The sequence below is a fragment of the Acidovorax sp. GW821-FHT10A04 genome (genome assembly GCF_059415825.1).
In genome coordinates this window covers 111,759-167,659 of sequence record NZ_JBWKNZ010000007.1, presented here as the reverse complement: position 1 = coordinate 167,659, position 55,901 = coordinate 111,759, and the positions used below count along the sequence as shown (strand labels likewise).

The 55,901-nt window shown below is 66.5% G+C and carries 52 protein-coding genes and 1 tRNA gene (2 of these 53 cut by a window edge); 20 read left to right on the top strand and 33 right to left on the bottom strand.

What is annotated here, in order from left to right:
• Together AC07PF_RS16605 and AC07PF_RS16600 are read left to right on the top strand one after the other, a co-directional pair.
• A protein-coding gene (locus AC07PF_RS16605) for an N-acetylmuramoyl-L-alanine amidase (protein WP_494612598.1) crosses the window boundary here: on the top strand, positions 1-1,011 show its 3' portion. The gene continues 447 nt to the left of window position 1, outside the view; the window shows 1,011 of its 1,458 coding nt (coding positions 448-1,458); its start codon lies off the left edge, out of view; the stop codon is at positions 1,009-1,011.
• 105 nt (positions 1,012-1,116) lie between these two features.
• Complete coding sequence (locus tag AC07PF_RS16600; protein ID WP_494609268.1) at positions 1,117-1,449, top strand: cupin domain-containing protein; 333 nt, start codon at positions 1,117-1,119, stop codon at positions 1,447-1,449.
• 2 nt (positions 1,450-1,451) lie between these two features.
• Here the strand turns inward: AC07PF_RS16600 and AC07PF_RS16595 are convergent, their stop codons facing one another.
• Entirely contained in the window at positions 1,452-3,035 is a 1,584-nt protein-coding gene (locus AC07PF_RS16595; protein ID WP_494612597.1) for a methyl-accepting chemotaxis protein, read from the bottom strand.
• Positions 3,036-3,334: 299 nt separating this feature from the next.
• Between AC07PF_RS16595 and AC07PF_RS16590 the strand changes: the two genes are divergently transcribed.
• Positions 3,335-3,577, top strand: a complete 243-nt coding sequence (locus tag AC07PF_RS16590) for a YMGG-like glycine zipper-containing protein (protein ID WP_007856567.1) — start codon at positions 3,335-3,337, stop codon at positions 3,575-3,577.
• Between the two features lie 256 nt (positions 3,578-3,833).
• Here the strand turns inward: AC07PF_RS16590 and AC07PF_RS16585 are convergent, their stop codons facing one another.
• Positions 3,834-4,484: a DedA family protein gene (locus tag AC07PF_RS16585; RefSeq protein WP_007856569.1), complete on the bottom strand. Its 651-nt coding sequence runs from the start codon at positions 4,482-4,484 to the stop codon at positions 3,834-3,836.
• Between the two features lie 96 nt (positions 4,485-4,580).
• Between AC07PF_RS16585 and mutL the strand changes: the two genes are divergently transcribed.
• Together mutL and AC07PF_RS16575 are read left to right on the top strand one after the other, a co-directional pair.
• Positions 4,581-6,602 carry a DNA mismatch repair endonuclease MutL gene (gene mutL, locus AC07PF_RS16580; RefSeq protein ID WP_494612596.1) on the top strand — a complete coding sequence of 674 codons (2,022 nt, stop codon included), beginning with the start codon at positions 4,581-4,583 and terminating at the stop codon, positions 6,600-6,602.
• Between the two features lie 81 nt (positions 6,603-6,683).
• Positions 6,684-7,373, top strand: coding sequence for a PA4824 family protein (locus AC07PF_RS16575; RefSeq protein ID WP_494612595.1), 690 nt, complete (start codon positions 6,684-6,686; stop codon positions 7,371-7,373).
• 197 nt (positions 7,374-7,570) lie between these two features.
• Here AC07PF_RS16575 and AC07PF_RS16570 read toward each other — a convergent pair whose 3' ends face one another.
• Positions 7,571-8,740: a glycerophosphodiester phosphodiesterase gene (locus AC07PF_RS16570; RefSeq protein WP_007856573.1), complete on the bottom strand. Its 1,170-nt coding sequence runs from the start codon at positions 8,738-8,740 to the stop codon at positions 7,571-7,573.
• 256 nt (positions 8,741-8,996) lie between these two features.
• Here AC07PF_RS16570 and gdhA point away from each other — a divergent pair, with 256 nt between their 5' ends.
• Together gdhA and AC07PF_RS16560 are read left to right on the top strand one after the other, a co-directional pair.
• Positions 8,997-10,340 (top strand): NADP-specific glutamate dehydrogenase, encoded by a 1,344-nt coding sequence (gene gdhA / locus AC07PF_RS16565; protein WP_494612594.1) that lies wholly within the window; start codon positions 8,997-8,999, stop codon positions 10,338-10,340.
• Positions 10,341-10,479: 139 nt separating this feature from the next.
• Positions 10,480-11,391 carry an alpha/beta hydrolase gene (locus tag AC07PF_RS16560; protein WP_494612593.1) on the top strand — a complete coding sequence of 304 codons (912 nt, stop codon included), beginning with the start codon at positions 10,480-10,482 and terminating at the stop codon, positions 11,389-11,391.
• Here AC07PF_RS16560 and AC07PF_RS16555 read toward each other — a convergent pair.
• Positions 11,351-12,709, bottom strand: coding sequence for a serine hydrolase domain-containing protein (locus tag AC07PF_RS16555; RefSeq protein ID WP_494612592.1), 1,359 nt, complete (start codon positions 12,707-12,709; stop codon positions 11,351-11,353). The genes AC07PF_RS16560 and AC07PF_RS16555 overlap by 41 nt on opposite strands.
• Positions 12,710-12,866: 157 nt before the next feature.
• Here AC07PF_RS16555 and AC07PF_RS16550 point away from each other — a divergent pair, with 157 nt between their 5' ends.
• Genes AC07PF_RS16550 through AC07PF_RS16525 form a run of 6 tightly spaced genes read left to right on the top strand, consistent with a single transcriptional unit; the run spans position 12,867 to position 20,569 of the window.
• Positions 12,867-14,108 (top strand): multidrug effflux MFS transporter, encoded by a 1,242-nt coding sequence (locus AC07PF_RS16550; RefSeq protein WP_494612591.1) that lies wholly within the window; start codon positions 12,867-12,869, stop codon positions 14,106-14,108.
• Positions 14,095-15,066 (top strand): tRNA (adenosine(37)-N6)-dimethylallyltransferase MiaA, encoded by a 972-nt coding sequence (miaA, locus tag AC07PF_RS16545; RefSeq protein WP_494612590.1) that lies wholly within the window; start codon positions 14,095-14,097, stop codon positions 15,064-15,066. The genes AC07PF_RS16550 and miaA overlap by 14 nt, the downstream gene beginning before the upstream one ends.
• The gene (locus AC07PF_RS16540; protein ID WP_035204320.1) at positions 15,066-15,722 is read left to right on the top strand and encodes an ABC transporter ATP-binding protein; all 657 of its coding nucleotides are present in this window, start codon (positions 15,066-15,068) and stop codon (positions 15,720-15,722) included. Before miaA ends, AC07PF_RS16540 begins: the two co-directional genes overlap by 1 nt.
• 20 nt (positions 15,723-15,742) lie before the next feature.
• Positions 15,743-18,337 carry an FtsX-like permease family protein gene (locus AC07PF_RS16535; protein WP_494612589.1) on the top strand — a complete coding sequence of 865 codons (2,595 nt, stop codon included), beginning with the start codon at positions 15,743-15,745 and terminating at the stop codon, positions 18,335-18,337.
• A gap of 41 nt (positions 18,338-18,378) precedes the next feature.
• Entirely contained in the window at positions 18,379-19,461 is a 1,083-nt protein-coding gene (locus AC07PF_RS16530) for a PLP-dependent cysteine synthase family protein (protein WP_494612588.1), read from the top strand.
• A gap of 4 nt (positions 19,462-19,465) precedes the next feature.
• Complete coding sequence (locus tag AC07PF_RS16525; protein WP_494612587.1) at positions 19,466-20,569, top strand: lipocalin-like domain-containing protein; 1,104 nt, start codon at positions 19,466-19,468, stop codon at positions 20,567-20,569.
• A gap of 759 nt (positions 20,570-21,328) precedes the next feature.
• On the opposite strand, the gene AC07PF_RS16520 is transcribed toward AC07PF_RS16525, so the two are convergent.
• The 5 genes from AC07PF_RS16520 to AC07PF_RS16500 all read right to left on the bottom strand — a co-directional run bounded on the left by AC07PF_RS16520 (position 21,329) and on the right by AC07PF_RS16500 (position 26,225).
• On the bottom strand, positions 21,329-22,327 hold the full coding sequence (locus tag AC07PF_RS16520; protein WP_494612586.1) for a branched-chain amino acid ABC transporter permease: 999 nt from the start codon (positions 22,325-22,327) through the stop codon (positions 21,329-21,331).
• A gap of 15 nt (positions 22,328-22,342) precedes the next feature.
• Positions 22,343-23,227, bottom strand: a complete 885-nt coding sequence (locus AC07PF_RS16515) for a branched-chain amino acid ABC transporter permease (RefSeq protein ID WP_007857594.1) — start codon at positions 23,225-23,227, stop codon at positions 22,343-22,345.
• A gap of 53 nt (positions 23,228-23,280) precedes the next feature.
• Entirely contained in the window at positions 23,281-24,477 is a 1,197-nt protein-coding gene (locus tag AC07PF_RS16510; RefSeq protein WP_007857593.1) for an ABC transporter substrate-binding protein, read from the bottom strand.
• Positions 24,478-24,553: 76 nt separating this feature from the next.
• Positions 24,554-25,285, bottom strand: a complete 732-nt coding sequence (locus AC07PF_RS16505) for an ABC transporter ATP-binding protein (protein WP_494604715.1) — start codon at positions 25,283-25,285, stop codon at positions 24,554-24,556.
• Between the two features lie 169 nt (positions 25,286-25,454).
• Positions 25,455-26,225: an ABC transporter ATP-binding protein gene (locus tag AC07PF_RS16500; protein WP_007857591.1), complete on the bottom strand. Its 771-nt coding sequence runs from the start codon at positions 26,223-26,225 to the stop codon at positions 25,455-25,457.
• 384 nt (positions 26,226-26,609) lie between these two features.
• Here AC07PF_RS16500 and AC07PF_RS16495 point away from each other — a divergent pair, with 384 nt between their 5' ends.
• Positions 26,610-28,421 carry an ABC transporter transmembrane domain-containing protein gene (locus AC07PF_RS16495; protein WP_494612585.1) on the top strand — a complete coding sequence of 604 codons (1,812 nt, stop codon included), beginning with the start codon at positions 26,610-26,612 and terminating at the stop codon, positions 28,419-28,421.
• 84 nt (positions 28,422-28,505) lie between these two features.
• On the opposite strand, the gene AC07PF_RS16490 is transcribed toward AC07PF_RS16495, so the two are convergent.
• Together AC07PF_RS16490 and AC07PF_RS16485 are read right to left on the bottom strand one after the other, a co-directional pair.
• Positions 28,506-28,910: a DUF6220 domain-containing protein gene (locus AC07PF_RS16490; protein WP_494612584.1), complete on the bottom strand. Its 405-nt coding sequence runs from the start codon at positions 28,908-28,910 to the stop codon at positions 28,506-28,508.
• Position 28,911: 1 nt separating this feature from the next.
• Entirely contained in the window at positions 28,912-29,955 is a 1,044-nt protein-coding gene (locus AC07PF_RS16485; protein WP_494612583.1) for an SDR family oxidoreductase, read from the bottom strand.
• Positions 29,956-30,054: 99 nt separating this feature from the next.
• On the opposite strand from AC07PF_RS16485, the gene AC07PF_RS16480 reads away from it, so the two are divergent.
• Positions 30,055-30,951 carry a LysR family transcriptional regulator gene (locus AC07PF_RS16480; RefSeq protein ID WP_007849155.1) on the top strand — a complete coding sequence of 299 codons (897 nt, stop codon included), beginning with the start codon at positions 30,055-30,057 and terminating at the stop codon, positions 30,949-30,951.
• 64 nt (positions 30,952-31,015) lie between these two features.
• Here AC07PF_RS16480 and AC07PF_RS16475 read toward each other — a convergent pair whose 3' ends face one another.
• The 22 genes from AC07PF_RS16475 to rpsO form a co-directional block, all read right to left on the bottom strand.
• Positions 31,016-31,489, bottom strand: coding sequence for a DUF1178 family protein (locus AC07PF_RS16475; protein ID WP_007849154.1), 474 nt, complete (start codon positions 31,487-31,489; stop codon positions 31,016-31,018).
• 41 nt (positions 31,490-31,530) lie between these two features.
• Complete coding sequence (locus AC07PF_RS16470; RefSeq protein ID WP_494604703.1) at positions 31,531-31,836, bottom strand: DUF2818 family protein; 306 nt, start codon at positions 31,834-31,836, stop codon at positions 31,531-31,533.
• A gap of 21 nt (positions 31,837-31,857) precedes the next feature.
• Positions 31,858-33,351, bottom strand: a complete 1,494-nt coding sequence (nuoN, locus tag AC07PF_RS16465) for an NADH-quinone oxidoreductase subunit NuoN (RefSeq protein WP_007849150.1) — start codon at positions 33,349-33,351, stop codon at positions 31,858-31,860.
• A 24-nt stretch (positions 33,352-33,375) separates the two neighbouring features.
• Complete coding sequence (locus tag AC07PF_RS16460) at positions 33,376-34,851, bottom strand: NADH-quinone oxidoreductase subunit M (protein WP_145696918.1); 1,476 nt, start codon at positions 34,849-34,851, stop codon at positions 33,376-33,378.
• A gap of 13 nt (positions 34,852-34,864) precedes the next feature.
• Positions 34,865-36,919 carry an NADH-quinone oxidoreductase subunit L gene (nuoL, locus tag AC07PF_RS16455; RefSeq protein ID WP_494612582.1) on the bottom strand — a complete coding sequence of 685 codons (2,055 nt, stop codon included), beginning with the start codon at positions 36,917-36,919 and terminating at the stop codon, positions 34,865-34,867.
• Between the two features lie 31 nt (positions 36,920-36,950).
• On the bottom strand, positions 36,951-37,259 hold the full coding sequence (gene nuoK, locus AC07PF_RS16450; protein ID WP_005793248.1) for an NADH-quinone oxidoreductase subunit NuoK: 309 nt from the start codon (positions 37,257-37,259) through the stop codon (positions 36,951-36,953).
• The gene (locus AC07PF_RS16445; protein ID WP_007849139.1) at positions 37,256-37,924 is read right to left on the bottom strand and encodes an NADH-quinone oxidoreductase subunit J; all 669 of its coding nucleotides are present in this window, start codon (positions 37,922-37,924) and stop codon (positions 37,256-37,258) included. The genes nuoK and AC07PF_RS16445 overlap by 4 nt, the downstream gene beginning before the upstream one ends.
• 53 nt (positions 37,925-37,977) lie before the next feature.
• A complete protein-coding gene (gene nuoI / locus AC07PF_RS16440; RefSeq protein WP_007849136.1) occupies positions 37,978-38,490 on the bottom strand; it encodes an NADH-quinone oxidoreductase subunit NuoI in 513 nt (170 codons plus the stop codon).
• A gap of 12 nt (positions 38,491-38,502) precedes the next feature.
• On the bottom strand, positions 38,503-39,585 hold the full coding sequence (gene nuoH / locus AC07PF_RS16435) for an NADH-quinone oxidoreductase subunit NuoH (RefSeq protein ID WP_007849135.1): 1,083 nt from the start codon (positions 39,583-39,585) through the stop codon (positions 38,503-38,505).
• Entirely contained in the window at positions 39,582-41,717 is a 2,136-nt protein-coding gene (nuoG, locus tag AC07PF_RS16430) for an NADH-quinone oxidoreductase subunit NuoG (RefSeq protein ID WP_494612581.1), read from the bottom strand. The genes nuoH and nuoG overlap by 4 nt, the downstream gene beginning before the upstream one ends.
• A 15-nt stretch (positions 41,718-41,732) precedes the next feature.
• On the bottom strand, positions 41,733-43,091 hold the full coding sequence (nuoF, locus tag AC07PF_RS16425; protein WP_494612580.1) for an NADH-quinone oxidoreductase subunit NuoF: 1,359 nt from the start codon (positions 43,089-43,091) through the stop codon (positions 41,733-41,735).
• Positions 43,088-43,615 carry an NADH-quinone oxidoreductase subunit NuoE gene (nuoE, locus tag AC07PF_RS16420; RefSeq protein WP_007849132.1) on the bottom strand — a complete coding sequence of 176 codons (528 nt, stop codon included), beginning with the start codon at positions 43,613-43,615 and terminating at the stop codon, positions 43,088-43,090. Before nuoE ends, nuoF begins: the two co-directional genes overlap by 4 nt.
• Positions 43,612-44,865: an NADH-quinone oxidoreductase subunit D gene (locus tag AC07PF_RS16415; protein ID WP_007849131.1), complete on the bottom strand. Its 1,254-nt coding sequence runs from the start codon at positions 44,863-44,865 to the stop codon at positions 43,612-43,614. The genes nuoE and AC07PF_RS16415 overlap by 4 nt, the downstream gene beginning before the upstream one ends.
• Before the next feature lie 27 nt (positions 44,866-44,892).
• Positions 44,893-45,501 (bottom strand): NADH-quinone oxidoreductase subunit C, encoded by a 609-nt coding sequence (locus AC07PF_RS16410; protein WP_145696914.1) that lies wholly within the window; start codon positions 45,499-45,501, stop codon positions 44,893-44,895.
• A 9-nt stretch (positions 45,502-45,510) separates the two neighbouring features.
• Complete coding sequence (locus AC07PF_RS16405; RefSeq protein WP_007849129.1) at positions 45,511-45,990, bottom strand: NuoB/complex I 20 kDa subunit family protein; 480 nt, start codon at positions 45,988-45,990, stop codon at positions 45,511-45,513.
• Between the two features lie 27 nt (positions 45,991-46,017).
• Complete coding sequence (locus AC07PF_RS16400; RefSeq protein WP_007849128.1) at positions 46,018-46,377, bottom strand: NADH-quinone oxidoreductase subunit A; 360 nt, start codon at positions 46,375-46,377, stop codon at positions 46,018-46,020.
• 73 nt (positions 46,378-46,450) lie between these two features.
• Positions 46,451-46,535 (bottom strand) — tRNA-Leu (locus AC07PF_RS16395).
• A 115-nt stretch (positions 46,536-46,650) separates the two neighbouring features.
• Positions 46,651-47,031 carry a preprotein translocase subunit SecG gene (gene secG / locus AC07PF_RS16390; protein ID WP_007849127.1) on the bottom strand — a complete coding sequence of 127 codons (381 nt, stop codon included), beginning with the start codon at positions 47,029-47,031 and terminating at the stop codon, positions 46,651-46,653.
• 28 nt (positions 47,032-47,059) lie between these two features.
• Entirely contained in the window at positions 47,060-47,821 is a 762-nt protein-coding gene (gene tpiA, locus AC07PF_RS16385; RefSeq protein ID WP_494612579.1) for a triose-phosphate isomerase, read from the bottom strand.
• Between the two features lie 2 nt (positions 47,822-47,823).
• Positions 47,824-48,810: an NAD(P)H-quinone oxidoreductase gene (locus AC07PF_RS16380; RefSeq protein WP_494612578.1), complete on the bottom strand. Its 987-nt coding sequence runs from the start codon at positions 48,808-48,810 to the stop codon at positions 47,824-47,826.
• A gap of 101 nt (positions 48,811-48,911) precedes the next feature.
• Positions 48,912-51,167, bottom strand: a complete 2,256-nt coding sequence (gene pnp / locus AC07PF_RS16375) for a polyribonucleotide nucleotidyltransferase (protein WP_007849124.1) — start codon at positions 51,165-51,167, stop codon at positions 48,912-48,914.
• A 208-nt stretch (positions 51,168-51,375) separates the two neighbouring features.
• A complete protein-coding gene (rpsO, locus tag AC07PF_RS16370) occupies positions 51,376-51,642 on the bottom strand; it encodes a 30S ribosomal protein S15 (RefSeq protein ID WP_007849123.1) in 267 nt (88 codons plus the stop codon).
• A gap of 404 nt (positions 51,643-52,046) precedes the next feature.
• Here rpsO and AC07PF_RS16365 point away from each other — a divergent pair, with 404 nt between their 5' ends.
• The 5 genes in view from AC07PF_RS16365 to AC07PF_RS16345 are tightly spaced (at most 44 nt apart) and all read left to right on the top strand, a layout consistent with a single transcriptional unit that may run on beyond the window.
• Positions 52,047-52,634: a GspH/FimT family pseudopilin gene (locus tag AC07PF_RS16365; protein WP_494612697.1), complete on the top strand. Its 588-nt coding sequence runs from the start codon at positions 52,047-52,049 to the stop codon at positions 52,632-52,634.
• A gap of 5 nt (positions 52,635-52,639) precedes the next feature.
• Positions 52,640-53,317 carry a type IV pilus modification protein PilV gene (gene pilV, locus AC07PF_RS16360; protein ID WP_494612577.1) on the top strand — a complete coding sequence of 226 codons (678 nt, stop codon included), beginning with the start codon at positions 52,640-52,642 and terminating at the stop codon, positions 53,315-53,317.
• 44 nt (positions 53,318-53,361) lie between these two features.
• A complete protein-coding gene (locus AC07PF_RS16355) occupies positions 53,362-54,270 on the top strand; it encodes a PilW family protein (protein WP_494612576.1) in 909 nt (302 codons plus the stop codon).
• 23 nt (positions 54,271-54,293) lie between these two features.
• Positions 54,294-55,037, top strand: a complete 744-nt coding sequence (locus tag AC07PF_RS16350) for a pilus assembly PilX family protein (RefSeq protein WP_494612575.1) — start codon at positions 54,294-54,296, stop codon at positions 55,035-55,037.
• 13 nt (positions 55,038-55,050) lie between these two features.
• Positions 55,051-55,901, top strand: partial view of a pilus assembly protein gene (locus AC07PF_RS16345; RefSeq protein ID WP_494612574.1) — the start only. The gene runs 2,500 nt beyond the window's last position; only the first 851 of its 3,351 coding nucleotides appear in the window; it begins with the start codon at positions 55,051-55,053; the stop codon falls past the right edge of the window.

Below are 55,901 nucleotides of genomic sequence, written 5' to 3'. Positions count from 1 at the left end.
GTGGACCCGCTGGAGGCCCTGATCGCCGAACGCCTGCGCGATACCACGGGAGGCCGTGCTGCTGCTGCGCCGCCCGTGGCTGCCGCAGCCCCGGCGCCCGCCGCCCGCCCGCCCGCGGCTGCGCCGGCCCCGCCATCGGCCGAGAGCGACCCCCTGGGCGATCTGATCGCCCAGCGCGCCAACCGCCCCGGCCCGGCGCCGGCCGCCCCCGCGGACCCGGCCCCACCACCCACCGTGGCCGTGGCCCCGCCCGCGAAAGGCGGCAACCGCGCCACGCCCACGCAGACCGACCGCATCATCATCGTCGCACTCGACCCTGGTCACGGTGGCGAGGACCCCGGTGCCATCGGCCCCGGCGGCACGCGCGAGAAGGACGTGGTGCTGCGCGTGGCCCACCTGCTGCGCGACCGCATCAACGCCACGACCGTGGGCGGCAACCCCATGCGCGCCTTTCTCACGCGCGATGGCGACTTCTTCGTGCCCCTGGGCACGCGCGTGGAAAAGGCCCGCCGCGTGCAGGCCGACCTGTTCGTGAGCATCCACGCCGATGCCTTCACCACGCCGGCAGCGCGCGGCGCCAGCGTGTTCGCGCTGAGCCAGAGCGGCGCATCGAGCACGGCCGCGCGCTGGCTGGCCAACAAGGAGAACCAGGCCGACCTGGTGGGCGGCCTGAACGTGCAGAGCCAGGACCGCCATGTGCAGCGCATGCTGCTGGACATGAGCACCACGGCGCAGATCAACGACAGCCTGAAGCTCGGCAGCGTGCTGCTGGGCGAGATCGGCAACATGGCCAAGCTGCACAAGCCGCGCGTGGAGCAGGCGGGCTTCGCCGTGCTCAAGGCCCCCGACATCCCCAGCGTGCTGGTGGAAACGGCCTTCATCAGCAACCCCGAGGAAGAGGCCAAGCTGCGCAGCAGCGCCTACCAGGTGCAGCTGGCCGACGCGCTGATGCGCGGCATCACGCGCTACTTCGCCAAGAACCCGCCGCTGGCACGCAGCCGCTCGGTGTAGCAGCGTAGGCCGGCACGCCCTTCACGGGGGTGTGGCTTGCTTCATTCGGCCTTCACGGGCACAGTGGGACCCAACGATCCACGACCCCGGTGAAGGAGAAGAACCATGGCACTGCCCCACGCACAATCCGGAGAAGTGGCCAGCGTGCGCCCCCTGGGCGCGCAACTGGCCAGCGCCACCACCTCGGCCATCCTCAAGGCCGGCCAGCTGGAGGTGATGCGCGTGGTGCTGCCCGCGGGCAAGGCCATGCGCGAGCACCAGACCCAGGGCGAGGCCACCGTGCAGTGCCTGGAGGGCGCGGTGGAGTTCCATGCCGGCGAGTCGGTGCAGCTCATGCAGCCCGGTGACTTCGTGCACCTGGCGCCGCGCTCGCCGCATGCGCTCAAGGCCGTCAAGGATTCGTCGGTGCTGCTGACGATCTGCCTGGTGCCTGGCTGAACTCAGGCCAAACGGAAAACGCTGACGATTTCGGCCAGGCGCGCGGCCTGGTGCTTGAGGCTGTCGGCCGCGGCGGCGCTCTGCTCCACCAGCGCGGCGTTCTGCTGCGTGACTTGGTCGAGCTGGGTCACGGCCTCGCCGACCTGGCCGATGCCGATGGTCTGCTCGCCCGTGGCGCTGGAGATCTCGGCGATCAGGTCGCTCACGCGCTGCACCTGGGCCACGATGTCTTCCATGCTGCTGCCGGCATCGGCCACCAGCCGGGTACCGTTGTCCACGCGCTCGGCGCTGGCGCCGATCAGGGACTTGATCTCCTTGGCGGCTTCGGCGCTGCGCCCGGCCAGGCTGCGCACCTCGCTGGCCACCACGGCAAAGCCCCGGCCCTGTTCGCCCGCGCGGGCCGCTTCCACCGCAGCGTTCAAGGCCAGGATGTTGGTCTGGAAGGCGATGCCGTCGATCACGCTGATGATGTCGGTGATCTTTTTCGACGACGCCGAGATGTCCTGCATGGTGGCCACGACCTGGCCCACCACCTCGCCGCCCTTGACCGCCGCCTGCGATGCGGTGCCGGCCAGCGTGGCCGCCTTGCGCGCGGTGTCGGCATTGTTCTTCACGGTGCTGGTGATCTCTTCCATCGAGGCCGCCGTTTCCTCCAGGTTGCTGGCCTGCTCTTCGGTGCGCTGGCTCAGGTCGGCGTTGCCCATGGCGATCTCGCTGGAGCCGGTGGCAATGGAGTCGCTGCTCTGGCGCACGGCGCCCACGATGCGCACCAGCGAGGTCTGCATGTGCTGCATGGCCTGCATCATCTCGGCCACCTCGCCGCGCCCCTGCACGGCGATGGGCTGCGACAGGTCGCCCTCGCCGATGTTGCGCGCCACCACGGCCACGCCGTGCAGCGAGGCACGGATGCGCTGCACCACCACCCAGGACAGCAGCATCAGCAGCGCCAGGCCCACCACGCCGGCCACCAGCACCGTGGTGCGGTAGGAGCGGATCAGGCCCGACGCCTCGGCGGCCTGGTCGGCCGAGCGCTGGACCTGGTAGGCCACCATCTTGTCGGCCACCGCGTTGTACTGGTTGACCACGGGGACGAAGGTGGACATGGCAAACGACTTGGCGGCCGCCATGTCGCCCGCCTTCTTGAGGGCCAGGGCCTTGTCGCGGGTTTCCAGGTAGGGCTTGCGCACCGTGGCCAGCTCCTCCTGGATGCGCAGCCCATCGGGGCTGGTCTCAAGCTCGGTATAGCGCTTTTGCACCTGCGAGGTGTCGGCCGTGGTCGCTGCGATCAGGTCCTTGAAGAAGTTCTGCAGGTCGTCGCCGTCGGACTGCACGACCGAGAACACGCGCGTGGAATTGACCGCGATGTTGCTGCGCCAGCGCAGCGCCAGCTGCAGGCGTTCCACCTGCTCGCTGGCCAGATGGTCCACCGTGGCACCCAGGTGCTGCACGCGCACCAGGCTGAGCGCCAGCACGACGACGAGCACGGCTGCCGCCAGGGCCACGACCAGGCTGATCTGCTGGGCCACGGTGAGCTGGCCTCCCCCGTCGCCGTTGCCGCGGGGTGATGGAAGTGCGGGGTTGCCCATGGTGGTTGTCTCCTTGCTTGTTATGGCCGCATCGCGGCAGCAGCGCTGCAGGTGCTCGAATGAACGCAGCATAACGCTCCTGTGGCACCGCCTGGCCCTCGAAACGCGCCCGGCGTTCCCCTTGCGCAACGATTTACGGGGGACATGCCGCCCGGACAGGGTCCTACAGCCGCTGCCCCCGGGTACCTACACCGCAAAAACACCTGGCGCATGACAGTAGAGGCACAGGTCGAACACCGAACGCCCACGGGCTTTGGGACTTCCAGGCCTGACTCCACCCACTGCAAAGGAATCCTGCCATGACCACCACCCTTCGAACCCTTCTCGTCGCCGCATCCGCCACCGCCGCCCTGGCCATGGGCGGTTGCGCCTCCAACCCCACCAATGCACAGGTCGGTACCGGTGTCGGCGCCGTGGTCGGCGGTGCCGCCGGCAATGCCATCTTCGGCGGCCCCGTGGGCACCATCGGCGGCGCAGCCGCCGGTGCCCTGGTGGGCCACGAAATCGGCGAAGACCGCGACCAGCGCCGCTATCGCCGTTAAGCCGCCGTCCTCGCCGCCCCACCGCGGCCATGAAAAAAGCGCCGCCATCTCACAATGGCCGGCGCTTTTCCGTTGGGGCGACCGTTATCAGTGGTTCATTGCGCTACGCGCCAACCGCGGGCATGAAACTGGCGCGGCCCAAGCCAGTGCCCCCGCGCAAGGGCCGCCCCGCCGCGCTGGGGGCGTCCCCCTCCCGACTCGCGCAGCGAGTCGAGAGAGGGGTGAAGGCGCGAAGCGACTCAGGGGGTGTTTTACTTCAGGCCAGGGCCTTGGCCTTGCGCCCGGCCCGCCAGGCGCCAAAGATGGCGATCAGCCCGGGGATGAAAATCATGGCCCAGATGATCTTGTCCAGGTTTTCCTTGACCCAGGCGAAGTTGCCGAAGAAATAACCCGCCGTGGCAATGCCCAGCACCCACAGCAGGGCACCGCCCACATTGAACGCGGTGAACTTGCTGCGCGACATTTCGGCCACGCCGGCCACGAAGGGCGCAAAGGTGCGGATGAAGGGCATGAAGCGCGCGATCACGATGGTGACGCCGCCATAGCGCTCGTAGAACTCATGGGCCTGGTTGAAGGCGCGGCGGTTGAACCAGCGCGAGTCCTCCCACTGGAAGACCTTGGGCCCGAAGTAGCGCCCGATCGAGTAGTTGCACTGGTCCCCGAGGATGGCCGCCACGATCAGCACCACGCAGGCCAGCGGGAAGTTCATGAGCCCCGCGCCGCACAACGCGCCCACGATGAACAGCAGCGAATCGCCGGGCAGGAAGGGCATGACCACCACGCCCGTCTCCACAAAGACGATGATGAACAGCAACGCATAGACCCAGGGCCCGTAGTTCTGCACGAACATCTCGAGGTATTTGTCCACGTGCAGGATGAAGTCGATCAGGAAGGTGATGAGTTCCATGGGGTCCGGGTCTGGTGAAGGCAGCGCGCATTATCCCCACCGGCCTCCTGCCCCTGCCGGCAAGTCCCCACGGCAACCCGACCTAAAATCCCTCGGGTGACCTCCACCGCCCTCCCCTCCTCCGCTGCCGACATCCCCACTGCACGCCGTCCCATCCGCGACCTGCCCGACGAGCTGATCAGCCAGATCGCGGCCGGCGAGGTGGTCGAGCGCCCCGCCTCCGTGGTGCGCGAACTGGTGGACAACGCCCTGGACGCGGGGGCCACCCAGATCACCGTGCGCCTGTCGGCTGGCGGCGTGCGCCTGATCACGGTGGAGGACGATGGCGGCGGCATCCCGCAGGACGAGCTGCCGGTGGCCCTGCGCCGCCATGCCACGAGCAAGATCACCAACCTCACGGACCTGGAGACCGTGGCCACCATGGGCTTTCGCGGCGAGGCCCTGGCCGCCGTGGCCTCGGTGTCCGAGATGTCGCTGCTGTCGCGCCCAGCCAGCCAGGCCACGGCCTTTCTGCTCGATGCGCGCAGCGGCGAGCTGCGCCCCGCCGCGCGCGCCACGGGCACCACGGTGGAGGTCAAGGAACTGTTCTTTTCCACCCCGGCCCGGCGCAAGTTCCTGAAGACCGATTCCACGGAGCTCGCGCACTGCATCGAGTCCGTGCGCCGCCATGCGCTGGCACGGCCCGACGTGGGCTTTGCCATCTGGCACGAGGGCAAGCTGGTGGAGCAGTGGCGGGCCACCTTCGTACCGGGCCAGGGCGATGCGCAGGATGCGCTGGCCCGGCGCCTGTCCGACGTGCTGGGCGAAGACTTCGTGACCCAGTCGGTGGCCGTACAGCACCGCTCGGGTGCCGTCACCGTGACCGGGCGCGCCGGCCTGCCCGATGCGGCACGCTCGCGCGCCGACCACCAGTACTGCTATGTGAACGGCCGTTTCGTGCGCGACAAGGTGCTCACGCATGCGGCGCGCAGCGCCTATGAAGACGTGCTGCACGGCCACAAGCAGCCGGTGTATGCGCTGTACGTGGAGATCGACCCGGCCCGCGTGGACGTGAACGTGCACCCGACCAAGATCGAGGTGCGCTTTCGCGACAGCCGCGAGGTGCACCAGGCCGTGCGCCATGCCGTGGAGAATGCCCTCGCCGCCCCGCGCGCTGCCGCACTGGCTGCTGCGGCCCTGGCCGCCGAGGCGGCACCCGCAGCCACCGAACAGGCCCCCTTCACCCTGGCCAAGACACCGCTGCCCGACTGGCGCGCCCAGTCCGCCATGCGCTTCGACGAGCCGGTGGTGGGCCACCGCGTGACGGACCTGCAGGCACTGTGGGGCACGCCGTCCGCCGCCACTACCCCGGCCTCGGGCACCGGCCTCTCCGGCAGTGCGGCCGCGCAGGCCGATGCCGAGGTCACCGAGCGCCCGGCATTCCCTGCCGGCAGCAGCCTTGCCGCAACGGCCCCCCCCGCGATGCCATGGCCCCAGCAGCGCGCGGCGGGCGATGCGCCCCTGCCCGTGGGCCGCGATGGCCAGGAGTCCGCCTGGCCCCTGGGCCGGGCCGTGGCGCAGCTGCACGGTGTGTACATCCTGGCCGAGAACGCCCAGGGCATGGTCATCGTGGACATGCACGCCGCGCACGAGCGCATCGTCTACGAGCGCCTGAAATCCCAGGTGGACAGCGGCGCGCGCATCGCCAGCCAGCCACTGCTGATCCCTGCCACCTTTGCGGCCACCCCTGAAGAGGTGGCCACGGCCGAGGCCTCGGTCGACGTACTGGCCATGCTGGGCCTGGAGGTCGTGCCCTTCTCGCCCAAGACCCTGGCCGTGCGCGCCGTGCCCACCACGCTGGCCCAGGGCGACCCCGTGGAGCTGGCGCGCAGCGTGCTGGCCGAGCTGGCTGCGCACGACGCCACCACCGTGGTGCAGCGCGCACGCAACGAGATCCTGGGCACCATGGCATGCCATGGCGCGGTGCGCGCCAACCGCCGGCTCACCCTCGACGAGATGAACGCCCTGCTGCGCCAGATGGAGACCACCGACCGATCCGACCAGTGCAACCACGGCCGCCCCACCTGGCGCCAGCTGACCATGCGCGAGCTGGACGCGCTGTTCCTGCGTGGGCGTTAGTGTTCGTTAGTTAGTGACTGCACAGACAGAGATAGCCAACGGAGCAGGCCGCACCGGCGTGCTCCGCAGCCAAGCACCACCATGCACAGCCACCCACGACGCCCGGGCCCGGCCCGAACCCTCCCCCGGCAAGCCCGCTGGTGGAGCACCGCTGCCGCCGCCCTGGCCATCGCACTGCCGGCAGAGGCAGGCCGCCCGCTGAGCGTGGACGATGCCGGGGTGGCCGAGCCCGCCGGGGGCCAGTTGGAAACCTGGTGGGAAGGTGCCCGGGGCGCCAAGGGCACCGCCTACCTGGCCCCGGCCTATTCGCCCTGGCAGGGGATCGAACTGGGCGGCGTGCTGGCCCGCGACCTGGGCGGCCACGCCACCCTGCAGGGCCTGCAGGCCAAATGGCTGTGGAGCCCGTCGCAGGAGCAGGGCTGCAACGCCGCCAGCAGCATCGGCGCAGTGCGCACCCGCCACGCCCCCGGCAGCACCACCCTGGGGCTGAACCTCATCGGCACCTGCGCCACCCCCTGGGGCGCCCTGCACGCCAACCTGGGCGCACTGCGCATGCCCGAGCGGCACTGGGCCCCCGCCTGGGGCTTTGCCGTGGAACGCGCGCTCAGCACCGTTACCGTGCACGCCGAGGCCTTCGGCCAGCGCGGCAGCGCGCCCACCTTCCAGACCGGGGCCCGGTGGGAGTGGGCGCCCCAGTGGCAGCTCGACGGCAGCATCGGCCGACAGCAGGGCCGCACCCTGCTGAGCGCGGGCATCCGGCGCGGCTTCTGAGACCACCCCTGCCGCAATGGGACGGCATTCGAGATCGCTAAAAAGAAATCGGCCCCGAAGGGGCCGACAAAGTGATCGCCAGGGGCAGCACCGGAAAAACCGGCGCTGCCAAAGGCCAGCGCTCCCGCGCAAGGGCCGCCCCGCCGCGCTGGGAGCGTCCCCCCTTGGGGGGATGGCGCGCAGCGCCTCAGGGGGGCTCAATTGTCGCGAGCGGCCTTGGCCTGGTCGGGGAAGTCGCTGAACAGGCCATCCACACCCAGGTTGAAGAACAGCTTGTACTCGGCCTTGGGGTCGCCCTTGAAGTCCGAGGCCAGCTGCTTGGGTTCGCTGCGGAAGGTGTAGGGGTGCACGAACAGGCCTTCGGCGTGGGCGTTCTTCACCACGTCGGTCGGGGGCAGCATCACGCGGTCGCGGTTGTCGATGATGCCGTCGCCGTTCAGGTCGTCGGGCTTGCCGTCGTTGTTGGCGTCCACCTGCTTCGATGGGATCAGGTACGGCTTCCAGGGGCCAATGCCATCGGCGTAGGTCTTGACTTCCTTCAGGCCGGCCGGGGTCAGCAGGCTGGCGAAGGTGCGGGCATCGCCGGCCACGGCAAAGTCGTAGGGCTTGTCGTAGGGGGCGACCAGCGACATGCTGCCATCGGCCTTCACGTCATCGGCGTCCACCAGCTGCACCAAGCGCACCTGGGTCTTGCTGCGCAGGTACTTGAGGTTGGCGACCTCGAAGGACTGGATGATGACGGGCGAGTTCTTGGCCGTGTAGCCGTTCTTGGCCAGGATGGCCAGCAGGCGGTCTTCGAGCGCCAGGTTCAGGCCCACGTGGAAGGTCGGGTGCTTGGTCTCGGTGTACACGCCCACGGTGCGGTTGGCCTTGGCACCTTCGGTCTTGGCCAGCTCGATGATTTCCTCGTAGGTAGGGATCAGGAACTTGCCGTTGTTGGACTGGTCGCGGTCGGCCATGGGCTGCACGGCGCGCAGGGTCTTGATCTCGGCCAGGGTGAAGTCGCTCGCGAACCAGCCTTGCTCCTTGACGCCGTCGACGGTCTTCTCGGTCTTGCGGCTGGCGAACTCGGGGCGTTGCGACACGTCGGTGGTGGCCGTGATGTTGGGCTCATGGCGCGCGATCAGCACGCCGTCCTTGGTGGCCACGAGATCGGGCTCGATGAAGTCGGCACCCAGTTCGATGGCGCGGCGGTAGCTCTCCAGCGTGTGCTCGGGCAGGTAGCCGCTGGCACCGCGGTGGCCCACGACCAGGGGGGTGGCGCCATTGAGCGTGGGGTACTTGGAATCGTTGTCGCCACCGCAGGCCGTGAGGGCCAGGGCTGCGATCAGCGCCAGGGGAGCGGTCTTCAAACCGTTGTTGTGCATCGTCTTCTCCTCATTCATGGATTGGAATCGCCGAACTGTGGGGTCGGCGTGTGACATCTGCATGACGCACTGCATTACGGGGGGTGGCACCTGCAACACACAACACCATTGCCTCAAATTGGTGCAATCAAAGCCTCATAATCCCCAAAACAGTGCATCCGAATGCATGATGTCATGTTTTTTTGACATGACCAAGCTGTCCGGGCCTTTGCCGGGCTTCTCCAACCCTCTCTTTCTAGAAAGACATCTCTCTCACATGAAGCACGAGTCCGCAGGCAGTTTCCTGGCGCAGGTGGCGCAGCGCAACCCCCACCAACCCGAGTTCTTGCAAGCCGTTACAGAAGTCACGGAAAGTCTCTGGCCTTTCATCACCCAGCACCCACGCTACGCCGAACACGGCCTGCTGGAGCGCCTCGTGGAGCCCGAGCGCGTGGTGATGTTCCGCGTCTCCTGGGTGGACGACCACGGCACGGTGCAGGTCAACCGCGGCTACCGCATCCAGCACAGCATGGCCATCGGCCCGTACAAGGGCGGCCTGCGCTTTCACCCCTCGGTGAACCTGTCGGTGCTCAAGTTCCTGGCGTTCGAGCAGACCTTCAAGAACGCCCTGACCACCCTGCCCATGGGCGGCGGCAAGGGCGGATCCGACTTCGATCCCAAGGGCAAGAGCCCCGGGGAGGTGATGCGTTTTTGCCAGGCCTTCGTGTCCGAGCTGTTCCGCCATGTGGGCGCTGACACGGACGTGCCGGCCGGCGACATCGGCGTGGGCGGGCGCGAGGTGGGCTTCATGGCCGGCATGATGAAAAAGCTCAGCAACCGGGCCGACTGCGTGTTCACGGGCAAGGGCCTATCGTTCGGCGGCTCGCTGGTCCGGCCCGAGGCCACGGGCTACGGCACGGTCTACTTTGCGGCCGAGATGCTCAAGCAGAAGGGCCACAGCTTCGACGGCCTGCGCGTCTCGGTGTCCGGCTCGGGCAACGTGGCGCAGTACGCGGTGGAAAAGGCGCTGGAGCTCGGTGCGAAGGTGGTCACGGTGTCCGATTCCAGCGGCACCATCATCGACGAGGAGGGCTTCACCACGGAAAAGCTGGCCATCCTGATGGACGTGAAGAACCACCACTATGGCCGTGTGGCCGACTACGCGGCCCGCACGGGTGCGAAGTTCGAGGCCGGCGTGCGCCCCTGGCATGTGCCAGTGGACGTGGCCCTGCCCTGCGCCACCCAGAACGAGCTGGACGCCGACGACGCGGCCGTGCTGATCCGCAACGGCGTGGTCTGCGTGGCCGAAGGTGCCAACATGCCCTCGACCATCGAGGCCGCCAAGGCCTTTGAGGCGGCGGGCGTACTGTACGCCCCTGGCAAGGCCAGCAACGCGGGCGGCGTGGCCACCTCGGGCCTGGAGATGAGCCAGAACGCGGCCCGCCTATCCTGGCCACGCGAGGAAGTGGACGCCCGCCTGCTGCAGATCATGCAGGGCATCCACGCCGCCTGCCTGCGCTACGGCAAGCGCGCCGATGGCAGCGTGAGCTATGTGGACGGCGCCAACGTGGCGGGCTTCGTGAAGGTGGCCGACGCCATGCTGGCGCAGGGCGTGGTGTAAGCCGCAACAGCGTCCAAAATCCCGTCAAAAGCGGTAAATAGGTAACAAAAGGGAGGCTTGGCCTCCCTTTTGCGTAACAGGCACGATGCATGCAATGGAAAACAGAACTTTCTGGTCCGCACACGAGTCAGTCCCACCCATGAAACGCACCGCCCTCCTGCTCTCCCTGGTGCTGGCCCTGGCGGTCAGCGCAGGTTGTTCCACCCTGGATGCCAAGCAGCGCGAATGGATCTTCCAGCCCAGCAACCGCAGCTGGGGCGGCACGGGGGTGACCGAGGGCATGCAGGACGTGTGGATCGACTTCGCATCGCGCGCCACGGACAAGGCCGAGCGCCTGCACGGGCTGTGGATGCCGGCGGAGCGGGCCGATGCACCGGTGCTGCTGTACCTGCACGGTGCGCGCTGGAACGTGGCGGGCTCGTCGCCCCGCATCCGGCGCATGCACGCGCTCGGGTTTTCGGTGCTGGCCATCGATTACCGGGGCTTCGGCCAGAGCAGCGCCGGGCTGCCTTCGGAGGCCATGGCCGCCGAGGACGCGCGCGCCGCCTGGGACTGGCTCGCCGAGCGCCACCCCCAGGCGCCGCGCTACCTCTTCGGCCACTCGCTGGGCGGCGCCATCGCCATCGACCTGGCGCGCGAGGTCAAGGACGAGAAGGGCGTGATGGTGGAAGGCACTTTCACCAGCATCGCCGAGGTGCTCAGCACCTTCAAGTGGGGCTGGCTGCCGGTGTCGGCCCTGATCACCCAGCGCTTCGAATCGGTGCGCAAGGTCTCGGAGATCGGCTCGCCCCTGCTGGTGGTGCATGGCAGCAAGGACAGCCTGATCGCCCCGGCGCTCGGGCGCAAGCTCTACGACGCGGCCCAGGAGCCCAAGCGCTTCGTGCTGGTGGAGGGTGGCTCGCACCACAACACCAACGACGTGGGCATGGACCTCTACCGCGAGGCCCTGGTCTCGCTGTTCCGGCTCTTGCCCCCCGGCTACGAGGGCGATACCGCGCCCATCGTGGGCCTCAACGCCGAACGGCCTGCGCCAGCGCCGACCACGCCTTGAGCGTGAGCGCATGCGTGGCGGCCGCGCTGGCCACGGGGTGCGAGGAGAGCTTGACGACCACCATCTCGGCCGCCGGGTTCACATGCACCATCTGCCCATGGATGCCTGAAGCCTCGTAGGCACCGTCGGCGTTGTGCAGCACCCACCACTGGTTGCGGTAGCTGTAGCCGGGCCGTGCGGTCTGGATGCCGCGGAACTGGAACTTGCTGCGGTCGCCGCCCTTGGCCGTGTCGTCGATCACGGCCTTGTCGAAGATCTTCTGGCCGTTGAAGGTTCCGCCCTGGCGCAGCATTTCTCCAAAGCGCGCCAGGTCGCGGGCCGTGGCGTTCAGGCCCGCGCCCTGCAGCGGCGTGCCCACGCTGTCCACCATCACGTGGGCGTCCTCCTCCATGCCCAGCTTTTGCCAGATGTTCTCGCCCATGAGCTCGGCCCAGTGCCTGCCCGTGGCGCGCGAGACGATCCAGCCCAGCACCTCGGAATGCACGGTGCGGTAGACAAAGCCCTCGCCGTGCTCGCCTTCCTTCTTGAGGGTCTTGAGAAAGTCGTAGATGTTGGTCGCGCCCTGGTAGCCCGGCGGGCGCGGCAGCATGCCGGCCGACCAGCTGTAGCCGAAGATCTCGGTCGTGGGATCGGTGTAGACCTCGCGAAAGCGCACGCCCCCGGTCATGTCCATGACCTCGCGCACCTTCATGTCGCCCCAGGCCGAATCGGCCAGCTCGGGCACGTATTTGGTGACCGGCGCCTCGGGGTCGATCCTGCCTTCGTGCGCGAGCTGGGCCGCCATGAGCCCGGTGAAGGACTTGGTGACCGAGAACAGCAGGTGCGGCGTCCAGGGCTTCATCTGGTTGTCGTAGCGCTCGTAGACCACCTTGCCCTTGTGCAGCACGACGATGGCATCCGTGTAGGTGCGCGTGAGCCACTGGTCCACGGTGATGGGCTGGCCCTTGTCGTCGTCGAACGAGAACGCACCCAGCGGGCGCGGATCGGCCGGCAGGGCCGATGCCGGGGCCGCGCCGCGGCGGATGTTGCGCGTGGGCTGCAGCTCGCGCAGGTGCTGCAGGGCCCAGCGCATTTGCGGGTACTTGTAGGAGTTGCTCAGGTCCACCCGTTGCGCGCCTTCGGGCGGGAAAGTGCCCATGTAGCCGAGCTTGTCGAGCGAGACCGATTCGGGCGCGGGCAGGGCCGGCGCCGCAGCGGGTGCCTGCGCGTGGGCGGCCGCCAGGGCCGTGCCCAGCAACAGCCCCAGCGCCGCACGGGCCAGGGTGGTCAGGGGGTTGCGAAATGGGGAAGGGGTCGTAGGGTGATGGCTGCCGCGCATGCGCTTGTCTCCTGTTGTTGTGGTCGGGGTGGCACCGCGCCCGGCGTCCAGTGCCGCGGTCACTGTAGGGCGCGCACTGGCCTGCCAATGTCGTGCAAGCGACGCGAAAGCCCCGTCTGCGGGTTTGTCCCGACCCATCTGGTACGCTCAGACAGATATGTCTGCCCCCTTCGCCACCGCCGGCCATCCGGCCGCGCCCGCTGCCATTTCCCCGGCGCTGGCCATCCTGATCCTGGCCCTGCTGCTGAGCATCCAGCCCGTCACCACCGACCTGTACCTGCCGGCGCTGCCGGCGCTCACGCGCAGCCTGGGCTCGTCCGTGTCCGTGGCCCAGCTCACGCTCAGCGGCCTGCTGCTGGCCTTCGGCTCCTCGCAGCTGGTCTGGGGCCCGCTGTCGGACCGCTTCGGCCGCCGGCCCATTCTGCTGGTGGGCCTGTCCATCTACACCGTGGCCTCCATCGGCAGCGTGCTGGCGCCCAACATGTCGCTGCTGATCCTGTGGCGCATCGCCCAGGGGGCGGCCATGGGCTCGGTGGTGATGTGCGCACGTGCCATCGTGCGCGACCTGTACACCCCGCTGGAGGGCGCGCGCGCCATGTCCAAGGCGCTCACCGGCCTGGGCTTCGTGGCCTGCATCTGCGCGCCGCTGGGCGGCCTGCTGGCCGAGTGGCTGGGCTGGCGCGCCTCGCTCTCGGCCCTCACGGCGTATGCCGTGGCCACGCTGGCCCTGGTGGCCCTGCGCCTGCCCGAAACCCTGGTGCACCGCAACCCGCGCGCGCTGCAGCCCGCCACCCTGGTGGCCACCTGGCTGCACGTGCTGCGCACCCCGACCTTCTGGGCCTTCTCGCTGCAGACCACGGCCACCTATGGCGGGCTGTTCACCTTTCTCGCGTCCTCGTCCTTCGTCTTCATCGACGTGCTGGGCCTGTCGCGCACGCAGTACGGCGGGGCCATGGCGTCGGCCTGCGTGGCCTATTTCGCTGGCACCTTCCTGTGCCGCAGGCTGCTGGCCCGCTTCGGCCTCAAGCGCTCGGTGGCCATCGCAGGCGGCCTGAGCCTGGCGGGGGGCACGCTGATGGCGTTGGTCGCCTTCCTGGGCTGGCACCACCCGGTGGCCCTGCTGCTGCCGTTCTCGCTGTTCATGCTGGCCCATGGCATCCACCAGCCCTGCGGGCAAAGTGGTGCCGTGGGGCCGTTCCCGCAGGCCGCCGGCGTGGCCTCGGCGCTCAATGGCTTCATGATGATGCTGGCGGCCTTCGGCATCGGCGCCTGGCTGGGCCTGCGCCTGGATGGCACGGTGTGGCCGCTGGTCAACGGCATCTGGTTCTGGTCGGTGGTGCTGGCCGTGCTCTCGTGGACACTGGTGCAGAAATTCGGAGACCCGGGTGAGCGCGCCTGAGCACCTTCCAGCCGTCGCGCTGGCCGGCCCCACCGCCTCGGGCAAGACCGCAGGCGCCCTGGCGCTGGCGGCCGTGCTGGCACCGCGCATGCCGGTGGAGATCATCAGCGTGGACTCGGCCCTGGTCTACCGCGGCATGGACATCGGCACCGCCAAGCCCACGGCGGACGAGCTGGCCGCCGTGCCGCACCACCTGATCGACATCCGCGATCCGCTGCAGGCCTACAGCGCGGCCGAGTTCGTGCAGGACGCCACCCGGCTCATCGCCGAGGTCCGCGCGCGCGGCGCCCTGCCGCTGCTGGTGGGCGGCACCATGCTGTACTTCAAGGCGCTGGTCGACGGCATCGACGACATGCCCGCCGCCGACCCCGGCGTGCGTGAACGCATCGAAGCCCAGGCCGCCGAGCAGGGCTGGCCCGCGCTGCATGCCGAGCTGGCGCGCGTGGACCCGGTCACCGCGGCGCGGCTGGCGCCGGCCGACAGCCAGCGCATCCAGCGCGCGCTGGAGGTGTGGCATGTCTCGGGCCGGCCGCTGTCGAGCTTCCACCTGACCAAGGACCGGGCACCCAGCCCCCTGGCGGCCAGCACCGCCCTGTTCAGCCTGGAGCCCGGGGACCGCGCCTGGCTGCATGCGCGCATCGCCCTGCGCTTCGATGCCATGCTCGCGGCCGGTTTTCTGGACGAGGTGAAGGCCTTGCACGCGCGCGGCGACCTGCACCCGGACCTGCCCTCCATGCGCTGCGTGGGCTACCGCCAGGCCTGGGAAAGCCTGTACGGCCACTTCCCCCTGGACAGCCTGCGCGAGCGCGGCATCGCCGCCACGCGCCAGTTGGCCAAGCGCCAGATCACCTGGCTGCGCAGCATGCCCGCGCGCCATGCCATCGCCTGCGACCAGCCCGATGCCACGGCGGCGCTGGTGCAGGCCGTGCTGGCGCGGCTGGATACTGCCGCGCCATGATGACGGCCACGCTCACCGTCAGCGGCCTGGGCAAGCACTATGGCGAGGCCACGGTGTTCGCCGGTGTCGACTTTGCCGTGCAGCCCGGCGAGTTCGTGGCCATCGTGGGGGACTCGGGGGTGGGCAAGTCCACCTTGCTCAACTGCCTGGCGGGCCTGGATACCTGGGACACTGGGCGCATCACGCACGGCAGCACCGAGCTGGGCGCGCTCGACGACACGGCGCGCGCGCTGTGGCGGCGTGCGCAGGTGGGCTTCGTGTTCCAGGCCTTCCACGTGCTGCCGCACCTGGACGTGGCGCAGAACGTGGCCCTGCCGCTGATGCTGCTGGGCCAGAACGAACCCGCGCGCGTGCAGCAGATGCTCACGGCCGTGGGCCTGGCGGACCTGGGCGCGCGCCTGCCCCAGCAGCTCAGCGGTGGCCAGCTGCAGCGCGTGGCCATCGCCCGCGCCCTGGTGCACCGCCCCGCCCTGCTGCTGGCCGACGAACCCACGGGCAACCTCGACCCCACCACCGCCGCGCGGGTGATGGACCTGCTGCTCGCGCAGACACGCGAACACGGCGCTTCGCTGGTGCTGGTCACGCACTCGGACGCGGCGGCCGCACGCGCCGACCGGGTGCTGCGGCTGACCAGCGGCGGCATCGGCGCGGGCTGACACCGCAGCCACAACCTGCCATGCTTGCCCTGCTGCGCACCTTCTCCTGGCAGGACCTGCGCCACCACCCATGGCGCAGCCTGGCGGCCGTGGTCGCCGTGATGCTGGGCGTGGCGCTGGCCTTTGCGGTGCACGTGATCAATGCCTCGGCACTCGATGAGTTCTCGCAGGCGGTGCGTGCCGTCAATGGCCAGCCCGACCTGGAGCTGCGCGCCATGCAGGGCCACCTGGACGAAGCCTGGTACGGGCGCATGGCCACGCACCCACAGGTGACACGGGCCAGCCCGGTGCTGGAGCTGTCGGCCGTGGCAGCGCCCGCCGGGGCCTCGGGGGCCCAGGCCGCGCGCGTGCCACTGCGCGTGCTGGGGGCCGATGCCCTGCTGTTGCCCGGCATGGCCCCGGCCCTCATGCCGCGCCCCTGGGCCCGCGCAGACCGCTTTGCGCTGTTTGCGCCGGACACCGTGTTCCTCAACCCCTCGGCGCTGCAGGCGCTGGGCTTGTCCACCGCACCGTCCGGCGCGGCCGGCCCCCCCCTGCCGCAGATCACGCTGCACACCGGCCAGCAGCGCCTGGCCGTGCGCGTGGCGGGCACCGTGGGCGCGGGCGGTGCGCCGCTGGCGGTGATGGACATCGGTGCCGCGCAGGACCTGTTCGGCCGCGGCGGCCAGTTGAGCCGCATCGATTTGCAGCTGCAGGCCGGTACCGACCGCACGGCCTTCGCGCAGGGGCTGCGCGCCCTGCCCGGCTGGCCGGCCCAGGCCCTGCTGGCCGAGCCCGGCGACGCGGCGCAGCGCATCAGCAACCTGTCGCGCGCCTACCGCGTCAACCTCACGGTGCTGGCGCTGGTGGCGCTGTTCACAGGGGCCTTCCTGGTGTTTTCGGTGCTGGCGCTCAGCGTGGCCCAGCGCGGGCCGCAGTTCGCGTTGCTGGCCGTGCTCGGTGCCACGCCGCGCCAGCGCCTGGCCCTGGTACTGGCCGAATCGGCGGCGCTGGGCGTGCTGGGCAGCGTGGCAGGCATCGCGCTGGGCACGGGCCTGGCTGCGGCGGCACTGCGCCTGCTGGGCGGCGACCTGGGTGGCGGTTACTTCGCGGGCGTGCAGCCGGCGTTGCAGTGGAGCGCGCCGGCCGCAGCCATCTATGGCGCGCTGGGCATTGCCGCCGCATTGACCGGTGGCTGGTGGCCGGCGCGCGCAGCGCAGAGCCTGCCACCCGCGCAAACCCTCAAGGGCCTGGGCGGCGCCAGCGCCCGGGCCGACCGGGGCAGCGTGGGCCTGGCCCTGGTGCTGGCAGGCGTGGCGCTGTCTTTCGCTCCGCCCTTGGGCGGCATTCCGCTGGCGGCCTACGGCGCCATTGCGCTGCTGCTCGTGGGCGGCATCGCCTTGCTGCCCCGCGGCATGGCGGCGCTGCTGGCGCGGCTGCAGCCGCTGGCCGCGAAGCACGCCCTGCCCCTGCTGGCGCTGGAGCGCGCGCGCCGCATGCGCGGCAGCGCCACGATTGCCGTGGGCGGTGTGGTGGCCAGCCTGAGCCTGGCCGTGGCACTGACGGTGATGGTCTCGAGCTTTCGCGGCTCGGTCGCACAGTGGCTCGACGGGGTGCTGCCCTCGCCGCTGTATGTGCGCTCGGCCCTGGGCGGGGCGGGCAGCGAAGCGGCCCTGCTGCCCGCCGGCTTTGCCGAGGCCGTGGCACAGCTGCCGGGCATGGCGCGCGTGCAGCCGCTGCGCGCCAGCCCCCTGCAGCTCGACGCCTCGCGCCCTGCGCTCATGCTCATCAGCCGCCCGCTGGGTGCCGACCCGGCACGCCAGCTGCCGCTGGTGGGCACGGCCCTGCCGGTGCCTGCGGGCAGCATGGGCATCTACATCAGCGAGGCCGTGGTGGACCTCTATGGCCTGGCTCCGGGCATGCAGTGGGATGGGCTGTCGCGGGCCTTCAGCACCAAGGTGGATGCACCGCGCTTCTTCATCGCCGGGGTCTGGCGCGACTACGCGCGCCAGTCGGGCGCGGTGGCGCTGGACCGGGCGGACTACCTGCGTCTCACGGGCGATGCGCGCACCAGCGACCTGGCCCTGTGGCCGCGGGAAGGGGCCGACCTGGCGGCCTTGCAGCAAGCCATCCGTGACCTGGCAGCGACCGGTGGCACCGGCACGCTGCCCCTGGAATTCATGTCCGCCAGCGCGATCCGCGAGCGCTCGCTGCACATCTTCGACCGCAGCTTTGCCGTCACCTACTGGCTGCAGGCCGTGGCCATCGGCATCGGCCTGTTCGGCGTGGCCGCGAGCTTCAGCGCCCAGGTGCTGGCGCGGCGCAAGGAGTTCGGGCTGCTGGCACACCTGGGCCTCACGCGCCGCCAGATCCTGGCCGTGGTGGCCGCCGAGGGCGCGGCCTGGACCGGGGTGGGCGCGGTCGCGGGCCTGCTGCTGGGCCTGGCCGTGTCGGTGGTGCTGGTGCATGTGGTGAACCCGCAGAGCTTTCACTGGACCATGGACCTGCGCATCCCGCCCTGGCGGCTGGCGGCGCTGTGCGCGGCCGTAGTGGTCTCGGGCACGGTGACGGCCTGGCTCGCCGGGCGGGCCGCTGCCGGGCGCGATGCGGTGATGGCCGTGAAGGAAGACTGGTAAGCCCGGTGGGGCGGCCGCAGGCACTGCGAGACAATCCCTTCATGACCGCTGCCACCAAGACCCTGCCGCCCGTGCATGCCAGCGCCTGGCTGCACAACGCCATCGCCCGCATCGAAGCCGACTACCAGCGCAGTGCCGACACGCACCTGATCCCGCTGCGCCTGCCCGCGTATGGCGCGCACGGCATCGACCTGTACCTCAAGGACGAGTCCACCCACCCGACGGGCAGCCTCAAGCACCGGCTGGCGCGCTCGCTGTTCCTGTATGCGCTGTGCAATGGCTGGATCAGCGAGGGCTCGACCGTGGTCGAATCGTCGAGCGGCTCCACCGCCGTGAGCGAGGCCTATTTCGCACGCCTGCTGGGCCTGCCCTTCGTGGCCGTGATGCCACGCAGCACCTCGCCCGAGAAGATCGCGCAGATCGAGTTCCACGGCGGGCGCTGCCACCTCGTGGACAGCGCAGGCCAGGTGTACGAAGAGGCCCGCGCCATCGCCGAGCAGGCGGGTGGCCACTACATGGACCAGTTCACCTATGCCGAGCGCGCCACCGACTGGCGCGGCAACAACAACATCGCCGAGAGCATGTTCACCCAGATGGCGCGCGAGCCCCACCCCGTGCCGCGCTGGATCGTGGTGGGGGCAGGCACGGGCGGCACCAGTGCCACCATCGGCCGCTACCTGCGCTACCAGCAGCACACCACCGAGGTCTGCGTGGCCGACCCGGCGGGCTCGGTGTTCAGCGCCTACCACCGCACGGGCGATGCCACGCTGACCGCACCCGGCTCGCGCATCGAGGGCATCGGCCGCCCGCGCGTGGAGCCGAGCTTCATCCGCACCCTGGTGGACCGCATGCAGGAAGTGGCCGACGTGGAGTCGGTGGCCGCCATGCAGGCCCTGTCGCAATTGCTCGGGCGGCGCGTGGGGCCTTCCACCGGCACCAACTTCGTGGCAATGCTCACGCTGGCGCGCGAGATGCGCGAGCGCGGCGAGCAGGGTTCCATCCTGTCGCTGCTGTGCGATGCGGGCGAGCGCTACCTGCCTACCTATTTCAACGCCGATTGGGTGGCCACGAACTTCGGCGACTGCACCGAGGCCCAGCGCCAGGTGCAGGCGCTGATGGACTGAGGCCATGCCCTCGCGACGGCAGGCGCTGGTGCTGGCCATGGCCGGCGCCACGACAGCAGCAACCACCACGGCCTGGCCGGGCAGCGCGCACGCCCTGCCTGCGCGCGCACTGGCCTTTCCGCGCGACCATGGCAGCCACCCCGAGCTGCGCACCGAGTGGTGGTACATCACCGGCCATGCGCAGGCAGGCGGGCGCGAATGGGGCTTCCAGGTCACGTTCTTTCGCTCGCGCGTGGATGCCGCGCAGGGCATCCAATCGGCCTTTGCCGCGAAGCAACTGCTGTTCGCCCATGCAGCGCTCACCGACCTGAAAGGCCGGCGCCTGCACCACGACCAGCGCATCGCGCGCGCGGGCTTCGGGGTGGCCCAGGCCAGCGAGACCGATACCGCCATCCGCCTGCAGGACTGGCGCCTGGTGCGCAGCGACCTGCCGGACGGCAAGGGCGGCCGCTGTACCGCGCACATAGAGGGCGAGCACTTCGGCCTGCAGCTGCAGTGCGACGCCACCCAGCCCGTGCTGCTGCAGGGCCGCGAGGGTCTGTCGCGCAAGGGGCCCGACAGCACCCAGGCCAGCTACTACTACAGCCAGCCGCAGCTGGCGGTGGGCGGCGCCATCGTGCTCGATGGCCAGCGCATGGCCATAGCCCCAGGCAGTGGCCGCGCCTGGATGGACCACGAGTGGAGCGAAGCGCTGATGCACCCCGAGGCGCGGGGGTGGGACTGGATCGGGATGAACCTGCTCGACGGCAGTGCGCTCACGGCGTTCCATCTGCGGCGCGAGGATGGGTCGGCGTTGTGGGGTGGGGGTTCGTTCCGTGCGCCCGGGCAGGCGGCTGCGCGCATCTTCGATGCGGGTGAGGTGGTGTTCACCGCCCAGCGGTGGTGGACGAGTCCGGTGAGCGGGGCGCGCTATCCCGTGCAGTGGCGGGTGCAGACGCCGGTCGGTGTGTTTGAGGTGCGGAGTCTGCTGGACAGCCAGGAGCTCGATAGCAGTGCGTCGACGGGGGCGATCTACTGGGAGGGTTTGTCGGAGTTGGTGCGGGATGGGCGGGTGGTGGGGAAGGGGTATCTGGAGATGACGGGGTATGCGAGGGCGTTGAAGTTGTAGTCGGTGCTTGGTGCTTGCAGCGTGCCTTGGTTGAGGGCGGAGGCCGGGGTGTGCGCCCGGCGGCGCACCTACTTGTCTTTTGCTTCGCCAAAAGAAAGTAGGCAAAGAAAAGGCGACCCCGCTGCCCGTGTCCCTTCGCTTCGCTACGGGCAACCTGCGATGCTCGGTCCTGGGGTGCACCGCGGAACTCGCTGCGTTGCCTCTGCGAGGCAACTCCGCTCAAACATCCGCGGTGAGTCAGACAACGATGCGCGTGTCCTTCGGCACGCGCTCACCCCAGGCCCTGCGCTTCTCGGCACGGTCAGAAGGGATTGGGGGCCCCACACGGGCCATCGCTGCGCTCGGCCTCATTTGCCTCGCTGCGCTTCGGCCTGTCGGGAGCGCGTAGCGTGTCACCGACCCCAGGCGCAGCTGCGAAGCAGCAGCCGTCTTTGTCCCCGCTCCCCACCCCTGCTGGCTGCGCCGAGAAGCGCAGGAGCTGGGGTGGGCGTGTGTGCCGAAGGACACACACGCTTCGTGATCTGACTTGCCGCAGCTGTTTGAGCGGAGTTCGAAGAACGCAGCGAGTTCTGCGGCACCACCCCAGATCCGAGCATCGCAGGCTGCCCCCGTTTGCCCGACAGGGCGAACGGGGGACGCAGACTGGGGGTCGCCCTCTCTTTGGTGACTTTCTCTTGGCGACTCAAGAGAAAGTTACTGCGCCGCCGGGCGCACATCCCGGCTCCCGCCCCCAACAAAGGCATGGGGCCAACAAGAACCTCAGTGCCGAGGACCGGATGCCCGACGGCTGGCAAGCCAGGCAATGATCTCCCCCATGATCCCGCGGCGGAACGCCAGCACACAGATCACGAAGATCAAGCCAGTGACCATGGTGACCGACTCACCCAGCGTCTTGAACCATTCGACGCTGGTAAGCGCAGCCAGCAGGTTGCCGAACTCACCGATCTTGTTCTCCAGCATCACCACCACAGCCGACCCGATCAGCGGTCCGGAGAGGGTCCCAAGACCGCCCACGAGGGTCATCAGGATCACCTGCCCCGAAGCCGTCCAGTGCACGTCGGACAAGGTGGCAAAACCCAGCACCAAGGTCTTGAGCGAGCCCGCCAGCCCGGCCAGTGCGGCCGAGAGAACAAAAGCCAGCAGCTTGAAGCGGTGCGTGTCGTAACCCAGGGAGATGGCGCGCGGCTCGTTCTCCTTGATGCCCTTGAGCACCTGCCCGAACGGCGAGTGGATGGTGCGCACGATGACCAGGAAGGCCAGCACCACGATGACCAGCGCCACGTAGTACATCACCAGGTCGCTCTGCAGGCTGATGACGCCGAACAGCTTGCCGCGGGGCACGCCCTGCAGGCCGTCCTCGCCGCCGGTGAACGGGGCTTGCAGGCAGGCGAAGAACAGCATCTGCGCCAAGGCCAGCGTGATCATCGAGAAATAGATACCCTGGCGGCGGATGGCCAGCCAGCCGAACAGCAGGCCCAGCAAGGCGCCGCCGGCCGTGCCCAGCAGCAGGCCCACTTCGGGCGTGAGGCCCCACACCTTGATGGCGTGGCCGGCCACGTAGGCGGCGCCGCCCAGGAAGGCCGCATGGCCGAAGGACAGCAGGCCGGTGAAGCCAAGCAGCAGGTTGAACGCGGAAGCGAACAGTGCAAAGCACATGAGCTTCATCACGAAGACGGGGTAGGCGCCCAGAAAAGGCGCGGCGATCAGGCCCAGCAGCAGCAGGCCGTAGCCGATGGGGGCGAGGTTCTTGAGATTCATGCGAGCGGCCCCTGCTTACTTCTCTTTGCCGAACAGGCCGGCGGGGCGGATGAGGAGAACGATGACCATGATGACGAACACCACGGTCGACGATGCTTCGGGGTAGAACACCTTGGTGAAACCTTCGATGACGCCCAGGCCCAGGCCGGTGAGGATGGAGCCCATGATGGAGCCCATGCCGCCGATCACCACCACGGCAAAGACCACGATGATGAGGTTCTGCCCCATCAGCGGCGTGACCTGGTAGACCGGCGCGGCGAGCACGCCGGCAAATGCGGCAAGGGCTGCGCCGAAGGCGTAGGTCAGGGTCACCATCACCGGCACGTTGATGCCGAAGGCTTCCACCAGGCGGGGGTTTTCGGTGCCGGCGCGCAGGTAGGCGCCGAGCTTGGTCTTCTCGATCACGTACCAGGTGGCCAGGCAGACCACGACCGAAGCCACCACGACCCATGCGCGGTAGTTGGGCATGATCATGAAGCCGAGGTTGGTCGCGCCTTCGAGCAGCTCGGGCGTGTCATAGCCCAGGCCCGACACGCCGTAGATGGAGCGGAACACCCCTTCGATCAGCAGCGTGAGGCCCAGCGTGAGCAGCAGCCCGTACAGGTGGTCGAGCTTGTAGATCCAGCGCAGCAGCAAGCGCTCGATCACCACCCCGAACACCCCCACCACCAGCGGCGCCAGCACCAGCATCCACCAGTAGCCGAGCCCCAGGTAGTTCATGGCCATCCAGGTGATCAATGCCCCCGTCATGAACAGCGCACCATGCGCAAAGTTGATGACGTTGAGCAGGCCGAAGATCACGGCCAGCCCCAGGCTGAGGATTGCATAAAAGGATCCGTTGACCAGCCCCAGGAGGAGCTGGCTCAACAGGCCTGGCAATGAGACACCAAAGATTTCCATGGGCGAGAGCGGCAGGAGGTGCGAAGGGGGTTCGGGTCAGGTCGAGAAAAGGCTTATTTCCAGAGCGGGCACTTGCTCTCGGCCTTGGTGGTGAACACCGTGTCGCCGGGCAGCTTCTTCACGAGCTTGTAGTAGTCCCAGGGCTTGGTGGACTCCGAAGGCTTCTTCACTTCCATGAGGTACATGTCGTGCACGTAGCGGCCGTCGGCGCGCAGCTGGCCCGAACCGAAGAAGTCGTTCATCTTCATGCCGCGCCAGGTGGTCATGACCTTGTCGGCATCGATGCTCTTGGCGGCTTCCACGGCCTTGAGGTAGTTCATGGTGGCCGAGTAGTCGGCGGCCTGGATTTCGGTGGGCATGCGCTTGGCCTTCTCGAAGAAGCGGGCAGAGAACTTGCGCGTCTCGTCGTTCAGGTCCCAGTACCAGCTGGTGGTGAACTGCAGGCCTTCGGTGTTGCGCAGGCCCAGGCTGTGCACGTCGCTGATGAAGATCAGCAGGCCGGCGAGCTTCATGGTCTTGCCAATGCCGAATTCCTTGGCGGCCTTGATGGCGTTGATGGTGTCGCCGCCGGCGTTGGCCAGGCCCAGGATCTGGGCCTTGGAGTTCTGTGCCTGCAGCAGGAAGGACGAGAAGTCCGAGGCGTTGAGCGGGTGGCGCACGGCACCCACCACGTTGCCGCCCTTGGCCTTGACCACGGTGGTGGTGTCGGCTTCGAGTGCATGGCCGAAGGCATAGTCGGCGGTCAGGAAGTACCAGCTCTTGCCACCGGTATCGACGATGGCCGAGCCCGTGCCCTTGGCCAGCGCCACGGTGTCGTAGGCGTAGTGCACGGTGTAGGGCGAGCACTGTTCGTTGGTCAGCGCCGAGCTGGCCGCGCCGTTGTTGATGTACACGCGCTTCTTCTCGGATGCCACCTTGGCCGTGGCCAGGGCGGTGCCGGAGTTGGTGCCGCCGAAGATCATCGTCAGGCCCTGCGTGTCGATCCACTCGCGCGCCTTGGAGGCGGCGATGTCGGCCTTGTTCTGGTGGTCGGCGCTGAGCAGCTCGATGGGCATGCCCAGCACCTTGCCGCCGAAATCGTCGATGGCCATCTGGATGGCCAGCGCGCCGTTCTTGCCTTCCACGTCGGCGTACAGGCTGGACATGTCGGTGATGAAACCGATCTTGACCTTGTCCTGCGCGTGCGCGGCCGACGTCGCAAGACCGGCGGCGCCGAGCATCAGGGCCAGCACTTTGAGTTGGTTCTTCATGGTTTGTCTCCTGTAGGTGTGGTGGTGGTGGTGAAGAATCGGGGGTAGGGTCTTCGCAAGGGGGCTGCGGGTCGGGTCAGACGCCCAGCAGCTCGGTGAGCACCGGCATCTTGGCTTCGAGCTCGGCGGCACCGAACTTCTCGACGATGCGGCCATGCTCCATGACGTAGAAGCGGTCGGCCAGCGGCGCGGCAAAGCGGAAGTTCTGCTCCACCATGACCACCGTGTAGCCCTTCTCGCGCAGCATGGTGATCATGCGCGCCAGGGCCTGCACGATCACGGGCGCCAGGCCTTCGGAAATTTCGTCGAGCAGCAGCAGCTTGGCACCCGTGCGCAGGATGCGGGCCACGGCCAGCATCTGCTGCTCGCCGCCGGACAGGCGCGTGCCCTGGCTGTTCCTGCGCTCGGCCAGATTCGGGAACATGGCATAGATCTCCTGCACCGACATGCCGGGCGTGCCGGTCTTGAGCGCCGGGGGCAGGAGCAGGTTTTCCTCGCACGAGAGGCTGGAGAAGATGCCGCGCTCTTCGGGGCAGTAGCCCACGCCCAAGTGGGCGATGCGGTGCGTGGCCATGGCCACGGTTTCCACGCCGTTGATCTTCACCGAGCCCTTGCGTGCCCCCGTGAGCCCCATGATGGCGCGCATGGTGGTGGTGCGGCCGGCGCCGTTGCGGCCCAGCAGGGTCACGACCTCGCCGGGCTGCACGACGATGTCCACGCCGTGCAGCACATGCGATTCGCCGTACCAGGCTTCTAGGCCCTTGATTTCCAGCGCAGGCACGCCGTTATTGATTGGGGAATTTGCCATCTCAGTTATCCATTGCGCTACGCGCCACCTGCAGCCCACGAAACCGGCACGCACCAGGCCAGTGCCCCCGCGCAAGGGCCGCCCCGCCGCGCTGGGGGCGTCCCCCTCCCGAATCGCGCAGCGAGTCGAGAGAGGGGGAAGGCGCGAAGCGACTCAGGGGGAGCTTCATTCAATGGGCTCCCTGGAGTTGGCCGTCGGTGGTGCCCATGTAGGCTTCCATCACTTGCGGGTTGTTCGATACCTCGGCATACGGGCCTTCGGCCAGCACGGCGCCGCGCTGCAGCACGGTGATGCGGTCGGCGATGGTGGATACCACCTTCATGTTGTGCTCCACCATGAGGATGGTGCGGCCGGCCGAGACCTTCTTGATGAGCTGGGTGACTCGGTCCACGTCCTCGTGGCCCATGCCCTGGGTGGGCTCGTCGAGCAGCATGAGCTCGGGCTCCATGGCCAGCGTGGTGGCGATCTCCAGCGCGCGCTTCCTGCCATAGGGCAGGTTCACGGTGACTTCGTCGGCGACGTCGGCCAGGCCGACCTCGGTCAGCAGCTGCATGGCCCGGTCGTCGAGCTGGTGCAGGCTGCGTTCGCTGCGCCAGAAGTGGAACGAGGTACCGAGCTTGCGCTGCAGGCCCAGGCGCACGTTCTCCATCAGCGTGAGGTGCGGGAACACGGCCGAGATCTGGAACGAGCGGATCACGCCGCGGCGCGCGATCTGTGCGGGCTGCTCGCGCGTGATGTCATGGCCGTTGAAGCGGATGACGCCCGACGTGGGTTCCAGGAACTTGGTCAGCAGGTTGAAGCATGTGGTCTTGCCTGCACCATTGGGGCCGATCAGCGCATGGATGGAACCCCGGCGCACGGCCAGGTTCACATCGCTGACTGCGGTGAAGCCCTTGAACTCTTTGGTCAGGCTGGTGGTTTCGAGGATGACGTCGCTCATTGCGCCTTGGCTGCTCCGTGGTGTGCGGTGTGGGAGAGCCTTGCGGCAAGGTCTCCATGCATACTTATTTGTTGTTGCAACGCATCGTATGCGGGTGGGCCCCTGCGCAGATACTGGGACTAATGCCTATGTATAAACGCCTAGGTGACAGTGCGGTGCTGCGTGCGGCGCTCCGAGGGCATGCTCGTATACCCGGATGCTTCCTCTGAAACAGGGCGCGGTGGCCCGGTGTGCGGCCCTCTTGGCCATTGCCAGCGCCAAGCCCTCAGGCTGACTTTTTACTGACTGGTGAACACGCCGTCTGCACAGGCAGCGGCATGTGTCCACCTGTATGGAGCCGCCGGCCCACCTCCCGCGTGCAAGCCGCCGCCCTACACTGGGCGCATGGCATCCTCCCCCTCCCCTGCGCGCGGGGCACCGCGCTCCCTGACCGGCCTGCTGCCTTTCCTGCGTCCGTACAGCGGGCGCATCGCCCTGTCCGGCCTGTTCCTGGTGCTCGCGGCGCTGGCCACGCTGGCGTTCCCCATCGCACTGCGCACGCTGGTCGATGGCGGCCTGGTCAACGCCGACAGGGGCGAGCAGACCATGGCGCTGCGCGACCATTTCGAAGCCCTGTTCGCCGTGGCGATTGCGCTCGGTGTGTTCTCGGCCGGGCGCTTCTACATGGTGAGCTGGCTGGGCGAGCGTGTGACGGCCGACCTGCGCAATGCGGTGTACGGCCATGTGCTGCAGCAAAGCCCGCAGTTCTTCGAGACCACCCAGACCGGCGAGGTGCTCTCGCGCCTGACGGCGGACACGACCCTGGTGCAGACGGTGGTGGGCTCGTCCCTGTCCATGGGGCTGCGCAATGCGGTCATGGGCATCGGCGCGCTGGCCATGCTGGTGTGGACCAATCCCTACGTGATGTCCTGGGTGCTGCTGGCCATCGTGCTGGTGGTGGTGCCCACGATGTGGATCGGGCGGCGCGTGCGGCGCCTTTCGCGTGACAGCCAGGACCGCGTGGCCGACTCGAGCGCCATCGCGGCCGAGGTGCTCAACGCCATCCCCGTGGTGCAGAGCTACACCGCCGAGCCGCGCGAGGCGCAGCGCTTCTCGCAGGCCACCGAGAACGCCTTCCACGTGGCCGTGCGGCGCACCCTGTCGCGCGCGGTGCTGGTGGCCTTCATCATCATCGCCAATGCGGCCCTGCTGCTGTGGGGCCTGTACCAGGGCACGCAGGCCGTGCTGGCCGGCAAGATGACGGCCGGGCACCTGGGGCAGACCGTCGTCTACGTGATCCTGCTGGCAGGCTCCGTGGCCGTGCTCGGCGAGGTGTATGGCGACCTGCTGCGCGCGGCCGGTGCCACCGAGCGCTTGATGGAGCTGCTCGGCAGCCGCTCGCCGGTGGCCGAGCCGGCTGCGCCCCTGGCCTTGCCCGGCACCGGCAAGGGCCTGACCGTGGCCTTCGACCAGGTCGACTTCCACTACCCCTCGCGCCCCGACCAGCCGGCGCTGCAGGACTTCAACCTGCAGCTGGCCGCAGGCGAGACCGTGGCCCTGGTGGGTGCCAGCGGCGCGGGCAAGACCACGGTGTTCCAACTGCTGCAGCGCTTCTACGACGTGGATGCCGCGGGCGACGGCGCTCTGCGGGGTGCCATCCGCCTGAACGGCATGGACATCCGCGCCCTGCCCCTGACCGAGCTGCGCTCGCATGTCGGCGTGGTGCCGCAGGATGCGGTGATCTTCTCCTCATCGGCGATGGAGAACATCCGCTATGGCCGGCCCGGTGCGACGGACGATGAGGTGATGGCCGCCGCGCGCTCGGCCTTTGCACACGACTTCCTGACGGCGCTGCCCGAGGGCTACGGCACCTTCCTCGGGGAACGCGGCGTGCGCCTGTCCGGCGGCCAGCGCCAGCGCATCGCGATTGCCCGCGCCATGCTCAAGAACCCGCCCCTGCTGCTGCTCGACGAGGCCACCAGCGCGCTCGACGCAGAGAGCGAGCGCATGGTACAGGCGGCCCTGGACACTGCCATGCAGCGCCACACGGGCCAGCGCACCACCCTCGTGATCGCCCACCGCCTGGCCACCGTGCAGAACGCCGACCGCATCGTGGTGCTGGAGCATGGCCGCATCGTGGAGCAAGGCACGCATGCCGACCTGCTGGCGGCCGATGGCATCTACGCGCGGCTGGCGGCGCTGCAGTTCACGGCATAGACCCTGCGTCCCCGGCCATGCCGGGGCATTCCAGATCCCGGACCCGGTTCCTGACCGCCTCTGGATCAGGGCTTGTCGACCGCCCTACCGTGAGGCGGTCGACAAGCCATCGCGGGTCACCCAGGTGCGCAGCACCAGCCAGAAGCTCGCGCACAGCACCAGGGCTGCATTGCCCACATGCGCGGCGCGCAGTGCCAGCATTTCGGGCCGCTCGGAGAGCACCGCCAGCAGCACCTGGGCCAGGTACAGCACGAGCAGGCCCCACACCCCTGGCCGCAGGTGGGCAAACCCCTGCCCTTGCCTGCTGTGCACCAGCATCGCCACCACCGGCAGCAGCACGCTGGAACCGACCGCGCCATGCGCCGCCCACACCGCGGGGCTGGCGTACAGGGCCGCCCCGGCCAGGGCGAACTGGGCCAGGACCAGCCCCAGCGCCAGCCTTGCGCTCCAGGCCATGGCCGGCGTGCCGGCGGTTGGTGCAGGATGCATGTCATGCGCCAAGGTGTGCTCCCCAGGCCCGTGCCGCGCCCGCCGGCGAGAGCACCTGGGCATTGGGGGCTGGCAGGAGGCACCCGAGGCCCTCGAGCGTCGCCTGCACGGCCTCGTCCAGCGGCGTATGCGGCTCCTGGCCCAGCACCGCCTTCAGGCGCGCGTTGTCCATGGCCACCGGCTGGCGCCACAGGTAGCGCATCTCCAGCAACTCGCGCAGGGTCGGCACGAACGGCGCGGCCAGCCGCACCAGCCACCAGGGGAAGGCGCGCACCTTGGGCCGCTTGCCGCTGCGGCGCTGCACCACGCGGCCGATCGCCGCAGCCATCTGCGTGCCGTCCGCGTCCCAGTGCCCGGCCATGTGAAAGGTGGCAAACGGCTGCAACTGCGCGCGGCGAGCCAGCAGCGCGACCATGGTGCGCGCCACGTCGGGCAGGTAGGACCACTGGTGGCCCACGCCCCGGTCGCCCGGCAGGCTGACGGCGGCCACGGGCTGGCCTGGTTTGACCAGGCCTTGGGCGAACCAACTGTTGCCGACCTGGGGGCCGAAGAAGTCGCCGGCACGCACGACGATCACCCGCGCGCCCTGCTGGCTCGCAGCCTCCAGGCGGCGCTCCAGCTCCACGCGGATGGCGCCTTTGCGGGTGGCTGGCTGCTGCGGCGAGGTCTCTGCCAGCACAGGGAATGCATCGGGCCCGTAGTTGTAGACCGTGCCGGGCAGCACGATGGTGGCGCGCTGGGCCATCGCGGCGGCCACCGTGTTGTCCAGCATGGGCAGCACCAGCTCGGCCCAGCGCAGGTAGCCCGGCGGGTTGACGGCATGCACGATGACGGAGCAGCCCTGCGCGGCGTTCAGCACGTCGTCGCGGTTCATCGCGTCGCCGCGCAGCCAGACCAGGCCGTCGCGCAACTCCTGCGCCTGTGCCAGGCCGCGCTGGAGCGCGCGCACCTGCCAGCCGGCGTCGCGCAGCTGGCGCGCCACTTCGCCGCCGATGCCCCCCGTGGCGCCGAGTACCAGGGCGATGTTCCGATGTGCGTTTTCCATGATGTCTCTCCAGTGAACTGTGTTGCGATGGGGGAATTCTGGGCGCACGAGAGAACAAAAGAAATTGCCCAACATGATTAATCAGCTATACATTTATGCATGGACAAGGAAATTGGATGGGAGCTGTACCGCAGCTTTCTGGGCGTGCTGGTGGAGGGCTCGCTCTCCGGTGCTGCACGGGCTTTGGGCATTACCCAACCCACCGTGGGCAGGCACGTCCAGTCGCTGGAGAAGTCGCTGGGCTTTGCCCTCTTCACGCGCTCGCAGACGGGCCTGATGCCGACCGAGGCGGCCCTGGCCCTGCGCGGCCACGCAGAGGCGATGCACAGCACCGCTGCGGCGCTGCAGCGCGCGGCCGAGAGCCAGGGGACGGGCGTGAAGGGCACGGTGCGGGTATCGGCCAGCGAAGTCATCGGCGTGGAAGTGCTGCCGCCCATCGTGGCCGGGCTGCGCGAAACCTACCCAGGGCTCAGGATCGAGCTGGTGCTGACCAACCGGGTGCAGGACCTGCTGCACCGCGAGGCCGACATCGCGGTGCGCATGACCAGCCCCAAACAGGATGTGCTGGTGGCCCGCCGCGTGGGCAACGTGGAACTGGGCCTGCATGCCCACCAGCGCTATCTGGCACAGCACGGCACACCGTCACAGCCCGGTGACCTCGCAGACCATGCGCTGATCGGGTTCGACGAAGAGACGCCCTTTCTGCGCGCGGCGAGCAAGGCACTGCCGGCACTGTCGGGCTGGACGCGGCGCAACTTCTCGCTGCGCACCGACAGCGACCTGGGTCAGCTGGCGCTGCTGCGGGCAGGTTGCGGCATCGGGGTGTGCCAGGTGGCATTGGCCAGGCGCGATCCATCGCTGGTCCGGGTACTGCCCCAGCACTTCACGCTGCCACTCGAAACCTGGGTCACGATGCACGAGGACCTGCGCGACAGCCCGCGCTGCAAGGTGGCCTTCGATGCCCTGGTCACGGGACTGTCGTCCCACACGTCCTGAGCGCAGCGCCAGGGAGACTGAAACGGCTTCGCGCTGGTCCCGTGCACGCCCCGAGGGGTGCACTTCAGTGCAGCGTTTCCTTGGCCGCGACAGGCAGGGGCAGCGGCAGCACGGCAATGCCTTCATCGAGCAGTTGCGCGGCTTCGTCGGGCGTGGCCTGGCCGCGGATGGCACGCTCCTCGGTCTCGCCGTGGTGCATGCGCCGGGCTTCGTCGGCAAAGCGATTGCCCACGTCCTCGGTGTTGGCGGCGATCTTGCGCGCCAGTTCCAGCCAGGCCGCCTGCAGGGCGGGCGGCAAGGCCACGGAATCCTGGCTGCCGGTGGGGGTGGTCATCGCCGGCTTTGCCGGTGCCTGTGGGGCCGGCGGCTTGGCACCGAGGTTCAGGCGCGGCGCACTCAGGCGCTTGGAAATGCCCGAATCGCCGCAGAACGGGCATTGCACCAGACCGCGCTGGTTCTGGCTCTGGAAGTCGTCCTCCGAGGCGAACCAGCCTTCGAAGACATGGCCCGCGTGGCAGTGCAGATCGAGCACTTTCATGGTCGGAGGAATCGCAATGGAGGGGAAAGGGCTGCCGGCCCTCAGCCGTGGCGGCGCAGCAGGTAGCGGTACACGAAGCCAGGGAAGGCCAGGGTCAGGAACAGCGTGCCGGTGATGGCATAGAACTCCCAGCCCTGGGGAGCGATCTGCCCCGCACGGCGCTCCAGCAGCAACGCCAGGCCACCTACCAGGAAATACGCCAGCACCAGTTCCGCAATGCGGACAGGCAGGCCCTTCTTCGGCTGGGCCACCGGCCCCACCACCAGCCAGCGCTGGTTGGCAAAGGGCAGGTTGGCAGCGATGAAGGCCGCCACGATCACCAGCCAGACGGAACCGGTCAGGGACACGGGTTCGCTCCGGCCGTTCGGTCAGGTGGCCAGGGCGCGCACGACGGCCTCGGCGCACAGCGCCATCAGGCCGCCAGGCAGCAGGCCGAGCACCAGCACCAGGGCGCCGTTGATGGTGAGCACCACGCGCACGTCCACGGGGGCGGAGACGCTGGTGGCCGTGAGCGGCGCATCGAAGTACATGACCTTGACGACGCGCAGGTAGTAGAAGGCGCCGATCAGCGACATGATGACCGCGAACACGGCCAGGGCGATGTAGGCTGCCTGGCCCGAGGCCACCAGGGCCTGCAGCACCGACAGCTTGGCGTAGAAGCCGACCATGGGCGGGATGCCGGCCATGGAGAACAGGCACACGGCCATCACGGCGGCATACAGCGGGCTGCGCTGGTTCAGGCCGGCGAAGTCGGCGATCTCTTCGCTCTCGAAGCCTTCACGGGCCAGCAGCAGGATCACACCGAAGGCGGCCAGCGTGGTCAGCACATAGCTCACCACGTAGAACATGGAGGCGCTGTAGGCGTTCTCGACGGCGGCGGCCTCGACGTTGCCGTTGACCACGCCCGACATCAGGCCGAGCAGCACGAAGCCCATCTGCGAGATGGTCGAGTAGGCCAGCATGCGCTTGAGGTTGGTCTGGGCGATGGCCGCGAGGTTACCCACCAGCAGCGAGCCGATGGCCAGCACCGCGAGCATCTGCTGCCAGTCGATCGCCAGGGGCAGCAGGCCGTCCACCAGCAGGCGGATGGTGATGGCGAAGGCAGCCAGCTTGGGCGCGCCACCGATCATCAGCGTGATGGCCGTGGGAGCACCCTGGTAGACGTCGGGGATCCACATGTGGAAGGGCACGACGCCGAGCTTGAAGGCCAGGCCGGCCACCACGAACACCAGGCCGAACACCAGCACCTGGTGGCGGATCTGGCCGGAATTGACGGCCTTGAACACCTGGCCGATGTCGAGCGAGCCCGTGGCGCCGTAGACCATGGACAGGCCGTACAGCAGGAAGCCGCTGGCCATGGCGCCGAGCACGAAGTACTTCATCGCGGCTTCGGTCGCGGTGGCGTTGTCGCGGCGCAGGGCCACCAGGGCGTAGCTCGACAGGGTCAAGAGCTCCAGGCCCAGGTAGAGCATCAGGAAGTTGTTGCCCGAGATCATGATGAACATGCCCAGGAGCGCGAACACCGACAGCGTGAAGATCTCGCCGCCGCGCAGCATGCCGCGGTCTGCCGCGTAGGGGCGGCCATAGACCAGGGTGACCATCACGGCCACCGTGGCAAAGCACTTGAGCCAGTTGCCCATGGAGTCGCTGACCACCATGTTGCCGAAGCCGTAGAAGGTGCTGCCGGTGCTGGCATACATGGCCTGCAGGCCGGCCACCAGGGCCAGCGAGAGCATGGTCAGCACATAGGTGGCCGTGCGGCGGGGGCTGTGCACGCCCAGGTCGACCAGCGCGATCACGCAGCCCATGACCAAAAGAACGATCTCGGGGTAAATCGCTAGCCAGCTGATGTTGTCAATCATCTCGAATCTCTCAGTTCAGTCTGGTCAGTTCAGCTTGGACAGTGCGACATGCTTGAGCAGTTCCGCGACCGAGGTGTCCATCACGTCCGTGAAGGGGCGTGGGTACAGGCCCATGGCCAGCACGGCAATCGCCAGCAGCGCCATCACGAGGAACTCGCGGCTGTTGATGTCGGTGAGTTCCTTGACGTGGTCGTTGGCCACGGGGCCCAGGTACACGCGCTTGAACATCCACAGGGTGTAGGCGGCGCCGAAGATCAGCGCCGTGGCCGAGGCCAGGCCGATCCAGAAGTTGGCCTTGACGGCACCCAGGATCACCATCCACTCGCCCACGAAACCGGCCGTGCCCGGCAGGCCGCAGTTGGCCATGGCGAACAGCAGCGCAAAGGCCGTGAAGTTGGGCATGGTGTTGACCACCCCGCCGTAGGCCGCGATCTCGCGGGAGTGCACGCGGTCGTACAGCACGCCGATGGACAGGAACATCGCGCCCGACACGAAGCCGTGGGCGATCATCTGCACCAGGCCGCCGGAGACGCCCAGGTCGTTGAAGATGAAGAAGCCCAGGGTGACGAAGCCCATGTGCGCCACGGACGAGTAGGCCACCAGCTTCTTCATGTCCTTCTGGACCATGGCCACCAGGCCGACGTAGATCACGGCGATCAGCGACAGCGTGATCATGAGCCAGGCCCATTCGCGCGCGGCGTCGGGGGCGATGGGCATCGAGAAGCGCAGGAAACCGTAGGCACCGAGCTTGAGCATGATGGCGGCCAGCACGGCGGAGCCACCGGTGGGCGCCTCCACGTGCACGTCGGGCAGCCAGGTGTGGAACGGGAACATCGGCACCTTCACCGCGAAGGCGGCGAAGAAGGCGAAGAACAGCAGGGTCTGGGCCGTCGAGCTCAGGGGCAGCTTGTGCCAGGTGGCGATGTCGAAACTGCCGCCCGACTGGTTGTACAGGAAGATCAGCGCGATCAGCATCAGCAGCGAGCCGAGCAGCGTGTACAGGAAGAACTTGAACGCCGCGTAGATCTTGTTGGGGCCGCCCCAGATACCGATGATCAGGTACATCGGGATCAGCGTGGCTTCGAAGAACACGTAGAACAGGATGCCGTCGAGCGCACTGAACACGCCGATCATCAGGCCCGAGAGGATCAGGAACGCGCCCATGTACTGGTTCACGCGCTCGGTGATGGCTTCCCACGAGGCGATCACCACGATCACCGTGATGAAGGCCGTGAGCGGCACGAACCAGAACGAGATGCCGTCCACACCCAGGTGGTAGTGCACGTTGAAGCGCTCGATCCACTCGGATTTTTCGACGAACTGCATCGCCGCCGTACCGAGCTTGAAGCCCTGGTAGAGCGGAATGGTGACCAGGAAGCCGATCACCGACCCGAGCAGGGCCAACCAGCGCACGGCGGGAGCGTGCTCGTCGCGGCCGACCGCGAGCAGCAGCGCGCCGAAGGCGATCGGCACCCAGATTGCAAGACTCAACAGACCCATTTTGTTCTTTTCCTTATTTCTTGATGAGCTGCATGAAGAAATCGCCCCAGACGAACCACGTCATCAAGGCAAACACGCCCAGGATCATCACCAGGGCATAGTGGAAGATGAAGCCCGTCTGCACCCAGCGCACCACGCCGGAGACGCTGCGCACGACCTTCCAGGAACCGTTGACCAGCGCACCGTCGATGATGGCCTGGTCGCCGCCCTTCCACAGGCCGGTACCCAGGGCCCGTGCACCGCGCGCCAGGATGTTCTCGTTGATCCAGTCGAGGTAGTACTTGTTCTCGAACAGCGTGTAGATCGGCATGCAGATGCGCTTGATGGCCGCCGGCAGCGCCGGGTTCACCATGTACATGTAGTAGGACAGGGCCACACCGGCCACGGCCAGCCAGAACGGCGCGGTCTGCAGGCCGTGCACGGCCATGGCCACGGGGCCGTGGAAGATCTCGGTCAGCTTGGCCATGGCGGGGTGCTTGGCCGCGTCGACAAAGATCACGTCCTTGAAGAAGTCGCCGAACAGCATGGGCTGGATGAACAGGAAGCCCACCACCACCGAAGGAATCGCCAGCAGCACCAGCGGCACCGTCACCACCCACGGGGACTCGTGCGGATCGTGGTGGTGGTCGTCATGGCCGTGGCCATGGTCGTCATGGTGTGCATCGTGGTGCGCGTCCGGGTTCTGGTCGTAGCGCTCCTTGCCATGGAAGACCAGGAAGTACATGCGGAACGAGTAGAACGCGGTGACGAACACACCGGCCAGCACCGCGAAGTGGGCGAAGTGCGCCGCCGGCAGGTGGCTGAAGTGCACTGCCTCGATGATGCTGTCCTTGGAGTAGAAGCCCGCGAACAGGGGCGTGCCGATCAACGCCAGCGAACCCAGCAGCGAGGTGATCCAGGTGATGGGCATGTACTTGCGCACGCCGCCCATCCAGCGGATGTCCTGGTTGTGGTGCATGCCCATGATGACCGAGCCGGCACCGAGGAACAGCAGCGCCTTGAAGAAGGCGTGCGTCATCAGGTGGAACACGGCCACCGAGTAGGCCGAGGCACCCAGCGCCACGGTCATGTAGCCGAGCTGGGACAGCGTGGAGTAGGCCACCACGCGCTTGATGTCGTTCTGGATGATGCCCAGGAAACCCATGAACAGCGCCGTGATGGAGCCGATGATCAGGATGAAGTTGAGCGCGGTGTCCGACAGCTCGAACAGCGGCGACATGCGCGACACCATGAAGATGCCGGCGGTCACCATGGTGGCCGCGTGGATCAGTGCCGAGATGGGGGTCGGGCCTTCCATCGAGTCGGGCAGCCAGACGTGCAGCGGGAACTGGGCGGACTTGCCCATGGCGCCGATGAACAGGCAGATGCAGATGACCGTGATCAGCAGCCAGTCGGTGCCGGGGAAGGCCAGGCCGCCGAGCTCACCCGACTTGGCGAAGATCTCGCTGTAGTTCAGCGTGCCGGTGTAGGCAGCGATCAGGCCGATGCCCAGGATGAAGCCGAAGTCGCCCACGCGGTTGACCAAGAAGGCCTTCATGTTGGCGAAGATCGCCGTGGGCTTGTTGAACCAGAAGCCGATCAGCAGGTAGGACACCAGGCCCACGGCTTCCCAGCCGAAGAACAGCTGCAGCAGGTTGTTGCTCATGACCAGCATGAGCATGGAGAACGTGAACAGCGAGATGTAGGAGAAGAAGCGGTTGTAGCCCTCGTCCTCTTCCATGTAGCCGATGGTGTAGATGTGCACCATCAGCGACACGAAGGTCACCACCACCATCATCATGGCCGTGAGGCTGTCGATCAGGAAGCCCACTTCCATCTTCAGGCCGCCCACCACCATCCAGGTGTAGAGCGTCTCGTTGAAGCGTGCGCCGTCGACTGCCACGCTCTTGAGCGTCATGGCCGACAGGATGAACGCCACCAGCACGCCCAGGATGGTCAGGGTGTGGCTCAGCCGGCGGCCGATCCAGTTGCCGCCGAAGGTCGTGCCGAAGATGCCGGCCAGCAGTGCGCCCGCCAGCGGTGCCAGCGGCACGGCCAGGAGCGTTGAAGCAGAGAGGGTTTGACTCATTCTTGAGAACCTTGGGAATACGGGTGGCTCATCAACCCTTGAGGGTGTTGAGGTCTTCCGCGTTGATGCTGGACTTGTTGCGGAACAGCAGCACCAGAATGGCCAGGCCGATGGCCGACTCGGCCGCGGCCACCGTCAGGATGAAGAACACGAACACCTGTCCGTGCATGTCACCCAGGTAGTGCGAGAACGCCACGAAGTTCATGTTGACCGCCAGCAGCATCAGCTCGATGGCCATGAGCAGCACGATCAGGTTCTTGCGGTTCAGGAAGATGCCGATCACCGCCAGCGCGAACAGCATCGCGCCCAGCGAAAGAAAATGTCCCAGGGTCAATGTCATGGCTTCTTCTCCTCGGCGGCGGGCTCTGCCGGCACTTCGGGTGCTGGCTTTTGCGTGGCGGCGACCTTCACCACTTCCAGGCGGTCGGCGGCGCGCACGCGGATCTGCTGCGATGGGTTGATGGCCTTGCTGTCCTTGCGCTGGCGCAGGGTCAGGGCGATGGCGGCGATCATGGCCACCAGCAGGATCACGGCGGCGATTTCAACGGGGTACAGGTACTGGGTGTACAAGAGCTTGCCCAGTTCCTTGGTGTTGGAGTACTGCACGACCTTGCCGGCAGCGTCGAGCACCACGGCGGCGGCCTTGGGCTCTTCCATGCCGCGGAAGCCCCCCATCAGCACGGCGGCCATTTCCAGGGCGATCAGCGCGCCCACGAAGGCGGCGAGCGGGAAATGCTTCCAGAAGCCCTTGCGCACGGAGTCGATGTGGATGTCCAGCATCATCACCACGAACAGGAACAGCACCATCACCGCGCCCAGGTACACCAGCACCAGGGCGATGGCCAGGAACTCGGCCTTGAGCAGCAGCCACACGGCCGCCGCCTGCGAGAAAGCCAGGATGAGGTACAGCACCGCATGCACGGGGTTGCGTGCGGTGATCACCCGGAAGGCTGCAAACAGCAGCACGACCGAGAAGAGGTAGAAGAAACCAGTCTTGGCGTCCATGAATCAGGTCTTTATAGAAAGTCTGGCGACGGGATGGATGGGATCGCGACCGCTCAGCGGTACTTGGCGTCCGCAGCCTTGGCTGCGGCAATCTCACCCTCGTACCGGTCACCGACGGCCAAAAGCATGTCCTTGGTGAAGTACAGGTCGCCACGCTTTTCGCCGTGGTATTCGAAGATGTGCGTCTCGACGATCGAATCGACCGGGCAGCTCTCTTCGCAGAAGCCGCAGAAGATGCACTTGGTCAGGTCGATGTCGTAGCGCGTGGTGCGGCGCGAGCCGTCGTCACGCACGTCGGATTCGATGGTGATCGCCATGGCGGGGCACACGGCCTCGCACAGCTTGCAAGCAATGCAGCGCTCTTCGCCGTTGTCGTAACGGCGCAGGGCATGCAGGCCACGGAAGCGTGGCGACAGAGGTGTCTTCTCTTCAGGGAACTGCACGGTCACCTTGCGGCGAAACGCATAGCGGCCCGTCAGGGCCATGCCCTTGAGCAGCTCCACGAGCATGAAGCTCTTGAAGAAATCCTTGAACGAGAAAGGTGCAGCAGCAACAGCAGCAGTCATGTGTGTCCCCGCTTATTTCCAGATGTTCCACGGCGAGAGCAACCACCCGCCGACGATGAGCAGCCACACCAGGGTGACCGGAATGAAGATCTTCCAGCCCAGGCGCATGATCTGGTCATAGCGGAAGCGCGGGAAGGTGGCGCGGATCCAGATGAACATGGAGACCACGACGAAGGTCTTGATGCCGAGCCAGATCCAGCCCGGAATCCAGTTGAACAGCACGCTGTCGATGGGCGACAGCCAGCCGCCCAGGAACATCAGCGCCGCCAGGATGGACACCAGCCACATGCTGGCGTATTCGGCCAGGAAGAACACGGCGAAACCCATGCCCGAGTACTCGACCATGTGGCCAGCCACGATTTCGGCTTCGCCTTCGACCACGTCGAAGGGGTGGCGGTTGGTCTCGGCCACGCCAGAGATCAGGTACACCAGGAAGATCGGCAGCAGGGGCAGCCAGTTCCAGGACAGGAACACCAGGCCCTTGTCGGCGGCCATGCCGCGGGACTGGGACATCACGATTTCGGTCAGGTTCATGCTGCCCGAGACCATGATCACCACCAGGAAGCAAAAGCCCATGGCGATTTCATAGCTCACCATCTGCGCCGAGGCGCGCAGTGCGCCCAGGAAGGCGTACTTGGAGTTCGATGCCCAGCCGGCGATGATCACGCCATAGACTTCGATGGAGGTAATCGCCATCACCAGCAGCAGGCCGGCGTTGACGTTGGCCAGCGCCACGTCGGGACCGAAGGGGATCGCCACCCAGGCGGCGAGCGCCGGCATGATGGCCATCAGCGGACCCAGCACGAACAGGCCCTTGCTGGCGGCCGCAGGCTGGATGATTTCCTTGGTCATCAGCTTCAGGCCGTCGGCCAGCGGCTGCAGCAGGCCCATGGGGCCGACCCGGTTGGGGCCGTGGCGCACCTGCATGAAACCGAGCAGCTTGCGCTCCCACAGCGTGAGGTAGGCCACCGCACCCATCAGGGGCGCGACGATCACGACGATCTTGAGCAGGATCCAGAGCACGGGCCAGGCAGCGCCCGTCCACCAGGCGAAAGGCAGGAGGTTCAGCCCGCCGTTGTACAGCGCGTCGATCATGCCGCCACTCCTTCACCGGCCGCCATGCGGGCATCGGCTGTCAATTGCAGCGAGGTGGCGCGGCGCACCAGGCCATCGAGTTGGTAGATGGAGGCCACCGCCGGCTCACCCACGGGTGCCGCAGTTGGCGGAACCTGGGCCACGGCATTGGACAGTTGCTCGGCCGGCAGCATGGCCAGCTTGCCCGCCGGGGCGTTGGTGGCACGGGCCAGCACGTCCTGCGAGGTCTCGAAGTCGAAACCGGGCACGCCGAGCACGTTGGCCAGCACGCGCAGCACCTTCCAGGCGGGACGCGTGTCGCCCAGAGGGCGCACCACGGCGTGGAAACTCTGCAGGCGCCCTTCGGCGTTGACGAAGCTGCCCGAGGTCTCGGTGAACGGGGCGATGGGCAGCAGCACATCGCTGATGTCCATGTTGGCCTTGAAGGGGCTCAGGGTCACGACCATCTGCGCCTGGCCAATGGCCGCGGCGGCTTGCGCACCGTTGGCCGCGTCGAAGGCGGGCTCGGTGTTGAGCAGCAGCACGGCCTTGAGGCCGCCGGCCAGCATCTGGCCTGCGTTCAGGCCGCTGCCCACGGGATGGGCTCCCGCGAACTGGGCACCCACGGTGTTGGCGGCTTCGGTCAGGTAGCCGACGGTGGCGCCGGTCTGCTCGCCGATCCAGTTGGCCAGGGCCAGCAGCGCTGCGGCCTGGCCATGGTGCGCGGCGGCATTGCCCAGCAGCACGGCCTTGCGCTCACCACCCAGCAGCGAGCGGGCGATGGCCAGGCTGGCCTCGGTGGCCTGGGCTGCGCCAGCCGGCGCCGCCACGTTCTTCTCCTGGGCAATGGCCGAAGCCACGGAACCAAGGGCCTGCACCCACTGGGTGGCGTCCTGCAGCAGCTGGTGCTTGACGGGCATAGCCCAGTCGCCGACGGAGGAGTCGACCACGCTCAGCTGGGCGCCGTGGCGCACGGCATGGCGCACGCGCAGGGCGAACAGCGGATGGTCCTTGCGCAGGTTGGAGCCCACCACCAGCACGCGTTGCAGCGTGGACAGGGAGGCGATGGACGTGCCGAGCCAGCGGATGCCTTCGGGCGCCGCGAACTCGGCGTTGCGCAGGCGGTAGTCGATGCTGTCGCTGCCCAGGCCGCGCACCAGCGCGGAGGCCAGGTACAGCTCTTCGAGCGTGCTGTGCGGGCTGACCAGGGCGCCGATGCTGTTGGCGCCGTGGTCGTTCTTGATGTTCTTCAAGCCGTTGGCCACGTACTCGAGCGCGGTCTGCCAGTCGACGCTCTTCCAGACGCCGCCCTGCTTGAGCATGGGCTGGGTCAGGCGCTCGTCGCTGTTGAGCGATTCGTACGAGAAGCGGTCACGGTCGGCGATCCAGCATTCGTTGACGGCTTCGTTCTCGAACGGAACGACACGCATGACCTTGTGGTTCTTGACCTGCACGATGAGGTTGGCACCGGTGGAGTCGTGCGGGCTGACGGAGCGGCGGCGCGACAGTTCCCAGGTGCGGGCGCTGTAGCGGAACGGCTTGCTCGTGAGCGCGCCCACGGGGCAGATGTCGATCATGTTGCCCGACAGCTCGGAGTCCACGGTATCGCCCACCACGGTGGTGATCTCGGAGTGCTCGCCGCGGTGGATCATCCCGAGCTCCATCACGCCGGCCACTTCCTGGCCGAAGCGCACGCAGCGGGTGCAGTGGATGCAGCGGCTCATCTCTTCCATGGAGATCAGCGGGCCCACGTCCTTGTGGAAGACCACGCGCTTTTCTTCCTCGTAGCGCGAGGAGGAACCGCCGTAGCCCACGGCCAGGTCCTGCAGCTGGCACTCGCCGCCCTGGTCGCAGATGGGGCAGTCCAGCGGGTGGTTGATCAGCAGGAATTCCATGACCGACTGCTGGGCCTTGATGGCCTTGTCGCTCTTGGTGCGCACGATCATGCCCTGCGTCACCGGCGTGGCGCAGGCAGGCATGGGCTTGGGGGCCTTTTCCACATCCACCAGGCACATGCGGCAGTTGGCGGCAATGGACAGCTTCTTGTGGTAACAGAAATGGGGAATGTAGGTGCCGGCCTTTTCGGCTGCATGCATCACCATGCAGCCTTCAGCGACTTCTACCTTCTGCCCGTCGAGTTCGATTTCAACCATATGCGTTTCTCGCGATCAGGCGGAGGTGGAAGCCTGGGGGGTCTTCTCTTGGCGGATCAGCGCTTCGAATTCCGGACGGAAGTGCTTGATCATGGCGCGCACCGGCATGGCCGCTGCGTCACCCAGTGCGCAGATGGTGCGGCCCTGGATGTTGTCTGCCACCGAATTGAGCAGGTTCAGGTCGCCATCGCGCCCCTGGCCATGCTGGATCCGGTCGATCACGCGCCACATCCAGCCCGTGCCTTCGCGGCACGGCGTGCACTGGCCGCAGGACTCGTGCGAGTAAAAATAGGACAGGCGCAGCAGGCTCTCGACCATGCTGCGGGAGTCGTCCATCACGATGACGGCGCCCGAGCCCAGCATCGAGCCGGCCTTGGCGATGGAGTCGTAGTCCAGCGTGCATTCCATGATGATGGAAGCCGGCAACACCGGGGAGGACGAGCCTCCAGGGATCACGGCCTTGAGCTGGCGGCCCTTGCGCACGCCACCGGCGAGTTCGAGCAGCTTGGCGAACGGCGTGCCCATGGGCACTTCGTAGTTGCCGGGCTTTTCCACGTCACCCGAGACCGAGAAGATCTTGGTGCCGCCGTTGTTCGGCTTGCCGCATTCGAGGTAGGCCTGGCCACCGTTGCGGATGATCCATGGCACCGCCGCGAAGGTCTCGGTGTTGTTGATGGTGGTGGGCTTGCCGTACAGGCCGAAGCTGGCGGGGAACGGCGGCTTGAAGCGCGGTTGGCCCTTCTTGCCTTCGAGCGATTCGAGCAGTGCGGTCTCTTCGCCGCAGATGTAGGCGCCGAAGCCGTGCGCGGCATGCAGCTGGAAGCTGAAGTTGCTGCCCAGGATCTTGTCGCCCAGGTAGCCGGCGGCACGCGCCTCTTCGAGCGCTTCTTCGAAGCGGTCGTAGGTCTGGAAGATTTCGCCGTGGATGTAGTTGTAGCCCACGGAGATGCCCATCGCGTAGGCCGCGATGATCATGCCTTCGATGACAATGTGCGGGTTGAACTGCAGGATGTCGCGGTCCTTGCAGGTGCCTGGCTCGCCTTCGTCGGAGTTGCACACCAGGTACTTCTGGCCAGGGAACGAGCGGGGCATGAAGCTCCACTTGAGGCCGGTGGGGAAGCCCGCACCGCCGCGGCCGCGCAGGCCTGATTCCTTGACGGTGGCGATCACCTGGTCCTGGGTGAGGCCTGCGCCTTCACCCTGGGCCAGGATCCTGCGCAGGGCCTGGTAGCCACCGCGCGCCTCGTAGTCCTTGATGCTCCAGTTCGTGCCATCGAGGCCCGCGTAGATCTGCGGTTCGATGTGGCGGTCGTGAAAGCAGGTCTGGACACCGGTGGCCTGGAACTGCGAGAGGATCTGTGCGGCGGTGGTCATGCTTGTCCTTCCGCTGCCTTGAGGCCGTCGACCAGCTGGTCGAGCTTGTCATTGTCCATGAAGCTGCACATGGTGCGGTCGTTGACCAGCATCACGGGCGCATCGGCGCAGGCGCCCAGGCACTCGCACTGCTGCAGCGTGAACAGGCCGTCGGGCGTGGTCTCGCCCATGGTCACGCCGAGCTTCTTCTCGAGGTGGTGCAGCGCCTTCTGGCCGTCGCGCAGCTGGCAAGGCAGGTTGGTGCAGACGTTGAGCTTGTACTTGCCCGTCGGCTGCTGGTTGTACATGTTGTAGAACGTGGTGACTTCGTGCACCGCGATCTGGGCCATGCCCAGGTAGTCGGCGATCACGGCCTCGCTCGCGGTGCTGACCCAGCCCTGCTCCTGCTGCACGATGGACAGGCAGGCCATCACGGCCGACTGCTTCTGCTCGGGCGGGTACTTGGCGACTTCGCGCGCAAAGCGGGCGAGCGTCGCCTCGGTGATGGCGCCAGCGGTCTGGTTCTTCGCTTCGGTGTTACTCATCGGTCAATCTCCCCGAACACGATATCCATGGTGCCGATGATGGCCACGGCGTCGGCAATCATGTGGCCGCGCGCCATTTCATCGAGCGTGGCCAGGTGCGCAAAGCCGGGCGCACGGATCTTCAGGCGGTAGGGCTTGTTGGCACCGTCGCTCACCAGGTAGATGCCGAACTCGCCCTTGGGGTGTTCCACGGCGGCGTAGGCTTCGCCTTCGGGCACGTGGAAACCTTCGGTGAAGAGCTTGAAATGGTGGATCAGCTCCTCCATGTTCGACTTCATGGATTCACGATCGGGCGCAGCCACCTTGTGGTTGTCGGTAATGACAGGACCCGGATTGGCGCGCAGCCAGTCCACGCACTGCTTGATGATGCGGTTGGACTCGCGCATCTCCTGCACACGCACGAGGTAGCGGTCATAGCAGTCGCCCGTCTTGCCCACCGGGATGTCGAAGTCCATGCGGTCGTAGACATCGTAGGGCTGGGTCTTGCGCAGGTCCCAGGCGATGCCGGAGCCGCGGATCATGGGGCCGGTCATGCCCAGGTTGAGCGCGCGTTCGGGCGGCACCACGCCAATGCCCACGGTGCGCTGCTTCCAGATGCGGTTGTCGGTGAGCAGGGTCTCGTACTCGTCCACGCAGCCCGGGAAGCGCTTCGTGAAGTCGTCGATGAAGTCGAGCAGAGAACCCTTGCGGTTCTGGTTCATGGCCTCCAGGGCCTTGGCGTTCTTGATCTTGCTGACCTTGTACTGCGGCATGCTGTCCGGCAGGTCGCGGTAGACGCCGCCCGGACGGAAGTACGCCGCGTGCATGCGCGCGCCGGAGACGGCTTCGTACATGTCGAACAGGTCTTCGCGCTCGCGGAAGGTGTAGATCAGGATGGTGGAGCTGCCGCAGTCGTTGCCGTGCGAACCGAGCCACATCAAGTGGTTCAGCAGGCGCGTGATCTCGGAGAACATCACGCGGATGTACTGCGCGCGCTCGGGCACTTCCAGGCCCAGCAGCTTCTCGATGGCCAGGCAGTAGGCGTGCTCGTTGCACATCATCGACACGTAGTCCAGGCGGTCCATGTAGGGCAGCGACTGGATGTAGGTCTTGTGCTCGGCCAGCTTTTCGGTGGCGCGGTGCAGCAGGCCGATGTGCGGGTCGGCGCGTTGCACGACTTCGCCGTCGAGCTCGAGCACCAGGCGCAGCACGCCGTGCGCTGCAGGGTGCTGCGGTCCGAAGTTCAGGGAGTAGTTCTTGATTTCAGCCATGGTGGGTCACGTGGGGCGCAGGGCGCCTTAGTGCAGGCCTCCGTACTTGTCTTCGCGGATGATGCGCGGCGTGATCTCGCGCGGCTCGATCGACACCGGCTCGTAGACCACCCGGCGCTGCTCGGCGTCGTAGCGCATCTCGACATGGCCGGACAGCGGGAAGTCCTTGCGGAAGGGGTGGCCGATGAAGCCATAGTCGGTCAGGATGCGGCGCAGGTCGTTGTGGCCATCAAACACGATACCGAACAGGTCGAACGCTTCGCGCTCGTACCAGTTGGCCGAATTCCACAGGTCGGCCACCGAGGCCACGACCGGGAAATCGTCGTCAGCGCAGAACACCTTGACGCGCAGGCGTTGGTTCAGGCTGACGGACAGCAGGTGCGACACCACGCAGTAGCGCGCGCCTTCATTGACCTCATCGGCGTAGGCCGAGTAGTCCACACCGCACAGGTCGATCAGCTGCTCGAACTGGCAGCCGGGTGCATCGCGCAGCTGCTGCATGGCAGCCAGGTAGTCGGCGGGGGAGACCTCGACGGTGACCTCTTCGAGGGCCACATGGATCTTGCGGACCTTGTCGCCCAGCACGGCAGCGACGGTGTCCTTGATTTTTTCAGGGCGAATGGCAACAGATGTCATCGTCAACCCTCAGACACGCGCAATGGTGTTGGTGCGGCGGATCTTCTGCTGCAGCTGGATGATGCCGTAGATCAGCGCTTCGGCCGTGGGCGGGCAGCCCGGCACGTAGACATCCACGGGCACGATGCGGTCGCATCCGCGCACCACAGAGTAGCTGTAGTGGTAGTAACCGCCGCCATTGGCGCACGAGCCCATCGACAGCACCCAGCGGGGCTCCGACATCTGGTCGTACACCTTGCGCAGCGCAGGTGCCATCTTGTTGCACAGCGTTCCGGCCACGATCATCAGATCGGACTGGCGGGGGCTGGCACGGAACACTTCGGCACCGAAGCGGCCGATGTCGTAGCGCGCAGCCGCCGCATGCATCATTTCGACAGCGCAGCAGGCCAGACCGAACGTCATGGGCCACAGCGAGCCGGTTTTGGCCCAATTCACCACGGAGTCATAGCTCGTGGTGATGAAGCCTTCCTTCATCACGCCTTCAATCATTGCATCAGTCCTTGTTGAAGCCCGCTGTCATTCCCAATCGAGGGCGCCCTTTTTCCACTCGTAGGCAAAGCCCACGACGAGGATCGTCAGGAAGATCACCACGGCAACGAAACCGGCGGCACCCACCTCGTGGAGCGTGACCGCCCACGGGAAGAGAAACGCGATTTCGAGGTCGAACAGGATGAAGAGAATGGCGACGAGGTAGTAGCGCACGTCGAACTTCATGCGCGCATCCTCGAAGGCTTCAAAGCCACACTCGTAGGGAGAATTCTTGGCGTCGTCCGGGCGGTTGGGACCGAGGACATATCCGATGACAAGGGGCACCACGCCAACGGCGATGCCGACCAGGATGAACAAGAGGACGGGGAGGTACTGATCGAGGTTCATCTGGAGGATGTGCTCACCGCTGTGGCCTGGCCCGACATGACCCTTGCTGGGTCATGCGGGGAGGCCTTTGTTTTGGTGCCGTCGGCGAGACTCGAACTCGCACAGCTTTCGCCACTACCCCCTCAAGATAGCGTGTCTACCAATTTCACCACGACGGCTGGATGTATGTGCCTGGATGGCATGAGGAACCTTGCGGTTTTGGCTTTCCAGACAATCCAGGATTCTACTCCGTAAAAACCCTGCTCTGCAGTTCAGGGCCCAAATTAGTGCAGATTATTTGGTCGGGATCTGTGCCGCGCCGGACGCCGGCACCACGGGCACAGGAATCACCGCAGGGGCTGCACCCGATGCCGCAGACGCTGGCGCGGGCGAAGTCGCTGCCGGCGCTTCGAGCACGCTGCCAGAGCTGGCGGGGCGCGCATTGCCGAAGTATGCCAGAGCCAGCGTGGCGGCAAAGAACACTGCCGCCAGCACCGCCGTGGTGCGCGACAGGAAGTTGGCACTGCCGCTGGCGCCAAACAGGCTGCCCGAGCTGCCGCTGCCAAAGGCAGCACCCATGTCGGCACCCTTGCCGTGCTGGATCAGGATCAACCCGATCATTCCCAGGGCGGTGAGCATCTGCACCGCCAGAACCACGTTCACGATCACATTCATTCTCTGTTTACTCCTGATTTGAATAGCTTCAGGCGCGGCCCGCAGAGGCCGCACCCATGATCTGCAAGAAATCGCCGGCCTTGAGCGAGGCACCGCCCACAAGACCACCATCGATGTCGGTTTGCGCCAGCAGTTCGGCCGCATTCGCGGCATTCATGCTGCCGCCATACAGCAGGTGCACGCGGTCGGCGTGCTCGCTGGCTGCGGCCAGCTGCGCACGCAGCACTGCGTGCACGGCCTGGGCCTGCTCGGGCGTGGCCGTGCGGCCGGTGCCGATGGCCCAGACCGGCTCGTACGCCACCACGATCTCGCTGATGCAGTGGCCATTGAGGTGGATCACTGCAGCCAGCTGGCGCTTGACGACCGCCTCGGTTTCGCCAGCATCGCGCTCGGCCAGGGTTTCACCCACGCAGACGATGGGCGTGACGCCCAGCGCCAGCGCGCGCTGCGCCTTGATGGCCACGACGGCATCGGTTTCGCCATGGTACTGGCGGCGCTCGGAATGCCCCACGAGCACATAGCGCGCACCGAACTCCTTGAGCATGGCGGCCGACACCTCGCCGGTGTAGGCGCCCTGCTCGTGCGCCGACACATCCTGGGCCGCCAGGGCGATGCCCGAGCCGGCCACCAGGGCCTGCACCTGCGCCAGATAAGGCGCCGGAGCGGCCACGGCAACATCGCACTGCGGCGCGGCCGAGGCCACACCCTGGAGCAATGACTGCAGCAAGGCCTCGTTGGCAGCCAGGCCGCCGTTCATCTTCCAGTTGCCTGCGATGAGCTTCTTTTTCATGTTCACCACGTCAAAACAATCTTGCCAACATGCTGGTTGGATTCCATCAGGGCATGCGCCTTGGCCGCATCGGCCGCGGCGAAGGTGCTGTGGATGACCGGACGCACCGTACCTGCCGCCAGCAAGGGCCACACCTGCTCGCGCAGCGCGCGGGCGATGGCACCCTTGAAGGCCACCGAGCGCGGACGCAGGGTGGAGCCGGTGATGGTGAGCCTGCGGCGCAGCACCAGGCCGGCATTGACCTCGCTCTTGACCCCGCCCTGCACGGCGATGATGACAATGCGGCCATCCTCGGCGAGGCACTCGACCTCGCGCGCGACATAACCGCCAGCCACCATGTCCAGCACCACATCGACACCCTTGCCGTAGGTGATGCGCCTGGCCTCCACCACGAAGTCCTGCGACTTGTAGTTGATGGCATGGTGCGCACCCAGATCGAGGCAGGCCTGGCACTTTTCGTCGCTGCCCGCCGTGGCGATCACCGTCGCGCCAAAGGCGCGCGCCAACTGAATGGCCGTGACGCCGATGCCGCTGGTACCACCCTGCACCAGCAGGGTTTCACCCGCCTGCAGGCGGCCACGATCGAAGACATTGCTCCACACCGTGAAGAAGGTCTCGGGCAGCGAGGCCGCCTCGACATCGCTGAACCCAGCAGGCACCGGCAGGCACTGCTCGGCGGGCGCCACACACCACTGGGCATAGCCGCCACCGGCAACCAGCGCACAGACACGGTCGCCAATCGCCAGGCCCGAGCGGGCCAGGGCATCGGCATCCCCTGCCTGCACCACGCCCGCCACTTCCAGACCCGGAAGGTCGGAGGTACCGGGCGGAGGCGCGTAGTGGCCCATGCGCTGCAGCACGTCAGGGCGGTTGATGCCGCTGGCGCCCACGCGGATCAGCAACTCGCCCGCAGCCGGTACGGGCACAGGGCGCTCGCCCAGGCGCAGCACTTCGGGCGCGCCGAACGAGGAAATCTCCACCGCTTGCATAGGATGGTCCGTGGTTGATGCATGGATATCACCGGTCTTGACCGCCGCCCGCGGCAGGCCGCTGCAAGCGACCCGCCCGGTGGCGGCAGCCAAGGCGGCAATCAGCCGTTCGCCTGGCCCGATGCGTCGTCCGACGGCAGCGACTGCTGTTGTTGCTGCTGCTGTTGCTGGTCGACTGGCTGGCGATCGCGGCCATGGTCGCGGCGGGGCTCGCGGTCACCACGCTCTGCGGGCGCAGGGCGGTCGCTGAAACCACCACCCGCAGGGCGGTCGGCCAGGGCCTTCATGGACAGCTTGACGCGGCCCTTTTCGTCGGTCTCCATGACCTTGACCTTGACGATCTGGCCTTCGGTCAGGTAGTCGCCGACGCGCTCGACGCGCTCGTGCGCGATCTGGCTGATGTGCAGCAGGCCGTCCTTGCCGGGCAGCAGGTTGATCAGGGCGCCGAAGTCCAGGATCTTGGTCACGGGACCTTCGTAGACCTTGCCGATTTCCACTTCGGCCGTGATCTGCTCGATGCGGCGCTTGGCTTCGTCGGCCTTGGCGTTGTCGGTGGCGGCGATGGTGATGGTGCCGTCTTCCTCGATGTTGATCTGGCAGCCGGTCTCTTCGGTCAGCGCACGGATCACGGAACCACCCTTGCCGATCACGTCACGGATCTTCTCGGGATTGATCTTCATCGTGTAGAGCTTGGGCGCGAAGTTGGACACCTCGGTCTTGGCTTCACCCATGGCTTCCTGCATCTTGCCCAGGATGTGGATGCGCGCTTCCTTGGCCTGGGCCAGGGCGACCTGCATGATTTCCTTGGTGATGCCCTGGATCTTGATGTCCATCTGCAGCGCGGTGATACCGGCAGTGGTACCAGCAACCTTGAAGTCCATATCGCCCAGATGATCTTCATCACCCAGGATGTCGGTCAGCACGGCAAAGCGGTTGGCGTCCTTGATCAGGCCCATGGCGATACCGGCCACGTGCGCCTTCATGGGCACGCCGGCGTCCATCATCGACAGGCAGCCGCCGCAGACCGAGGCCATGGACGAGGAGCCATTGGATTCGGTGATTTCCGACACCACGCGCATGGTGTAGGGGAATTCTTCCTTGGTCGGCAGCACGGCCACGAGGGCACGCTTGGCCAGGCGGCCGTGGCCGATTTCGCGGCGCTTGGTCGAGCCCATGCGGCCCACTTCGCCGGTGGCGAAGGGAGGCATGTTGTAGTGCATCATGAAGCGGTCTTCGTACTCGCCGGCCAGGGCATCGATGCGCTGGGCATCGCGCTCGGTACCCAGCGTGGTCACGACCAGCGCCTGGGTTTCACCACGCGTGAACAGGGCCGAGCCGTGGGCACGGGGCAGCACGCTGTTGCGGATCTCGATGGGGCGCACGGTGCGCGTGTCGCGGCCGTCGATGCGCGGCTCACCGGCCAGGATCTGGCTGCGCACCAGGCGCGCCTCGATGTCAAACAGCATGCCTTCGACCTTGACGGCGTCGAATTCCACGCCTTCGGCCTTGAGGCCGGCCATCACGGCAGCGTAGGCTTCGCGGCAGGCTTGCGTGCGGCTTTGCTTGTTGCGGATCTGGTAGGCGGCGGCGAGCTTGTCGTCGGCCAGTGCGCCGACCTTGGCGATCAGGGCTTCGTCCTTGGCGGGGGCTTGCCAGGTCCATGCGGGCTTGCCGGCGTCGCGCACCAGGTCATGGATGGCGTTGATGGCCACATTGCCCTGCTGGTGGCCGAACACCACGGCGCCGAGCATGATTTCTTCGGACAGCTGCTGGGCTTCGGATTCCACCATCAGCACGGCGGCTTCGGTACCTGCCACCACCAGGTCCATCTGCGAGCTCTTGCGCGCAGTCTGACCGGGGTTCAGCACGTATTCGCCATTGATGTAGCCCACGCGCGCGGCACCGATGGGGCCGGTGAACGGGATGCCGGAGATGGCCAGGGCGGCGCTGGTGGCGATCAGGGCGGCGATGTCGGCGTCGACTTCAGGGTTCAGCGACACGGTGTGGATCACCACGTGCACTTCGTTGAAGAAGCCCTCCGGGAACAGCGGGCGGATCGGGCGGTCGATCAGGCGGCTGGTCAGGGTTTCGTGTTCGCTGGGCTTGGCTTCACGCTTGAAGAAGCTGCCGGGGATCTTGCCTGCGGCGTAGGTCTTCTCGATGTAATCCACCGTCAGGGGGAAGAAGTCCTGGCCGGGCTTGGCCGACTTGGATGCCACCACGGTGGCCAGCACCACGGTGTCGTCGATGTTCACCAGTACGGCACCGGAGGCCTGGCGGGCGATTTCGCCCGTTTCCATGATGACGGTCTTGTCACCCCATTGGAAGGTCTTGGTGACTTTGTTGAAAATGCTCATGTTCAGCTCCTTTTGTTGTAGCTGGCAGCACAGTGCCAGCCTGGCGTGGAGGGCAATTCAGAACACGATGCCATTCCAGCGGACCTGCCCTTGCGCGCGGTGGCGGCAGGCCCGTTGGAATGACACAGCTTCGCTCTGTTTTGCGGCTCCGAAGTAAAAAACGCCTGAGCTAGCGGACTAACCCAGGCGTTTTGGCATGCAATCGGGATTACTTGCGCAGACCCAACTTGGCGATCAGGGCCGTGTAGCGTTCAGCGTCCTTGGCCTTGAGGTAGTCCAGCAGCTTGCGACGACGGCTCACCATGCGCAGCAGGCCGCGGCGACCGTGGTGGTCCTTGGCATGCGTCTTGAAGTGGGGGGTCAGTTCGTTGATGCGGGCCGTCAGCAGGGCCACTTGCACTTCTGGGCTACCGGTATCGTTGGCAGCACGGGCGTTGGCCTTGACGACTTCGGCCTTGATGGAGGATGCGATCATTTGGTTTTTTCCTTGGATGGGGGCTGCAGCAGAACGCCGAAGACCCCGGTTTTTACTTGCGCCACCCGCTGGAAAGGCCGGTGGCGTGCGTCTTGCACCATGCAAAACCATCGGATTATAGCCTGCACCCTGGGCAATGGGTCTTTTTGGCTTGCCGAAGACAACGGGGATGCCCAGAATGCGTCCAAGAGCACCCCCACTCCAGGAGCCCGCCAAAGGCAAGCGACAAAATGACCTCAAATGCAACAAGAGATGCGAAACCGCAGGGCATGAAGCCCGCCTGCTGGCTTGCCACGCAAGCAGTGCCGCCCCTGCCAGACACGTTTTGGCCGCTCGTCCCGCCTTCCATGCCACTGGTCAGCGCACCATGGTCACGTCACATCCGGTCACCTAATATGAAAACCATGCAAGTACCAAGCCTTTACCGCCGGTCAAGAATCCGCACATACGGCGGAGCTGCGCACCGCAGTGGCGGATTCACGGCCGTTGAACTCATGGTCGTCGTGGCCCTTATCGGGCTCCTTACTGCGCTGGCCGGGCCCAGCTTCATGCCGATGATCGAACGCTGGCGCGTACGCGACACCGCCGAAAGCCTGACGGCCACCCTGTATCTGGCACGCTCCGAAGCCATCAAGCGCGGCGGCAATGTGACCATCAACATGAACCCCACCACCTGCGCCAACGCGACATCGACCGTGGGATGGGGCTGTGGATGGACCGTCAGCCATACGGCCAACGCCATCACCACGGAGATTCAAGCCAGCACACAACCGAACCGTGTGGATGTCGGACTGACCAACCCCGCCGGAGTCGCCATTGTGGGGCCCCTTGCCCTGGACCGCTGGGGAATCCTGACATCAGGCGGTGCCTCGACCAATCTGACCTTCACCATCACGCCCGGAGGCAAATCCAATGCCGACATCAGTGCGGCGCGCTTGTGCGCAGGATCGGGCGGCCGCATCGTTCGCAAGAAAGGAACCGAAACATGCTGAGACCCATGACCATCGCCACAAATGCAGGCGAAAGAGCCCCAGCTGCGGCCCGTTCATTGCGCGGTTCGCCTCGTCAAAAAAAATCCACACAGCGCGGCATCAGCCTTATTGAGTCCATTGTCGCCATCGTCGTCATGTCCTTGGGCATTTTGGGCATTTTGGGTGTGCAGATGCGCACCTTGGTTGACACCCAGACCGGCGTGCACAGGGCGCAGGCCATCCGGTTGATCGAGGACTTGAGCGAGCGCATGAAGGTCAATCCCAATGCCCTGGGCAACCTGGCCACTTACACATCGGGGTTCGGAGCTACACCCGCCGCCCCAAGCACGGACTGCAAGACCTCCGCCTGCACCAACAGCCAACTTGCCGCCTATGACCTGGCGCAGTGGAAGCAGACGGTGAAAAGCCTCCTGCCCGGCTCGGATGTCGCGGTCTTCCTCGCGGCGGACGAGGTCGATGGCAGCCGCAGGCAGCTCGGCGTCATGGTGAGCTGGCGCGAAAACGAGCGCGACACCGCAACCGCCGACAAGGCTGAGCTGGTATCAAAGGCCATAGGGGGTTCCGGGATCAGTTGCCCTGTAAACAGCAGTTGCCATCTTCAGTACATTCCGCTCAATGCGCGCTGCGCCGCCTACACCCTGGATACCACCCCCCGGTTCTACTGCCCCACGTCGAAAACTTAACTGGCGCTGGCACACCCCAACAGCTTCGCACAAAGAATTCGCCCATGACCTCCTACCAATCCACCGGCATGGATCGCGCACGCCACCGCAGGCCAGCGCCCCCACGCACAACTTCGCCAATTGCCACAGAGCGCGGCGCGACCCTCATTGAACTGATGGTTGGCATCACCATTGGCCTGCTGACCATCACGGTCGCGCTGGGTGCGCTCATGGTATCTCGCGGCGTCTCCGGAACGGTCAGCGATGCCAGCCAGCTGCAGCAGCAGGCAGCCTATGGATTCCGCGTGTTTGGCCAGCAGCTGCGGCAGGCCGGCTCCCTGCGGTTGAACCTGGCCTCTCAAAAACAGGCAACCGTCCCCATCGATGCCGCCGATCCGGTTGCTTTTGAAACGAAAGCCCAGGATTTTGACCCCGCAGTCAACACCCTTTCAGGCAAGGACTCTCCGACCGCCAGCGAGTTCAAGCTGACGACGGGCTATCGCAACTACACCGAATCCCTGACGTCCTCCGCCACAGAGGCCTCCCAGTTCCGCAACTGCCTGGGCCAGCTGGATGCAGCCAAGCCCACCCTAGTGCAAAGCCAGTTTGCCCTGGACACAGCGACGAACGAGTTGGTGTGTGCGGGCTCCGACGGCACCCGGCAGCCCATCCTTCAGAACGTGTCCGATTTCCAGGTGCGCTACCTGGTCCAGACGGATGCACTGATAGGAGACCCCAAGGTCCAGTACGTGAACGCCGCGGGCGTTGGCGCCGACTGGACGCGCGTGTTTGGCATCGAGGTGTGCCTGTCCCTCTATGGCACAGAAGCGATCGAACTGCCGGCGGGCAGCAGCTACAAACAATGCAATGGCCCGGACGTCGATATGACGACCTTGACCGGCAGCCGAAGGAACCGCATGCACATGACCTTCCGCTCGGTCTACCAACTGCGCAGCCAGGGCCTGGCAGGCTAAGAAAGATCCGAGAGAACATCATCATGCAAAGCAGGTCTCACAAATCCTCGCAGCAAGGCATTTCACTGTTTATCGTGATTGTCCTGGTGCTTCTGTCCTCACTCATTGCCCTGTGGGGGTCGCGCACGGCAATATTCAATGAAATGGTGGTCGGAAATGATGCGGACTACCAGCGTGCCTTTGAAGCAGCACAGGCGCTGATACAAGACGCAGAATTCGATATTCGAGGAGAACGCAGCGACGGTACAGCGTGCGTGCCGGTTTCAGGCGATCTTGCAGTATGCCGCGTTGACGACGTCGCCAAAACCAATGCAGTCTGGATTCCCAGCGAAGACAAGGAAACTGGAGATATTCTGGCCCAACTGGACAAATCCACCACCAAATGCGAAAAGGGTCTTTGCCTCAAACGCATTGTCAATCAGGATTTCTGGAAGGATAAAGCCACCTTGACGGCCATGATGACCTACGACGTAGGCTCAAGGTATGGTCAATTCACTGGTGCAAAAACTGGTGATGCGAGCAACCCGATCCTCAAGCTCAACACGAAGACCACCAGCGCCACCCAGGGAGGCTGGTACTGGATCGAAATCCTGCCCTATGACAGCAATGCCGGAAACACCGGCCTGATCACCAACGGTGACTCCAATCTGTCATTGAACCTTACACCCAATGTTGCCTATCGAATCACCGCGATAGCGCACGGACTGAAGCCAAGCACCCAGGTTGTTCTTCAGTCCACCTTTGTGCGCCAGAAACTAAAAAACTGATTGGAGAAAATCCATGAAAACTCACAAGATCTTCAAGAAAAGCGTCGTGTGTGCGCTGATTGGGTCGATGTTTGCACCCTATGTGGTTGTGGCCGCCCCTTTGGACCTCTCCCAGCTCCCGCCAGGTCTGGTGGCTATTCCGCCGACACCCAATGTGGTGGTGACCGTCGATGATTCGGGCAGTATGTCCGAGACCGTGGCGGGCACCGGTACGCCGGTCAAGATGACTGCGCTGAAGGCCGCACTGGCAGAAGTTTTCAATGACAAGTTGTTGCTGCCCGACGGCAAGATCCGTCTTGCCTGGCAGTCGATGTGGAACAACGGCGGCTCACCGGGAGCAGGCACCCTGACTGCTGGTGCGGTCAACTCGATGAAGATCCTGGACGATACCCACCGCACGAACTTTCTCACGTTCGCTTCGAAGTTGACGGCCAGCAATGGCACGCCGTCGCACAAGATGATGAAGCAGACGTACGATTACATGAAGACGGCGAAAGGCATCAACAGCCCCTGGGCATCCAAGCCAGGGACGACCGAACTGCCCTACATGGGCTGCCGCCGCGCCTACCAGATCTTCATGACCGATGGCGCCTGGAATGGTCAGAGCGCGGCAGTGCACCCCGGCAACACTGACAATACCAATTTTACCCTTCCGGATGGCACGGCTTACAACATAACCTCGGCACAGACCAACGTCTACCGAGGCGCACTTGGAAACTTGCTTGCCGACTGGGCAATGAGAATGTGGTCGGAGGACTTGCAAACCGGCATTTCAAATGACCTCAAGCCCAGCACGCTGGATGGTGTGCCATCTATAGAAAAATTTGGTGCCGTAGACCTGCAAAGGTACTGGAATCCCAAGCA

Excerpts from the sequence above, each read along its gene's own strand:
- AC07PF_RS16600 (WP_494609268.1), top strand. The coding sequence starts at position 1,117 with ATGGCACTGCCCCACGCACAATCCGGAGAAGTGGCCAGCGTGCGCCCC.
- AC07PF_RS16595 (WP_494612597.1), bottom strand. The coding sequence starts at position 3,035 with ATGGGCAACCCCGCACTTCCATCACCCCGCGGCAACGGCGACGGGGGA.
- AC07PF_RS16590 (WP_007856567.1), top strand. The coding sequence starts at position 3,335 with ATGACCACCACCCTTCGAACCCTTCTCGTCGCCGCATCCGCCACCGCC.
- AC07PF_RS16585 (WP_007856569.1), bottom strand. The coding sequence starts at position 4,484 with ATGGAACTCATCACCTTCCTGATCGACTTCATCCTGCACGTGGACAAA.
- AC07PF_RS16575 (WP_494612595.1), top strand. The coding sequence starts at position 6,684 with ATGCACAGCCACCCACGACGCCCGGGCCCGGCCCGAACCCTCCCCCGG.
- AC07PF_RS16570 (WP_007856573.1), bottom strand. The coding sequence starts at position 8,740 with ATGCACAACAACGGTTTGAAGACCGCTCCCCTGGCGCTGATCGCAGCC.
- gdhA (WP_494612594.1), top strand. The coding sequence starts at position 8,997 with ATGAAGCACGAGTCCGCAGGCAGTTTCCTGGCGCAGGTGGCGCAGCGC.
- AC07PF_RS16560 (WP_494612593.1), top strand. The coding sequence starts at position 10,480 with ATGAAACGCACCGCCCTCCTGCTCTCCCTGGTGCTGGCCCTGGCGGTC.
- AC07PF_RS16555 (WP_494612592.1), bottom strand. The coding sequence starts at position 12,709 with ATGCGCGGCAGCCATCACCCTACGACCCCTTCCCCATTTCGCAACCCC.
- AC07PF_RS16550 (WP_494612591.1), top strand. The coding sequence starts at position 12,867 with ATGTCTGCCCCCTTCGCCACCGCCGGCCATCCGGCCGCGCCCGCTGCC.
- AC07PF_RS16540 (WP_035204320.1), top strand. The coding sequence starts at position 15,066 with ATGACGGCCACGCTCACCGTCAGCGGCCTGGGCAAGCACTATGGCGAG.
- AC07PF_RS16535 (WP_494612589.1), top strand. The coding sequence starts at position 15,743 with ATGCTTGCCCTGCTGCGCACCTTCTCCTGGCAGGACCTGCGCCACCAC.
- AC07PF_RS16530 (WP_494612588.1), top strand. The coding sequence starts at position 18,379 with ATGACCGCTGCCACCAAGACCCTGCCGCCCGTGCATGCCAGCGCCTGG.
- AC07PF_RS16525 (WP_494612587.1), top strand. The coding sequence starts at position 19,466 with ATGCCCTCGCGACGGCAGGCGCTGGTGCTGGCCATGGCCGGCGCCACG.
- AC07PF_RS16520 (WP_494612586.1), bottom strand. The coding sequence starts at position 22,327 with ATGAATCTCAAGAACCTCGCCCCCATCGGCTACGGCCTGCTGCTGCTG.
- AC07PF_RS16515 (WP_007857594.1), bottom strand. The coding sequence starts at position 23,227 with ATGGAAATCTTTGGTGTCTCATTGCCAGGCCTGTTGAGCCAGCTCCTC.
- AC07PF_RS16510 (WP_007857593.1), bottom strand. The coding sequence starts at position 24,477 with ATGAAGAACCAACTCAAAGTGCTGGCCCTGATGCTCGGCGCCGCCGGT.
- AC07PF_RS16505 (WP_494604715.1), bottom strand. The coding sequence starts at position 25,285 with ATGGCAAATTCCCCAATCAATAACGGCGTGCCTGCGCTGGAAATCAAG.
- AC07PF_RS16500 (WP_007857591.1), bottom strand. The coding sequence starts at position 26,225 with ATGAGCGACGTCATCCTCGAAACCACCAGCCTGACCAAAGAGTTCAAG.
- AC07PF_RS16495 (WP_494612585.1), top strand. The coding sequence starts at position 26,610 with ATGGCATCCTCCCCCTCCCCTGCGCGCGGGGCACCGCGCTCCCTGACC.
- AC07PF_RS16490 (WP_494612584.1), bottom strand. The coding sequence starts at position 28,910 with ATGCATCCTGCACCAACCGCCGGCACGCCGGCCATGGCCTGGAGCGCA.
- AC07PF_RS16485 (WP_494612583.1), bottom strand. The coding sequence starts at position 29,955 with ATGGAAAACGCACATCGGAACATCGCCCTGGTACTCGGCGCCACGGGG.
- AC07PF_RS16480 (WP_007849155.1), top strand. The coding sequence starts at position 30,055 with ATGGACAAGGAAATTGGATGGGAGCTGTACCGCAGCTTTCTGGGCGTG.
- AC07PF_RS16475 (WP_007849154.1), bottom strand. The coding sequence starts at position 31,489 with ATGAAAGTGCTCGATCTGCACTGCCACGCGGGCCATGTCTTCGAAGGC.
- nuoN (WP_007849150.1), bottom strand. The coding sequence starts at position 33,351 with ATGATTGACAACATCAGCTGGCTAGCGATTTACCCCGAGATCGTTCTT.
- AC07PF_RS16460 (WP_145696918.1), bottom strand. The coding sequence starts at position 34,851 with ATGGGTCTGTTGAGTCTTGCAATCTGGGTGCCGATCGCCTTCGGCGCG.
- nuoL (WP_494612582.1), bottom strand. The coding sequence starts at position 36,919 with ATGAGTCAAACCCTCTCTGCTTCAACGCTCCTGGCCGTGCCGCTGGCA.
- nuoK (WP_005793248.1), bottom strand. The coding sequence starts at position 37,259 with ATGACATTGACCCTGGGACATTTTCTTTCGCTGGGCGCGATGCTGTTC.
- AC07PF_RS16445 (WP_007849139.1), bottom strand. The coding sequence starts at position 37,924 with ATGGACGCCAAGACTGGTTTCTTCTACCTCTTCTCGGTCGTGCTGCTG.
- nuoI (WP_007849136.1), bottom strand. The coding sequence starts at position 38,490 with ATGACTGCTGCTGTTGCTGCTGCACCTTTCTCGTTCAAGGATTTCTTC.
- nuoH (WP_007849135.1), bottom strand. The coding sequence starts at position 39,585 with ATGATCGACGCGCTGTACAACGGCGGGCTGAACCTCCTGCCTTTCGCC.
- nuoG (WP_494612581.1), bottom strand. The coding sequence starts at position 41,717 with ATGGTTGAAATCGAACTCGACGGGCAGAAGGTAGAAGTCGCTGAAGGC.
- nuoF (WP_494612580.1), bottom strand. The coding sequence starts at position 43,091 with ATGACCACCGCCGCACAGATCCTCTCGCAGTTCCAGGCCACCGGTGTC.
- nuoE (WP_007849132.1), bottom strand. The coding sequence starts at position 43,615 with ATGAGTAACACCGAAGCGAAGAACCAGACCGCTGGCGCCATCACCGAG.
- AC07PF_RS16415 (WP_007849131.1), bottom strand. The coding sequence starts at position 44,865 with ATGGCTGAAATCAAGAACTACTCCCTGAACTTCGGACCGCAGCACCCT.
- AC07PF_RS16410 (WP_145696914.1), bottom strand. The coding sequence starts at position 45,501 with ATGACATCTGTTGCCATTCGCCCTGAAAAAATCAAGGACACCGTCGCT.
- AC07PF_RS16405 (WP_007849129.1), bottom strand. The coding sequence starts at position 45,990 with ATGATTGAAGGCGTGATGAAGGAAGGCTTCATCACCACGAGCTATGAC.
- AC07PF_RS16400 (WP_007849128.1), bottom strand. The coding sequence starts at position 46,377 with ATGAACCTCGATCAGTACCTCCCCGTCCTCTTGTTCATCCTGGTCGGC.
- secG (WP_007849127.1), bottom strand. The coding sequence starts at position 47,031 with ATGAATGTGATCGTGAACGTGGTTCTGGCGGTGCAGATGCTCACCGCC.
- tpiA (WP_494612579.1), bottom strand. The coding sequence starts at position 47,821 with ATGAAAAAGAAGCTCATCGCAGGCAACTGGAAGATGAACGGCGGCCTG.
- AC07PF_RS16380 (WP_494612578.1), bottom strand. The coding sequence starts at position 48,810 with ATGCAAGCGGTGGAGATTTCCTCGTTCGGCGCGCCCGAAGTGCTGCGC.
- pnp (WP_007849124.1), bottom strand. The coding sequence starts at position 51,167 with ATGAGCATTTTCAACAAAGTCACCAAGACCTTCCAATGGGGTGACAAG.
- rpsO (WP_007849123.1), bottom strand. The coding sequence starts at position 51,642 with ATGATCGCATCCTCCATCAAGGCCGAAGTCGTCAAGGCCAACGCCCGT.
- AC07PF_RS16365 (WP_494612697.1), top strand. The coding sequence starts at position 52,047 with ATGCAAGTACCAAGCCTTTACCGCCGGTCAAGAATCCGCACATACGGC.
- pilV (WP_494612577.1), top strand. The coding sequence starts at position 52,640 with ATGACCATCGCCACAAATGCAGGCGAAAGAGCCCCAGCTGCGGCCCGT.
- AC07PF_RS16355 (WP_494612576.1), top strand. The coding sequence starts at position 53,362 with ATGACCTCCTACCAATCCACCGGCATGGATCGCGCACGCCACCGCAGG.
- AC07PF_RS16350 (WP_494612575.1), top strand. The coding sequence starts at position 54,294 with ATGCAAAGCAGGTCTCACAAATCCTCGCAGCAAGGCATTTCACTGTTT.